The sequence below is a fragment of the Streptomyces sp. NPDC004721 genome, assembly GCF_053601495.1.
Genome location: NZ_JBSGBZ010000047.1, coordinates 1 through 57,671, shown reverse-complemented (window position 1 = coordinate 57,671; position 57,671 = coordinate 1). Strand labels below are relative to the sequence as shown.

Below are 57,671 nucleotides of genomic sequence, written 5' to 3'. Positions count from 1 at the left end.
GTCAGGGTGCCACTGTTGCCGACCCCCGCGGCCTTGAACATCGCGAGGGTGTCCAGGCGGCCCTCACCGTAGACGTTGTTGTTCGCCGCGGTGCCGCCGCACTGGGCGTCGGCCGTGTCGATGGCCGTCGAGTTCAGCAGCGCGCGGGTGGCGTCGACGTCACCGACCAGCGCCGGCTCCCCCGACCACAGCAGCGCGACCGCGCCCGCGAGGTGCGGGGCGGCCATCGAGGTGCCGTTGTAGCTGGCGTAGCTGTTGCCCGGAATACTCGACCGGACGTTCACGCCGGGGGCGGATATGTTCGGCTTGATCGTGCCGTTCTGCCCGGCGCCGCGGGAGGAGAAGTTGGCGATGTTGTTGTTGATGTCGTACGCGCCAGCGGAGTAGTTGCTGGTCAGGCTGCCCGGCGAGCCGCTGGTCTGGCAGCCCGATCCGAGGTTGCCGTTAGACCAGGCCCCGAAGATGCCCGAGTTCTTCCACGCGTTGGTCAGGTCCTCCATGAACGGACTGTTGGAGGGCGCCGTGGTACCCCACGAGTTGTTGATGATGTTCGGCCGCTTGCTCGCGTCCGGGTTCTGCCCGTTGAGGTCCCGGGGCTCCAGCATCCACTGGGCGGAGGCGACCAGCGTGGCGTCGCTGGTGCAGCAGCCGTTCGACGCGATCCACTTGACCCCGGGGGCGACGCCGATCTGGTTGGCCCCGTCGGAGCCGGCCATCGTGCCCATGGTGTGGGTGCCGTGGCCGTTGTTGTCGCAGGGGGTATCGCAGGTCCCAGCAGGGTCGTACCAGTTGTAGTTGTGGTCGAACGCGCCGTCGCCCTTGTTGCCACGGTAGGAGTTCACCAACGCCGGGTGGTCGAACTGGACCCCCGTGTCGATATTCGCCACCGTGATGCCGGCGCCCTTGACGCCGTACTGGGACCAGACCTTGTCGGCCTTGATGTTCGCGATGCCCCACTCGAGGGCATTCACCGTCTTCTCATTGGTGCCCTGCGTGACCTCCGGCACCTTGTACTCCACCGGCGCGTACAGACCGTCGACCTCGGCGTGGGCGGCGAAGCTCTGCACCATCGTCGACGAGCCGCCGCTGACCTTGATCGCGTTGGTCGCCCAGAACGCCTCGTACTCCACGCCCAAGCGGTCGAGCTCAGCCCGGATCTTGGCCTGGCTCGCGGCGGCGGTCTTCTGCAACCCCTCAGCGACCGCCGTGCCCCGCTTGTTCCAGTCCTTGACCGCGGTGGCCTGCCTCAGGTCCGCCTCGTCCTTGAAATGAATCCAGAAATCCCCCTCGCTCTTGCCCTGCAGTTGCTTTACGAGATCCGGGCGGATCTTGTCCGCCGCGGCACCTGTTCCCGTGCCGGCCTGTGCGCCGGGGCCGGCGGCGACCAGGGCTGTCACGGCGAGGGCCAGAGCCGCGCCTGCACTCACCAGAGATCTGACTGCGCGCCTCATGAGCATCTCAGCATCATTGCTGCCTCCAGTACGACCCGCGGTTATCGAGTCACGGATGCCTGATCAATCGTCAGGAACGTACGGGGAGACTGTCATCACTGTCAATGGTGACAGCTATGATGCCGTCATGGAACCAACGTCCGATGTGCACCGCCTAGTTGCCCTGGGGCTAACCCAGTACGAAGCCCGCTGCTACCTGGGTCTCATCAGTCGGGAGCAGGTAACTCCCGGAGAACTGGCCCGCCTGACCGGGGTCCCCCGGCAGCGGGTGTACGACGTGCTGGCGGGTCTCGTGGAGCGAGGGCTCGCGAGATCAGTGCCGGACAGCGCCAGCTACCGACCGCAGCCACCAGACGTCGTGGTGCAGCGGCTGCTCGACGTGCGCTCAAAGGAGCTCTCACGGGCGGCTCGAGAGGGCGACGAACTCGCCGCCCGCCTCATGCCCCGCTTCCAGCAGGGACAGTCTGAGAACGGACCGCTGGACTACATCGAGGTACTCCGCGACGGGAAACGAGCCGCCGACCGCGTCGAAGCGCTCGTGGCGGCAGCCGAGCAAGAGGTGATCGCCATGGTGCGGCCGCCCTTTGTAGCGCCGCCGCCCGCCCAGGAAGCCGCGGTGAACCCGGCAATTCGGCAGCGCGGACTCTATGAGAAGGCCTTGTTCGACACGCCCGAACTGGCCGAACTCGTCCGTGCCTACGCGGCCCTCGGGGAGGAAGTGCGCATCACCGACCACCTCCCACTTAAGCTGACTATCGTCGATGGCCAAACCGTGGCGTTCAATCTCCCGGACCCGGTGGCCGCCCCTGAGAGCGTGACCGTCTTGGTGGTGCACCACCGGATGTTGGCGCAGGCACTGTGCATGACGTTCGATGCGGTCTGGGCCAGCGCTACACCACTGGGCGACTGGGATACGGGGGCTCCCGCCGATCGGCATCCGCTCCGCTGACGTGCGAGCCTGCGCGAGCCGGCACATCGTCTCTTCACACGTGAAGGTCTACTCTCGGTACGACCGGGGCGCGGGATTGTAGATCGTGATCTTCATGTCTGGGATGCGGCTTGTCGCTGGTAATGGCTGGTGCGTGATCGCTGCTGATGGCGGCGTCGCCAGTCGGACCAGCCGAGTCGGTGGGCGATGTCGTGGAGGGGTTGGACGACGCGCGTGATGAACAGGCGTTGGATCTCGTTGCAGGACAGCGGGACCAGCGCGTCCGGGGCGGGGTTGCGGGCGTGTTCGTCGGCGCGGACGACGGCCAGGAAAGCGTGGGCGAGCATCGCGAGGGTGACCCAGCGGGTCCAGGAGTGGTAGCGGCGGACTTGGTGCTCATCGAGTCCGGCCAGCCCTTTCTCGCTCTGGAAGGTCTCTTCCACACGCCATCTGGATCCGGCGATCCGCACCAGCTCGGTCAGCGGCACCGGCTGGGGTGAGAAGCAGCGGTAGTAGGCGAGTTCGCCGGTGGTGCGGTTGCGGCGGATCAGGAGTTGGCGGCTGCCGGGCGCCGCCTCGGTGAGATCGATGACGGCCCAGTCGTAGAACCGCTGTCCCTTCGCACCGCGTCCAGCCGAGAGCTTCTGCCAGGCCCGCTTGGGCACCTTCTTCACCAGGGCATCGGCGCGGAACGTGCCAGCTCCGGTGGTCACTTCGGCCGAACAGGCCACCGCGAGGACATAGCCAATGCCGCGTTCCTCCAGAGCCGTGCGCAGTTTCGGGTTGCCGCCGTAGACCTCGTCACCGGTGACCCAGCCCACGTGGTGTCCGGCGTCCAGGAAGCGTTCGATCATCGTGCGGGCCAGTTCCGGCTTGGTCGCGAAGACGGTGTTCTCGCCGAGGCCCGCTGCCCGGCAGCGATCCGGGTCGCATGTCCAGGAGCGCGGGATGTACAGCTCCCGGTCCACCGCCGCATGTCCCCGGGCGCCGGCGTAGACGAGGTAGACGGCGACCTGGGAGTTCTCGATCCGCCCGGCCGTTCCGGTGTACTGGCGCTGGACCCCGACCGTGTGGGTGCCCTTCTTCACATCGCCGGTCTCGTCGACCACCAGCACCGCTGCCTCGTCATGGAGGTGCTCGACGACGTATTCGCGCACGTCATCGCGGACGGCGTCGGCATCCCAGGAGGGCCGGCACAGCAGATGCTGCATGCCGTGCGGGCTGGCCTCCCCAGCCCACTCCGCGATCGTCCAGCAGTTTTTGCGCGGCAGGTCCGACAGCAGGCCGAGTACCAACCGCCCGGCCCGCAGGCGGGGTTCGTAGCGGCTGAACCGGCCTGCGATCCGGCTCATGGCCACCTCGAAGGCCTCCCGCCATCGGGCGGGATCTAATGCGGTGGCCTGCGGCCACCGTCTCATCGTTAGTCCACACAACTCACGATGATCAATGGTGGCCGCACCCTTGCGGTGTCTCCTGTCAGTCCCGGACGAGACAGAAGCCCCCTCATCGAGCAGTGAGGCGCCCAGATTGAGGACGTCTTCCTGAGCTCGGTCCAGGTCCTTGACACCCAGGTCGAGGTGGAAGGGCTGGGGCCGAGCGGGATCCGGCCACCGTGGCGGCTGATGGTCTTCCACCCGCTGGAAGGCCAGCACGTGCCCGTCGGCGTGAAGCGTCGCCCAGCCGTCGCCGAGCGACCACAGCGGATCCGGCTGGTTCACTACGCCGCCGAGAAGCGACTGGTAGAACCGGGAAAGCTCAGCGACATCGGCACAGTCCAACACCACACACTGCAGCTTGGCGATCAGGAAGGGCAGCGTCTCAGGACGAATGATCACGTTCTACAGCTGGAGTACTAGCTCAGCTAGTAGTGCTGTGCACAGGCTGGCGCCGTCGTGTGAAAACGCTGCGGTACTGGACGGACACCGTTATCCAGTCGAACTACGTTGACCCGCCGACGGCATCAGAGCGGGCGACCACGGGTTGGAAGCCTGCGTCTCGGGCCGTGTCCGCAGGAACGGAGGCCCGCTTCAGTGGCGCGTCATCGCTCCTGGCCGCAGGCTGGGCTCAGGGGCATGATCGGCCAGGAGGACTTGATGACCACCGCATTCGTTCTGTCGGGCGGCGGCAGTCTGGGAGCGGCGCAAGTGGGGATGCTGCGTGCGATGACCGCCCACGGCATTCGTCCGGACCTTGTCGTTGGCACCTCGGTGGGCTCCTTGAACGCTGCCTATTTCGCGGCGCGGCCCGACGCACAAGGGGTCGAGGAACTCGCGAGAGTCTGGCTGCAGGTCGGCGAGCACGACGTATACCCGCTGGAGTCGTCGGAGATGCTGCACGGGCTGCTCAGACGCCTCCCTGGTCGCCCGCTGCGCGGCATGGCTGCGGCGTCCGGTGCCGTTAACTACATTTTCCCCATCAACCCACTGTTGATCGTTCGGGCAGCAGCCGGCAGGGTCAATCACGTCTTCAGCAACCACCGATTCCAGGATTTTCTCGAAAATGTCCTGCCCCTGAGCCGTATCGAGGACGCGGACCTCGATCTCAGGATCCTGACCGCGGACGCCTGTGACGGGCGAGGAGTGCTCCTCAGCCGGGGCCCTGCAATATCTGCGCTGTTGGCCAGCACTGCCGTCCCCGGCTTCTATCCTCCGGTGGAGATCGACGGCCTCCATCTCATCGACGGTGCCGTAGCCAACGGAACGACCCTTGACCATGCGATCGAACTCGGTGCGGATGAGGTCTACATCCTGGCGCCGGGCCTTTCCTGTCACCTTCCCGCGCTACCGCCCACCGTCTTGGCCATGGCGATCCACGCGTACAACCTGCTGGAGGAACAACGCATGGCCGCCTCTATCGCGAAGGCGCGCCCCCACGTGAAGCTGTATGTACTGCCGTCGCCGAGTCCGGTCGAAATCCTTCCCATCGACTTCCGGCAGGTGGCGCAACTCTTGGAGGCGGCCACTGACTCAACCAACCTGTGGCTTGACAATGGTCGGCAGAGCGACCCCGACGTCACACGCCCTCAGGGCAATGCTCCAGCGTCCTGGTCGACCGGTCCCCGGTCGCATCCCCGATGAGCGTCAGCCGCAAGCGGCCCGAGACGTGTTGCGGACATTGGGCAGCACCAACAAAGCTGCCGCCCGACGCCTCCACGGTGGCCGTTCGCTCCCGCACTGAGGTTCGGTAGGATCCCGTGGATCTTCGTACCGGGGAGGGATCATGGCCGAGGGGCGCAGGGCCGAAGGCACCGACAACAGCGCGGCAACCTCCGACGATGACGTGGACGAGCAGACCGCGGTTCAGCTGGTGTACCGGCCCGAGTCTGCCGACACTCGGGCCGGCCTGCGGGTCCGCGAGCGGATCAAGCGGACGGGGCTGCTGCTGCGGAGCGTGTTCCTCGCGCTGTGGGTCGGGCAGTGGCTGGTTTCCGCCGTGGGCCGCGGGCGTATCGACGTGGTCTCGACCGTTCTGTTCTTGTTCGTTGTCCTGGTGGTGTGGGGGTACCCACGGCTACAGGCCGCTCACGTGCAGCGACTCATCGGATGGCAGGGCGAGTACCGCGTCTCCGTGTCTGCGGCCGGGATCACCTGCCGCAGCGACCACAGCACGTTGGTCCAGAAGTGGTCGGTCTTCCAGGGCTACCGGGAGACGGCCGGCCACTTCGTCCTGCTCAGCCGGGACCCCAACATCATGTACCTCGGTGTCCTGCCCAAGCGGGGCGTGCATGAGGCCGGGGGCCTCGACCGGCTTCGGGCCATCCTGGACCAGCACACCACTCGCGTGTGACGCACGTCGTCAGGATGTCACGCCGGTGAATCCGATCACCGGCCGAGTGGACTCCAGTTGAACCAGCCTCGGGAAGTGTTGTACAGGTTCGTGGGTTCGTCGCAGGTCTGGGATGTCCAGATCTGCGAGGCGACGGCATCCGCGCGCGCCGCATGACCGTCCGCCAGAACCACCAAGATCAGAACCGCAGACAGCGTCAGCACGGGGAGAACCCGCCAGCGGTGTACACGTGAGACGAACAGTGCTGCCGCGGACAGCACTAGGCCTGCCAGCAGGAGCCACCGGTTCACACTTGCTTCCCGGTCGAGTTCTTTGGACAACTCGACGAGGTCACCGCAGAGTATGTAGGTCTTCGGTCCGTCGAGCAGCGACAGGCAGCGTTCCAGTACTGCGGCCAGCACGATGAACATCCCAAGCACCGGCAGCAAACTCGAATTTCTCTCCGACTCCGCCACCGACCTGCCCTGCCGCCCAACCCCCATAGCCCCCTGCCCTTCGACCACCGGACGGCCCAGAGACGGCCCCGGGCAGTTATTCAGAGCCACCGTAGATCCCCAGGGTGGGCAACGGCTGCTGCCAGGTACCGGCTGGTTCGGTGAGTGCCTCGCGTGCCATCTCGCGCACCTTGAGCCACCCGGCGTCGGTCGTCAGGGGCGTATCCGCGCCGTCCGAGGGCGGTCGGGAGCAACTACAGTCCGTGCCGATGGCCCGCGCAGCCAGCTCAACGAAGGAGGTGGAGGAGCATTTCTCCGCCTGCTGACGGCCAGGCTCACCGTCTCTGCGCCGGTCGGCGGGTCCAGCATCGCCTGAGCCCTGCCCGTGCCGAATGTGGTTCGGCGCTCAGACCGCGGCGCACGCCTCGGCGAGGTCGTCGGCGACGATCTCCGGGCATGCCAATCGATCACCGTACGTCTGTAGCGGCCCTTGGGCCTACAACGTCATGAGCGAGCTGTGACTCCCCGCTCGTATCGTGAAAAGAGACAGAGCTGCGGGGCAAGGCAGGGAAGTCATGAAGGTACCGGCGGTCGACTACGAGGCGGTGTTCCAGGCCCTTCCCGGGGCAGTGGCGCTGGTGACCCCGCAGCTGATCTACGTGGACGCCAACGCGGAGTTCTTGCGCCTCCGGGGCCTTGCCCGCGAGCAGGTGGTCGGTCGCTTCGTGCCCGAGGACCACCCCGAAAAGGACCCAGCCGAGCCTCTCCTGCTCAGAGTTCTGGCGTCACTGCGCCAGGCGGCGGGCACCGGTGAACGCAGCATCGTGGCGTTGCAGCGGTACGACACGGAGGACCCCCACCAGCCCGGAGTGTGGCACGAGCGGTACTTGAGCATGACCAACGTCCCCGTGTTCGGATCTGATGGACGGGTGACGCTGCTGCTGCACCGGGTGGAGGACGTCACCGAACTCATCCGCGCCCGTGAAGTCGCGCTGACCTTGCAAGGAGCCATGCTGCCCGCTCCTCGCCCGGTCGGTCGGCATCCTGCGGCCGTACGCTACCGGCCCGCCGCCGAAGCACTGAACGTGGCCGGCGACTGGTACGACCTGGTCGACCTGCCCGGCGATCGCATCGCCGTTGCCGTCGGCGACGTCGTCGGCCACGGCCTGCCCGCCGCCGGTGTCATGGGACAACTGCGCAGCGCCCTCAGCGCCGCCTCCCTCGTCGCCGAAGGCCCCGCCCGCGCCCTGGAAGCCCTCGGGTTGTACGCCCGCACCGTCGAGGGTGCCGAGAACACCACCGTGGCCACGGCAGTCATCGACTGGGAGACCCGCACCATCACCTACAGCAGCGCCGGCCACCCCCCACCTGGGCTCCTGCAGAAGGACGGGACCGTCGAGTTCCTGGACCAGGCCACCGACCCGCCACTGGCCGCCCGCCCTGAACACGCCCCCCGGATCCAGGCTGTCGCGGCCTTCCGCGAGGGCGCCGTTCTCGTGCTCTACACCGACGGCCTGATCGAACGCCGCGGCGAAGACATAGACACCGGCCTCGCCCGGCTCGCCGACTCCCTGGCCCGCCACCAGGCAGACGACCCCGAAGCCCTCGCCGACGCCGTGCTCAACGACCTGCTTCCACCCGGTGACGCCACCGACGACACCGCCCTGGTCATCGTGCGCCTGTGAATCCAGCCGGAAGTGTCAAAGATTTCGAGCCCGCCCCCTGCGTTCTGCGTTGCCGTCCTTCCGCAGGGGCCGAGCCCCGACCTGTGGAGGTCCCCTTGAGCGTCGCTACTCCTGGCACCTAGAGTCGATCAGCCGGTGCTGGACCCATGCACGGCCTGTTCCCAGAGGTCCAGCCCCGCGCGGAGGAGTGCACGCACGGCCGCGGTCTCCTCCGCCGTCCAGGCTCCCTCGCCAGCGGTCGGTTCGAGAGCTTCGCCGTCGAAGATCTTTTCGTAGGCGCTGTCGTGGATCGATTCTTGGGAGGGAAGGGGTGGGCCGGCCTTCAGACTGGGGGAGGTCTTCGAAGAAGGGCCATCGTCGCGGTGGCCCGGTCGATGCTGGTGATCGTCTGGCACATCATCAACGATCCCGCCGCCCGCTTCGAAGACCTCGGGCCCGACCATCACCAACGCCTGGTCAACCCCGTCCGCAAGACCCAGGCCTTCGTCCGCCAGCTCCAGGCCCTCGGCCACCAGGTCACCCTCACCCCCGTGGAAGCTGTGGGCTGAGCACCACAACCGCTCCAAGCCCGTCCGCCCGGCTGACGCCGAACGGACGCTGCCGCCTGCCCGGATGATCCGTGATTTTCCGTTCAGAGGGGGACGACGTCGACGATGGTCGTCATGGCTGCGCTCGCTCCAGCCGGGCTTGGCGCTTCCGCTCCGCGTAGCCGGTCGCTGCGAAAATACTTCCCATCGCGATCCCGAAGAGTGAAATCGGGAACAGGGACACCCCGCTGTCGTGGTCGGAAACGGCCAGGCCGAACAGGAAAGAGGCAAGACCGGCGAGGAGGCCGACCACCAGAGGATGTCGTGCGGCGAACCGCTGTGGCCTGTCCGGGGGTTGCGTACCCCCTAGAGCGCGGTCGATCGCCCGAAATGCTTGCCCAGGTGCCCCAAGTGTCAGTCATCCGACCCCCGCTCAACCAGCCACGCAACCGCCAGGATGATTGCCGAGCAGAAAAACAGTCGCTCGCCGTCCTTGTGTCCATACAGAGCGGCTGCCGTGATGCCCAGTGCAAAAACGATGACGCCGGACCCGAAAAGCGCCCGCGATGTACGCTTTTTTTGATTTGCCATGTAAATTCCAGTTCTGCTAGCGAAAATCTTCTACATCAGTGGGTGGTCACCAACGCCACGACCGTGATGTGCGGTGCGAAACGTGGCTTAGGGCGTGCCGGCCGCCGCGCGGGGCCCATCGGACCAGGGCCCGGCCGGCCCCGTACCGCACTCCCGCACTGAGCCCCCATCCGGCCGATCCGACTCCGGCGCCGTAAATGGCCGCGCGTCCGACCGAACCCCATGAGGCCTTGCGATTGCCCGGCTTCTTGGCGGCCCCACCGGCAATCGCGCCGGCGGCCACGGCACAGGCCGCGCAGACCAGTCCCATGGAGTCACGCCACAGCCGACTCCAGCGAGGTCGGCAGCGATTCCCACCCGGTGGCGCTTGACGAAGCTCTTGGTGTGACGCCATGCCTTTTTCCAGCTCCACTTGCCGTCGAGATCGTAGCGGTTGAGCGGATCGGCGTGGACGTAGTCGTAGGCGTTGGCGTTGCCGCCATAGACCGGGTCGGGGGAGAGGAAGCGGCCAGTGGCGGGGTTGTAGAGGCGTACGCCCATCAGGACCAGGCCGGTCAGGGTTTCCGACGAGCGTTGTTTGGCGCTGAGCCAGTTGTAGCGGGTGGGTTCCTGGCCGCTCCTCGGGTTGCCGTACTCGTCCGCGCCCAGGGCGATCGGGGACTTGCCCGCGTCCAGCGGGAGTTGGAGTGCCACATCGCCGTGGATGGTGGTGAGCTGCAGCACCGTGTCGCCGGTCTTGGTGGTGGTCTTGATCGGCCGGCCCGCGGCGTCGTACGTCGTGGTCGTCGTACGGGTGGCGCCGTTGGCTGTCTCGGTGACCTTGGTCGTGTTGCCCCACCAGTCGTACTCGGTGGTGGTGGTCTGCAGTTCCGTCGGGTTGGAGCCGCCACCGGTGAGCGCGCCGGCGGGCCCGACCGAGCAGACCAGGTCGTGGTGCGCCGGGATGGGCGGGGGCCACTCGACTCGACGGCGGCAATCGGCACGCAGGTCATCGAGCGGACCTGGGAACTCCCAGCCTTCGGCGCCTTGTTGCGCGAGCGGTGGGCAGCCATCGCGGCGCGCTGGCCGGGAGCTGTGGTCTGAATCACTTGGCGGCTTGGGGTGTGATGACGCAACCCTTAGTGGATCTTGAAGGTCTGCTGGGTGGTCGCCCCGCCCTGCTGGTGGGATGTGACCTCTTTTTCTCACCCCTCACAAAGGACATCGCAGATCAGTCATGCGTAAACCGCGCTATATCTGGGGTACGGCCGCCGTGGTCGCGGCAGGGATTGTCGGAGGGCTCTTACTGAGCCCAGGCTCCGACCAGTCGGGCAACGACACCAATGGTGACGGCAAGCCGGGTCCGGTGAGGAGCCAGGCCCTCACCGCCGAGCTGCCGACTACCGGCCACGGCACCAAGGCCACCCTGAAGCAGCAGGAGACCGAGCCGTTCAGCATGCTCGGCATCACCTGGAGCGAGCCCTCGTCGCGGATCGAGGGCACGATCGAGGCCCGGACCCGTGCCGTGGGATCCGGTCAGTGGTCGGACTGGCTGCGGCTGGACGGTGGTGGCGGTCAGGGCGAGGCGGCCGCCCGGCGAGGCGGTACGGAACCGGCCTGGGTGGGACCCTCCGACGGGGTGGAAGTGCGGGTCACCGCGGGCGGAGGTACCTCCGACAGGCTGCCTGCCGGGTTGCGCCTGGACATGATCGATCCGGGTAAGGGCGGCGGTAGCGGCACCGGAGCGATGGAACCGGCGGCCTACGACGTCGACGCGCCCGATGACCCGTCCCCCTCTCCCGACTCCACGGACGTGATGGAGCCGGTGGACCCGCCCCCGCAGGAGACACCGGCCGGCGACGATCCCACCACGGAGCCGGCCGAGTCCGAGACCCCGGCCGAGTCCACCCCGCCGAGCCAGGCGCCGAGTTCTTCCGCACCGGCCTCCCAGCCCCCGCCCACAACCCCCAGTCCCAGCACCACCGCGCCCGCGGGTCCCCCGTCCACCGCGCCCAGGCCGACCATCGTGTCGCGGGCCGGTTGGGGAGCCGACGAGTCGATCAGTCCCGAGGCGCCCGACTACCTGCCCGGCGGAAAGATCAAGGCAGTGGTGGTCCACCACACCGCCGAGAGCAACAACTACACCTGTGCCGACGCCCCCGCGGTCGTCCGCGGCATCTACGCGTACCACGTCAAGCAGTTGGGCTGGAAAGACCTCGGCTACAACTTCCTCGTCGACAAGTGCGGCACGGTCTACGAGGGCCGCAAGGGCGGAGTGGACCGGCCGGTGATGGGCGCCCACGCCTACGGCTTCAACTCCGAGACCACCGGCATATCCGTCCTGGGCACCTACACCGACGTCGCGCCGAGCGACGCCGCGCTGACCTCGGTCGCCCGGATAGCCGCCTGGAAGCTCGGGCAGTACGGCGTGGACCCGGCCGGCACGGCCACCCTCACCGCCGGTGACAGCGGCCGCAGCTACGCCGGCAAGACCTGGGCCAAGGGGGCGAAGCTGAGCCTGCCGACCATTCACGGGCACCGCGACAACTTCAACACCCAATGCCCCGGCAACGCGTACTACGCCAAGCTGCCCAGCCTCCGCGCCTGGGCCGTCGGCCCCGTCACCGGCCTGGCGATCAAGTCCGTCACCGGAGCGGGCCTGTCCGGCACGACGTACTACACCAAGGCCGCGGTCACCGTGAACTGGGCGGCCACCACACCGTCCGCGCTGATCAGCAAGTACGAACTCCTCGTCGACGGACAGCCGGTGGCCACGGCCACGGGGACCGCCACCTCGGCCAAGGCCACGCTGACGCTGGGCAGCCACCAGGTGCAGGTCCGCGCCACCCACCAGTCCGGCAAGACGGCCACCTCCACGGCGGCCACGGTCGTCGCGGAGACCACCGCCCCCACCTTCCCCACCAAGCCCGCCCTGTCTCTGCGCACGGGAACGGTGAACACGACCGCGGTCCCGGTCACCCTGAGCTGGAAGGCGGCCGACAACGCCGCGCTGAAGGAGGTCAGGCTCACCGCCCCGGCCACCGCCACGTACGGGCCGACCACGACCACCGCCGCCCTCACCGCCAAGTCGGATGCGGCGAGCACCTGGTCCCTGACCGCGTACGACCAGGCGGGCAACACCGGCACGGCCACCGTGTCCGGCACCCCGGTCATCGTCCAGGAGACGGCCGCGACGAAGACGGGCACCTGGACGAGCAAGTCCTCGACCAGTTACCTGGGCGGCAACTCCTTCACCAGCTCGACCAAGAACGCCTCGCTGACCTGGACCTTCACCGGCCGCTCCGTGGCCTGGCTGGTATCCCGCGCCTCCACCTCCGGACAGGCCGGCATCTACGTCGACGGCACCAAGACCGCCACGGTCGACCTGAAGTCGGCGACAACCAAGTACCGCGACGCGATCTGGACCAAGACCTGGCCCACCAGCGCGAAGCACACCATCAAGATCGTGGTCGTCGGCACCGCAGGCCGCCCCGCCGTCACCACGGACGCCATGGTCTACCTCAAGTAAGACCCGCAGCACCCCGCTCCGGTGGCAGCCCCCGGACCCTGCACAAGCAGGACCTCCACTCCGGCTGCCACCGGACTCGCGTGTCAGCGTGAGACACAGACACCATCAGCGGCGCGTCAGTTGACGGGCAGCGGCTGCTCGGTCCAGATGGTCTTACCGCGGTGGGCGTAGCGGCTGCCCCAGCGTTGCGACAACTGGGCGATCAGGAACAGCCCGCGGCCGCCCTCGTCGGTCAGCCGGGCCCGGCGCAGCCGCGGCTGGGTCTGGCTCGGGTCGGAGACCTCGCAGATCAGCACCTGGTCCCTGATCAGCCTCAGGCCCACTGGGCCGCCCGCGTACCGGATGGAGTTGGTCACCAGCTCACTGGCGATCAGCTCGGTGGTGAACGCCAGCTCCTCCAGGTCCCAAGCGTTCAGCTGCGCCGTCACCATCTCCCGGGCCCGGCCCACCGCCTCCGGATCGGCCGGGAGCTCCCAGACGGCGGTGGAGTCCGGGGGCAGGACGTGCAGCCGGGCCATCAGCAGCGCCACGTCATGGGCGGGCGCCTCGGGCAGCAGATACCGGAGCACGGTGCGTCCGGTCTCCGCCGGCGTCCGGTCCTCCTGCACGGCGGCGTCCACCTGCTCACGGAGCTGCCGCAACCGCTTTTTGGCGCCGTCCTCACCGTGGGCCAGCAGCTTGCCGGTGCAGAAGGCGAGCAGCGCCCCCGGTTCCATCGCCAGCTCCGCCGGCTCGAAGGGCAGACCGCCCATCCCGAGCGGCGGCCCCGGCCTGACCGCCGCGAATCCGGCCCCCGGCCGCCCGGGGACGGACAGCACCGGCGGCGGGTGGCCCGCACTGGCGATCGTGCACAATCCGGTGATCGGGTCGTACACGGCGTAGACGCATGTGGAGCCCAGGACGGTGCCCTGCCCGCGATTTGGCCCCGGAGCGGCGGCCTCCGCCGCCGACAGCCGGACGACCAGGTCGTCGAGGTGGGTCAGCAGTTCCTCGGGAGGCAGGTCCATGTCGGAGAGGGTCTGCACCGCCGTCCGCAGCCGTCCCATCGCGGCGGCGGCCTCCACGCCGTGCCCCGCCACGTCGCCCACGACGAAGGCGACCCGGCAGGAGGACAGCGGGATCACGTCGAACCACGTTCCGCCGATCCCCGTCGTGATACCGGCCGGTAGGTAGGAGCCGGCCGTGTCCGCCGCGCTCACCCGGACGACCGCCTGCGGCAACAGGCTGCGCTGCAGGGCCTCCGCGGTGCGGTGCTCGCGGGCGTATCGCCGTGCGTTGTCCAGGCTGATCGCGGCCCGGGAGCCGATCCGCGCACCCAGCTCCGCGTCGTCCGGGCCGAAACGGGGCCGGTCACCGAAGCGCCACAGCACCGCCGCTCCCAGCAGCAGCCCGCGGGCCTGCAACGGCATCATCAGCAGAGACGTCGCAGCGTCGGGCAGCACCTGGCGGCGCCCCTCGACGTCGCCGGCGAGCGCGATCCGCAGCTCGGACAGGTCCGGCACGGCCAGCGCGGAGCGTCGGTAGACGAACTCCTGCTCCGGATCCCGGACTCGCAGCGAGGCCCCGACCGTGAGCAGCTCGGCCGGCCAGACGCCGCTCCTGGCAGCCACCGCTACCCGCCGCAGCGGAGCCCCGAGGGAGAAGTCACCGGGCTCCTCGCCCACCAGCGCCGCCTCCGCGAGATCCACCGCCGCCAGATCGGCGTACTCGGGCACCAGCACCCCGGCCAGGCCCTCAGCGGTGCGGACGATGTCCAGCGAACCCAGCAGCAGCTTCTCCGCCCCGCTGACCAGAGCCAGTCCGCGCTCCGCCTGCTTCCGCTCGGTGATGTCGCTGAAGACGACCGCCACCCCGGTACATCGGCCCTCCCGGTCCTCCATCCGGAGCGCCGACAGGGAGACGACGCGCTCCTGCTCGGGCGCCTCCCGGCGGTGCACTCGGACCACCTGGTTGGTTACCGGCTTCCCGGTCTCCGCGACCCGGCGCAGCCGCTCCGCGACGGCCTGGGCGTCCGCCACCACGAGCACCTCGTCGAGGGCCACGCCGCCCGGCCCGGCCCCGGTACCGGCCAGCAGACCGATGGCGTCCGTCGGCTGGTTGGTCCGCACGATCCGCAGATCGGTGTCGTGCAGCACCAGCCCGATCTCGGTCTGCCCGAACAGCGCGCGCACCAGGGCGTCGGCCTGCTCCCGGTCCGCGGCCGTCGTCACCGGTACCGCCCGCACCAGGTACCGGGCCTCGGAACCGCCGTTCAGCGGCAGCACCTCCAGCCGGACCTGCATGGTCTGGCCGCGGCGGTGGCGCAGCGTCGCCGGGCCGCCGGGCGGGAGCAGCCCCCCGCCGGGCTCCGCGAGCAGGTCGGCGAACGGCCTGCCGATCAGCTCCCTGCCCCCTACGCCGAGCAACTCCTTGACCGCGGGCGTGCACGCCAGCATGGTCCCGCGGTTGTCCAGCACCATGACCGCTCTGTCGCTCGGCAGTCGCCCGACGACGTCGGACAAAGGGTCCGCACTCGTCTGTCTCACCCCCGGACGTAGTGGTGTACTGCTTTCCATTCAACTCGCCCGCACGGGTCACCGGCATCCCGGAACGGCTGCTCGGCTGCCGGCGAGCAGAGAGCGCAAGCCCGAGTGCCTGCACCGTGTAGCGGCCGTGCACTGGTGGTGGGGGGCGGTGGTGGGGGGCCGGACACCGACGGGGCATCCCCCTTGGCGACCTGTATTGCGGCCTGCGCTTACGCGTCCATGCCCTCTGGAGGTGCGGCTGCGCTGCGGGCGATCAAGCTCAGCCAACACCTGGCGGCTCTCGATGCTGGTATACGACCGTCGGCGGCGGGGCGGGGCGGAGCCTGCACCGGCTGCGGCTCCTTTCGGGCTGCAGTGAGCGGGCCCCGGGGCGGCCTTCCGCCGGGACGAGCAGCTAGCCCCGGCTCGGCTGCCTCCAGGCACCGCCACTGGTTGGAAATGGTGCTGCACTGGTGAGTGCCGGGATCAGACATACGCTCACATCGCCGAGTCGGGCGCGTGGTCGCCTTCCATGTCGGGCCGAGCAGGTGGGCGGTCAGCTGCCTCAGTAGGCGCCGGCCTACGACTGCGCTGGACGGCAATCATGGCGGCGTCGTCGGCCAGGTGACCGCCGGCATGGGCGAGCAGGTCGGTGCGCAGGTGGTGGACCAGCGCGGCGGGGCTGTGGTGGCCCCAGTAGGCAGCGCGTTCGGTCAGTGGGTAGAAGACGCCCCGAGTGTCCCGGGCTTCGATGACCCCGTCGGTGTGCAGCAGCAGCATGTCCCCGGGCTCGAGCGTGAAGGTGTCGACGTGGTAGGCGGCGGCGGTCAGTTCGCCCAGGCCCAACGGTGGGGCGGGGCAGGCGGCGAGCAGTGCGGAGACCTTCGTGCCGCGCAGTAGCAACGGGGGCGGATGCCCACAGTTGACCACGTGGATGAGCGACGACACGTCGGGAATGTCGAGGAGCGCAGCCGTGATGAAGCACTCCCCGGCCTTCTCCGCCTCGGCGGGATCGGCCAGGTTCCAGCACACGCTGTGGTCCAGGTAGGCCGCGAGGTCGGGCAGCGTGGCCTGGCGGTGCGCGCCTTCCCGGAAGGCGCCCAGCAGCAGGGCGGCGTCACTGATCGCGGTCAGCCCCTTGCCCATCACATCGCCAATGATCAGCCGGGTACCCGTGGGAGTGCGGACGGCCGCGTACAGGTCGCCGCCGATCAAGGACTCCTCCTGCGCGGCCAGATACACCGATCCCACCCGCAGCGGACCGATCCGCCGCGGCAGCGGCCGCAGCACCACCCGCTGCGTCGCCTCCGACACCGTCCGCACCAGAGCCAGCTCACGGGCATGCCGCTCCCGCAGATAGCGGAAGACCGTCACGATCACCGACACCACCAGCAGGGCGATGAGTTGCGAGCCGAAGGACATCGTGCCGCCCAGCAGGTGGCCGCTTTGAAGACCGATGACGACCATGCCCACCACCGTCAGGGCAGCCACCGCCCCGGTCATGAGGGTGGAGGCGAAGGACGCGGTGAGCGCGGGCGCCACGATCAGCAGCGACGGGCCCAGCGGCAGACCGTCCGGGGCCAGCACGTCGACCAGCACGATCGCCACGATCAAACCCAGCGGCAGTGCCAGCAGAGCGTCACCGGCCTGCCGTGAGCGAGGGCGGTGTCCAAACCGCTGCCGCAGGCGCATGTTTTCTACTTACACCCTCCCGATCGGTACCGCAGGCGCAGGAACACGACGAGAGCGGGTGCCAGCGAGGCCCGATGCCACCGCGAGCAGCAGCACCCTGGCGGCACACACCCGGTGACCGGTCCGCAGACGGCTGCAGACTTCTGGCACCCTCTCGCACCACGCCTGACTGGTCCGTCGGGGCTCGGAAATCCGCCAGGGATCAGAAACAGCCGCCAAGGGCCCCGCCGTCATCGTCCAGTTCACCACTGAGGACGACGACAGTCCGCGGATCCTGCGCGAGTGAGTCGACGGCGGCGGCATTCTCACATGGCGCGCAGGCCGCGGTCGGCGAAGGTGATCAGCCACTCGAAGCTCTCGTCGATGTCGGCGCTCCACTGGAAGGCGTTGGCCGCCTGCATCGTGGCGAAGCCGTGGCAGAGGCTACGGAGCGTGCGCAGGGCGTGGTCCACGTCGGGCTCTGCGATCTCGTAGCCGCGCAGGACCGCCGTGAACGTGCCGAGCAGCCGCTGACTCGCGGTGGCCAGCGGATCGTCCGGGCCGGACGGTTCCATGCCGATCGTTGCGGCGTACCGGCCGGGGTGCTCCAGGACGAAGGCGCGGAAGGCGCGCGCCGCGGCCGCCAGGGCGTCGCGGCCCGCGTACCCCTGGACCGCGCCGCCGACGGCCTCGGCGGCCTCGTTCAATGCCAGGACCGCGATGCGCCGGTTGAGGTCTTCCTGGCTGCCCACGTGCTTGTACAGGGACGGGGTGCGCACGCCCACCCGCTCGGCCAGCAAGCCCATCGTCAGGTTGGCGAAGCCCACCTCGTCGGCGAGGGCGGCGCCGGCCGCGACCACGGCCGCCGGGTCCAGGCCGGCCCTAGGCACGGGCGGCGTCCGATCGGAGGAAGGTGAGCATGAGCGAAACCACCTGGTCGGGGAACTGGTCGTGCGGGTAGTGCCCGGCGCCCTCGATCATCTCAAGGTGGCCGAGGCCGGACGGCAGGGCATCCACGATCGCCGAACCCTCGGCGTGCGGCTCGGCCCAGTCGGGGTCGCGCGTGCCCATCACGACCAGGACCGGGCAGCGGACGTTGCCGAGTTGCGCGCCGGCGTCGGTCGGGGTGCTGCGGCCCATGCCCTGCAGGGCCTTCATCCGGCCCGGCTCGCGCAGCAGGGCGTCGATACGGCCGAGCCGCTCTGCCCAGTCGGCCGGCTTCACGCCGGGGTAGGCCACGTCGAGGTACGAGCGCCAGAGCGGCACGCTTCCGAACGCACCCGTGCCGAGCAGCCGCAGCATGCCCTGCCGGAAGCGCTTCACCCGCAGGTCGCCGAGGCGGATTGACTGCTTGCGGGTGAACGGCGCCAACTCGACAACCGCGGTGATCAGCGAGGGCTCCTGCGCCGCGGCGATGGTGGCGGCGCCGCCGGAGATCGAGTGGCCGACGAGCACGGCCGGGCCGCCCAGGTGGCGGATCACGGCGAGCAGGTCGCCGGCGATGGCGGTGCGGCTCCAGGCCGGCCAGCCGGCGCTGGACTCGCCGCAGCCGCGCAGATCGACCGCGGCGACCCGATGGCCCGCCGCCACCAGCGGCGGGATCACAGCACGGTACGCAGCGCGGCTGTCGCCCATGCCGTGTGCGAGAACGATCAGCGGGCCGGACCCCGCCACCTCGTAAGCGATCGTGCCGCCGTCGACGGCAAGGTACTCGGTCATGACATCCCTCAGATCGTGGCTAACCCTGTTAGCTAAAAGCTAACTTCATTAGCCAACCCTGTCAATGACGAAATCGAGCGCCGCTCGAATGGTCGTCGCCGCAGGTCACACGGCGTATCTGTACTCGCTGATGAGGCCGCCGAGGCTCCGGGTGCGCAGCCATCTCCTACGCGGAAGGGATCCTCGCCTGCTGCACCGGTGACGCCGGTGATGTGCAGGTGCCGGGTGCCGTGCTGGAGGAAGGCCAGCGCATGGAGCCGCCTGCCGAGCGCGGTGTCGATGTGGAAGAAGTCCGCCGCGATGATGCCTTCGGCCTGGGCGGTGAGGAACTCACGCGAAGAATCGGCGATGCCGGCCGAGCAGGGTGCCCGGAGTGACCGGGAGACCTCGCGCCAGCGACACCGAGGTATCCGACCGAGAGAGCAGCGAACCAGAACCGATCGACTTGCTCGTAGCGGACCGGGCCGGCCAGCTCCGACGACAACTCTTCGAGCGGCACGGGCGAGCGGCGCGTGGCTCGAGCGGGGAGGGCGTCGCAGGGCCGGAATGGGCAATCAGATGTCTTCCGCTACCCGGAAGGCCAGACAGACGACGACGGTGTGATCATCGACCGGAGTACCCGCACGGTCCCAGAAACGCCGGTGCACATCGCGCTCGGGCCACACACGGCGTAGGCGTGATTATATGCGCGGCTCACCTGCGAGCGGCTTGAACTGGCCCAGCGTCCAATGCCGCCGGAGAGCGGCGCCGTGTGACCTTGGACGCGGTCTGAGTCCAGGTGGTGCCGGAGTTGGTCTCCGTCGTCCAGGAGCGCACGCGCGGTTCGGGGAGGGGCATCAAACTCGTGGTCCGCTACGAAACCACCGTATTGATCGCAGCTATCAACGAGCGGCTGCAACCGGCGCAGTCGTACCACTGACTACAGAGTGATCCAGTAGCGGCGCTTGATGCCCTCGTTGGTTGTGCGGACGTCTTCCAGGACACCACCGTTGCGTTCGATGCTGCGTGCCGACCCGATGTTGTCGTCGTCGCAAGTGACGAGGACTCGATCCAGGCCGAGTGCACGGGCCTCGGGTAGAACCGCCCCGAGAGCCCACGTTGCCAGGCCGCGTCTCCGGAAGGAGGGGCGGATGCTGTACCCGATGTGCCCGCCGACGTCGAGCAGAAAGGCGTTCAGGTAGTGCCGCAGATCAATGGCTCCCAGGTAGTTGTCGCCCTCGGCGATCCACCAATGGGTGGCATGGACGCGCTCTTCTCCCACGGCAGCTGACCTGTCCGACTGCTGTTGCAGTCGTGCGACCCACTCCGAGAAAACCCCGGGGCTGTCGAGGTCGGCATCAGGCGCGAGACGCAGGCCTGTCCCGTCCTGGTGCGCACCTGGAGGCCACTCGTCACGCGCTGCGAGCCATGAGGATTGCAGCTGGCTTGTGGGTGCGATCAGTTCAGGCATGCGGCCGACGCTAGCACTGCCGTGAGGGCCTGTTGCGAAAATGGATCAAGGTTCGTGGATGGTCAGAGCACCGGGACGCTGGACCAGGGGCGGGCGGCCTCGATCGCTGCCGCCACGCGGAACACCGTGGTGTCGTCGTAGGTGCGCCCGACGACCTGCACCCCCGTCGGCACTCCGGTCGAGGCGAAACCGGACGGCACGCTCAGCACCGGGCAGCGGCTGGCGATGTTGAACGCCGTGGTCATCGCGGCTTCCAGGTAGAAGTCCAGCTCGACGCCATTGATCACGACCTTGGTCGAGAGGTGGTCGTCGTCCGCCGTGAGCGCCGGGATGGCCGTGGTCGGGCACAGCAGCACGTCGTAGCGGTCCAGCAGGGCACCGAGCGTCGTCTGCACCGCGGCCTCGATCTCAAGGCCCAGTAGGAAGCTGCCGGGCTCGCGGACGGCCTCGGCGGCCCGTTGGGCGAAGTCGAGCGCGTACGTGGTGAGCTGGTCGCCGTGCTCGGCGGCCACCGATCCGATGTAGGGGCCGAAGACGGAACCGAAGTGGATCACCGCTGCCCGCATCACGTCCGCCCGCATGATGGGGACCTCGACCTCCTCGACGACGGCCCCGGCCGCGCGCAGCGCCTCCGCGACCGCGCGGGTGTTGGCCTCGACCTCGGGATCGACCGGCCAGTCCCCGAGGGTGACCGATAGCGCCACCCGCAGGCCTTCGGCGCTCTCGAACCGCTCGGGCAGGACGAGTTTGGGCCGCAGCGAGACCGCGTCGAGCGGGTGGGGCCCCGCGATGACGTTCTCCAGCAGGGCGCAGTCGCCGACGGTGCGTGCCATCGGACCGTCGTGGCAGTACGTGTCGAGGTTGAACGGCGTCATCGCCGGAACACGCCCGTACGGCGGCTTGAAGCCGACCGTGCCCGTGTACGACGCGGGGATGCGGATCGAGCCGCCGATGTCGGAGCCGGTCGCGAGTGTCGTCTCACCCGCCGCGAGTGCGGCGCTCGCGCCGCCCGAGGAGCCGCCCGGGGTGAATTCCAGGTTCCACGGGTTGCGGGTGATGCCCCACAGCCGTGACTGTGTGAACCCGGCGCAGCTGAACTCGGGGGTCGTGGTCCGGGCGTGCACGATGCCGCCGGCGGCCTGGATCCGCTCGATGACCGGGTGCGTCTGCTCGGCGATCTCGTGCTGGAACGCCAGGGATCCGTCCGTGCTGCGGCGGCCGGCTATGGGCTGCTCCTCCTTCGTCGCGACGGCGAGACCCTCCAGGGCGCGGGGTGCCTCGCCCTTGCCCGCGTACCGTGCCTCGGCTTCGCGGGCGGCGGCGAGCGCCTCCTCGAAGGTCCGCTCGGCAAGGGCGTTGACCTTCGGCTCGACGGCTTCGGCGCGCGCGATGACCGCGGTCATCAGCTCGACCGGTGACAGGGAGCGGTCGTGGAACCGGCGCAGGGCTTCGGTGGCCGGCAGGTAGGCGAGGTCGGTGAGGTCGGTCATGTGATGTCCTTCGGGAAGAGTCGGAAGGGTCAGGTGAGCGCGCGGCGGCCTGCGGAGATGCGGGCCGGATCCCATCCGGGCCGCGGGACGGAGTCGAGCAGGAGGCGGGTGTAGGGATGCCGTGGGCCGGTCAGGACGGAGGCCGTGGGACCGGACTCGACGATTTTTCCGTCCCTCAGCACCACCACCTCGTCGGTGATGTGCCGGACGACCGCGAGGTCGTGGCTGACGAAGAGGAAGCCGATGCCCTCGTCGCGGCGGATGCCGGTGAGCAGGTCGAGGATCTGCGCCTGGATGGATACGTCGAGCGCGGCGACCGCCTCGTCGAGGATGAGCACCTGTGGTCGGGCCGCCAGTGCCCGGGCGATCGCCACGCGTTGACGCTGTCCGCCGGACAGCCGGCGGGGCAGGGCCGTGGCCTCACGCTCTCCCAATCCCACCTGGTCGAGGAGTTCGGCGACCCGCCTGCGCCGCGCCGGCGCGTTCAGCGGGAAGTGCAGGCGCAGGACCTCCTCGAGGCACGCCCGCACGCTGATGCGCGGGTCGAGGGAGAGGTACGGGTCCTGGAACACCATCTGGATCTCGCGGGCGCGGGCCAGACGCTCGGCGCGGCCGCGGGCACGCGCGAGACGGTCGCGTCCGTTCAGCTGGATGCTGCCGGCATCGGGTGTCTCGAGGCCGACGAGCATGCGCGCCGTGGTGGTCTTGCCGCATCCGGACTCGCCGACGATGCCGAGTGAGCCGCCCGGTCGCAGGGTGAAGGAGACGCCGTCGACCGCAGCGTGGCCGCCGAACTCCTTCCGCAGTCCGTCCACCACGAGACCGGACGCGCCGGTCTTCTCCGTCGCGGCATTCACAGCAGGATCCCTTCTTCGGCGCGCAGGCAGGCGGCCAGGCCCTCGCCGCCGTACTGCCGCAGGACGGGCTTGTCGACCGAGCAGCGCTCCTGCGCGTGCGCGCAGCGCGCGGCGAATGCGCATCCGGCCGGCGACTCGGCGAGCGAGACCGGGCGGCCGGGGATGGGCCGCGGGGGAGCGGCGTCGGGTTCGATGCGGGGTGTGCACGCGAGGAGGCCGGCCGTGTACGGGTGGCGCGGCCGCTCGAACAGGTCACCGGCGGCCTGCGTCTCTACGATGCGCCCCGCGTACATGACGTAGACGCGGTCGCAGATGGCCGAGGCCAGTTCCAGGTCGTGGGTGACGAAGAGCAGCCCCGTGCCGCGCTCGGCCTGCAGGCGGGTGAGGATCGCGATGACCTCTGCCTGGGTCGTGACGTCCAGTGCGGTCGTCGGCTCGTCGGCGACGAGCAGTGAGGGCCGGCTTGCCAGTGCCGCCGCGATGACGACGCGCTGGAGCATGCCGCCGGAGAACTGGTGCGGGTAGCGCCGCAGCGCGCCGCGCGGGTCGCGGATGCCCACGGCAGCGAGAAGTTCCTCGGCCTGGCTCGTCGCCGCCGCCGCGGGTACGCCGGCGGCACGCATTTGCTCGGTGAGGAAGTCGCCGACGCGTCGCATCGGGTTGACCGAGGCACGTGGGTCCTGGAAGATCATCGAGACCTGACGGGTCCTCAGTTCCGTCAATCCGTGCCGGTCCAGCGTCAGTACGTCGCGGCCCGCCACTCGGACCTCGCCGTCCGTCCGCGCCGTTTCGGGCAGCAGCCCGAGCACACTGCGGCAGGCGACCGATTTTCCGGAACCGGATTCACCGACCAGGCCGACGGTCTCACCCGCCTCCACGTGCAGGGACACGCCGTCCAGGATCGGCCGGGCCGCGCGCCCCCCGGGCAGTCGCACGGAGAGGTTGTCGATCTCCAGAAGAGACTGATGCACAGTCATCCGCCTCACCACTCCCGCTTCGCGACCCGGTCGGCGATGCCCTCGCCGACGATGCTGAACGCCACGACGGCGAGCACGATGCACACGGACGGCGCGAGCGCGGGAAGCATCGCGCCCTGCAGCAGCGCGCCCTCACCCTCGTTGATCATCGCGCCCCAGTCGGCGGTCGGCGGTTGCACCCCGAAGCCGAGGAAGGAGAGCGCCGCGAGGTCCATCAGGGCGTACCCGAAGTTGATCGCCGACTGGGCGAGCACCGTCGGCGCGATGTTGGGCAGCAGGTGCCGGACGCAGATCGTCCAGCCCGACCAGCCCTGCACGAGGTAGGACTCGATGTAGGGACGTGCCTTCTCCTGCCGGGCGATGCTGCGCACCAGGCGCCCCACGTACGGCGTGTACGCGACGGCCATGGCGACGACGGGCGCGGTCATGCCCGGGCCGGTGACCGCCACGAACATGATCGCCACGAGCAGTCCGGGGAAGGAGAACACCAGGTCCATCGACCGTGAGAGGACCGCGTCGACCCAACTGCCGCGCCATGCGGCCACGACGCCCACCAGGATGCCCAGCAGGGTCGACAACCCGACGACCAGGAGCGGTCCGAGCAGCCCGGAGCGCGCGCCGTACAGCAGGCGCGACAGCACGTCCCGGCCCGACTGGTCGGCGCCCAGGAGGTGGTCGGTGCTGCTCCCGGCCAGGGTGGCCGGCAGGTCGAGGGCGTCGGGGTCGTACGGCGCGAGCAACGGTGCGAACACGGCGACGGCCACCAGCACACCCAGCAGCAGGACGGCCGCGGTGAACAGCGGCCCCTGCCCGAGCACCCGCAGGCGGCGCAGACCGGGCCGCCGGCGCAACTCGGTCACGGGGACAGCGGTGGTCATGAGGCACCTCGCCGGGTCAGGGTCAGCCGGGGGTCGATGAGCGGCGCGAGGAGGTCCACGACCAGGTTCACCAGGACGAATGCCGCCACGGTGAGCAGCGTGATCGCCTGTACGACGGGGAAGTCCTTGACCGTCACCGACTGCACGAGCAGTGAGCCGATGCCGGACACGTTGAAGGCGGTCTCCACGATCGAGGTGCTCACCAGGAGTCCGGCAAGCATGGTGCCGCCGACGGTGACGATCGGGCCCAGCGCGTTGCGCAGCACGTGCCGCCGCACCACGGTGCCCTCGGCGACGCCGCGGGAGCGCGCCACCTCCACGTGCTCGCGCCTCAGTTCGTCGAGCATCGAAGAGCGGGTCACCCGGGCCAGCAGCCCGGCGAGGGTGACCGCGAGGGCGAAGGCGGGCAGGGTCAGGTGGTAGAGCCGGTCCGCGAAACCGGTGCCGGCGGCGCCGGGCCCGGGGAACCAGCCCAGCTGCACCGAGAACAGCGAGACCAGCACGATGGCGCTGACGAACGGCGGGGTCGCCGTGGCCACGCCGGTGCACACGAGCACCACGCGGTCGACCACGCCGGGGCGCAGCGCGGCGAGGATGCCGGCGAGCACGCCGCCGAGGCAGGCCAGCACGGCCGAGTACCCGATGAGGAGGGCCGTGCTCGGCAGGCGCGAGCCGATGAGGGATCCGACGTCGTGCCGGAACTGGACGGAGCGCCCGAAGTCGCCGTGCAGCACATTGCCGACCCACTTCAGGTACTGGGTGAAGAACGGGTCGTCGAGGTGGTACTGGGCGCGGATCGCGGCCTTGGTCTCCGGCGAGACCGGGTGGCCCTTGAGGAGGAAGGACACCGGGTCCCCCGGGGCCAGGTGCACCGCGCTGAAGACCAGGAAGGAGGTGATCAGCAGCACGGTCACCAGCCCCAGGAGCCGGCCGAGGAGGTAACGGGCCATCAGTTCGCCGAGCCGATCTTCGCGGCCCACGGGTAGTACAGCTGGGCGATACCGGCCGGAGCACCGGTGATCCGACTGCCCAGGAACACCGAGTGGGGAGCTTCGTACAGCGGGATGGCGGGCAGGTCGCGCAGCGCGATCTTCTGCAGCTCGGCGGTCAGGTCGGCACGGGCGGCCGGGTCGGCGACCGCCGAGGCCCGGTTGTAGAGCGCGTCGAACTCGGGGTTGGAGTAGTTGCCGTAGTTGCCGAAGTCGCCGGTACGGAACGACTGGTAGAACTCGAGAGGATCGGGCGAGTTGATGTAGCCGTTGGTGAAGACCAGGTCGATGCCGGCACGGGCGTGCGGGTCGGTGAAGAGCGCCGTGTACGCGTCGGGTGCGATCGGCTTGATCTGCACGTCGAGACCAATCTTCTTGCCGGCCGCCTGCACGGCGTTGGCGACGACGGTGATCTCCGGAGTGAGCGTGCTGCTCGCGATGACGACCTTCTTGCCGGTCGCACCGGCCTCCTTGATCAGCTTCTTGGCGCCGTCGATGTCGTACACCAGGTCGGGAAGGGCGGAGAAGTAGCCGGCCGTCCGGTCCGGGGCGGTGAGCCAGGCGCCCCGCGCGGCCGGGGCCTTGGCCGGCACGGCCACTCCCGCGACGGCGGCCTTGATGATGCTCTGCCGGTCCAGCGCCATGGACAGGGCCTTACGCACCTTCAGATCGCCGAGCGTGCCCTTGAGGTTGAACACGGCGAGGTCGGAGGCGGCGGTGTTCGGGCCGAAGTACAGCTTGCCCCGAGAGGTCGACTTGAGCTGCCCGATCGAGGTGGCCGGCACCAGGTACCCGCCGTCGACCGATCCGGAGAGCCAGGCGTTGGTGCGTGCGGCCGGGTCCTGGATGAAGACGAACTTGACGCTCTGCGCCTTGGGAGTCAGCGTGCGATCCCAGTACGCGGGGTTCTTCTTCAGGGTGATGCTGTCGCCCTGGGCCCAGGTGCCGAGCGCGTAGGGGCCCGTGCAGTCGACGCCGGCCTTCGGGTTGCCGTAGTCCCGGCCGGCCCTGGCCAGGAACGCGGCGCTCTCGATGGTGCCGGGGGAGGCCGCCATCAGTTCGTTGAGCAGGACGTCGGGCTTGTTGAGCTTGATCGTCACTTCGAGCGGGCCGGTCTTGGTGATCGAGGCGACGTTCTTGAACGCGCTGCCCCACGCCGAGCCCACGGCCGGGTCGAGATGGCGCTTGAGGGAGGCGACGACGTCGTCCGCGGTCATGGTCGAACCGGAGTGGAACTTCACGCCGTTGCGGAGGGTGTACACCCAGGTCAGCGGGTTGGGATGGGCCGACTTCAGGGCCAGGCCAGGCGCGATCCTCATGTCGGGTGTGATGCGGAACAGCTGCTCGCAGACGTTCGCCAGGACGGTGTTGGGCGGGTAGTCCCAGGCCTGCGTGTAGTCGAGGGAGTAGGGCTCGGCGTAGAGCGACCAGGAGAACGACGGGATCGAGCCCTTGGCCGCGGGTGTGTCCGCGGAGACCTGGTACGTGGTGCTGCCCTGGGCGGATCTGGCGCCGGTGGACGAGGCGCCGGAGCAACCGGAGACGGTCGCAGCCAGGGTGACCGCTCCGGCGAGCAGGGCGGTGGGTCTGGAGGCACGCAAGGAACCCACCCCTTTCGAGGGTAGTGGGGGTGCTGTGGATGGCAGCGAGTATTGATGCGGGAACGTTCCTTCACAAGGGTTTGCGGGAACGGTTTTTTTGAGGTCAGAGGCGGGTGACGACGGCACGCGGGGCTGGCACCATTCAGCGCATGACCGAAACTCCGCGCCGCAGCGGACACGGCGTCCCGGCCGCCGTGCCCCGGGTCCGCCTCGTCGACGTCGCCCGCGAGGCGGGCCTGTCCAAGACCACCGTCTCCGCCGCGCTCAACGGCACCGGACGCCTTTCGCCGGCCGTACGCGAACGCGCCCGCGAGACCGCACGGCGCCTCGGCTACCGGCCCAACGCGACCGCGCGGCTGCTGCGCGCCGGGCACGCAAGGCTGATCGGCTACGCCGTCGGGGAGTATCCGACAACCCCCGGGTCCTACATGGACTCCCCCTACTTCGCCCGGTTGACCAGCGCCATCGCGACCGCAGCCCTGCACCACGGCTACGCCCTGGTGCTGCTGCCCACCAGTTCTTCGCCCAGCGAGTGGGCCGATCTGCCGCTGGACGCCGCGATCGTCGCGGACCCGCTCGAGGACGATCCTCTGATCGAGGACTTCGTCGCCGCCCGTATCCCGCTGTCCACCGACCGCTCGGTCGAGGGTCGTCCCGGCACGCACTGGGTGGACATCGACACCGACGCCGCCATGCGCGAGGTGCTGGACCACCTGCATGCCCAGGGCGCGCAGCGCATCGCGGTCGTCGCGCCCGACACCCCGACCCGCTTCAACAGGGAGGCCCTGGACCTCTACCGGCGCTGGTGCGCCAGGCAGGGTGCCACACCTCGGATCACGCTTTCGGTGCGGCCGGGCAACGGCCCTGCCGTCGAAGCGGTCGAGCGGGCCCTCAGCGCTCCCGATCGGGCCGACGCCCTGCTCGTGCTGACCGAGGCCAATCCGCCGCTGGTGCTCGACGCCGCGCGCCGCCTGGGCCTGTCGGTACCCGGCGACCTGCTGCTGGTGTGCGCGAGCGAGGACTCCTCGGCCGCGCATGCCGACCCACCCGTCACAACCCTGAGCCTCCAGCCGGAATGTGTCGCCGCAGCGGGCATCGAGCAACTCGTCGCGGCGCTGGAGAGCGGGAGCCAGGAGCCCACAGGCACCTTGGTACAGGCGAAGCTGGAGATCAGGGCGTCATCGGAGCGCGGGGGCGATTCCACGGCAGCGGCCGCGCTTCGACGGCGCGGCCGTCACGAGGTGGAGTGCACCAGCACTCCACTCACGTAGGTCCGCAGAACCCGGGCCGTGTGGATCTCCTCGGCCGGGGCGGTGAAGATGTCCCGGTCGAGGACCACCAGGTCGGCGAGGTGGCCCGGCCGCAGGGTACCGGTGTCGTCCAGGCCGTTGACATGGGCCGACCCCGCTGTGTAGGCCGCGACCGCGGTGGCGAGGTCGAGGCGCTGTTCGGGCAGGAAGACCCGGCCGTCGGCCGCCCCGGGCTCCATCCGGTTGACGGCGACATGGATCCCGGCGAGCGGGTCGGGGCTGCTCACCGACCAGTCGCTGCCCGCCGCCAGGGTCGCGCCCGCCCGCAGCAGGGAGCCGAAGGGGTACTGCCAGGCGGCGCGTTCGGGCCCCAGGAAGGGAATGGTCAGCTCGTCCATCTGCGGCTCGTGGGCGGCCCAGAGCGGCTGGATGTTGGCGATCGCGCCGAGTTGCGCGAAGCGCGGGATGTCGTCCGGGTGGACCACCTGCAGGTGGGCGAGGTGGTGCCGGGGGGCACGGCGGCCGTTGGCGGCGCGGGCCGCCTCGACCGCGTCCAGCGCTTCGCGCACCGCGCGGTCGCCGAGGGCGTGGAAGTGCACCTGGAAGTCGAGCGCGTCGAGTTCGGTGACGTGCGAGCGCAGCGCGACCGGGTCGACGAAGCTCAGGCCGCTGTTGGCGGTGGCGCAGCCGCAGGCGTCCAGGTAGGGGCTGGTCATCGCGGCGGTGAAGTTCTCCGCGATGCCGTCCTGCATGATCTTCACCGAGCCGGCCCGGAACCTGCCGTGGTTCAGTTCCGCGCGGCGGGAGACCAACTCCGGGATCTGGTCCGGGCCCCGGCCGCGGTCCCACCAGAGCGCGCCGTTGACCCGGGCGGTGAGGGTTCCCTCGCGAGCGGCGGCGAGGTAGGCGTCCGAGGGGTCGGGCTGGCCGTTGAACTCGCCGAGCAGGGCGTCCTGCCAGCCGGTGATACCGAGCGAGTGCAGCAGCCGCTGAGCGCGCAGCAGGCCGTCGAGACGGTCGGCGGCGGTCTTCGCGGGCACCAGCCGGGCCACCAGGCCGGTGGCGCCTTCCTGCAGGACGCCGCTCGGTGTGCCGTCCGCCTCCCGTTCGATCCGGCCGTCGGCGGGGTCCGGGGTGTCCCGTGTGACGTCCGCCAGTTCCAGCGCACGGGTGTTGGCCCAGGCGCCGTGGTGGTCGCGGTTGACCAGGTACACCGGCCGGTCCGGCACCACGGAGTCGAGCAGCTGCCGGTTCGGAAGGCCGCCCTCGAAGCTCTCCAGGGACCAGCCGCCGCCGGTGATCCAAGTGCTCTCGGGGTGGTCGTCGGCGAACTCGCGGATGCGGCGCAGGTATTCGTCGACGCCCACGGTGCCGCTGAGGTCGCACTCGGCGAGCTCCATGCCACCGTAGACGGCGTGGATGTGGGCGTCCTGGAAGCCGGGAAGCAGCAACTTGCCCCTGAGGTCGACCACCTCGGTCCGCGGGCCGATCAACTCCCGTACCTCGTCGTGGCCGACGGCCGTGATCCGCTCCCCAGTGACGGCGAGGCTGCTCGCGCGGGTGCGAGCGGGGTCCCCGGTGTGCACGGGGCCGTGGGTGAAGACCAGATCGGCCTTGGTCATGGCAGGTTCTCCTGGTGGTCGGCGGCCCGCTCGTGGGCCGTGGGAGGGAAATGAGGTGTCGCGGTCCGCGTCGTGTGTCCGCGGGGTGCTGTTCAGCCGGTGCTGATCGGGTCGTTGCCGCAGGCGGCATCGCGGGAACGGGAGAAGTAGGGCGACCTGCGGCGCCAGCGGGCCCACGCGGCGGCCAGGAGCCCGGAGCCGATCATCAGCACCGGGACGAGCAGCGCGAACCAGCCGTTGTCGGCTGAGAGTTCGAGGTGATCGGTGGAACGGTAGAAGGTCCAGGCGAGGTAGCCGCCGATGGCGAGCAGCGCGAGCGCGCCCAACACCGGTCCGACGACCGCACGCAGAGCCTCCGTCGGCGAGGTGCGCAGCAGGTGGCGGAAGTGCACGGCGGCGGCCGTGGCGGTGAGGGCGTAGTAGAGGGCGACGACGATGCCGATCGCGTTGACCGCGGCGAAGATCAAGTCGTTCACGGTGGGGATGACCAGCGCCAGTACGGCGAGGGCAAGGGTGATCGCGGTGATCAGCAGGGTGCCGGCGGCGGGGGTCCCGTGCCTGGGGTGCAGGCGCGTCCAGACGGAGCCGAGAACGCGGTCGCGGCCCATCGCGTACATCCCGCGGGCGGTGGGGATGACGGAGGCCTGGAGCGACGCCACCGCGGAGAACATGAGGGCGATGAGCGGCAGTGCGGCCAGCGGCTGGTGGGCGAGCTTCGTGCCGAAGTAGGCGAGCCCTTGCGCGCCGTTGTCGGACAGTTCGCCCAGCGGCAGGACCCGCTGGAAGGCGGTGCCGGCGAGCAGGAACAGGAGCAGCATGAGGGTCAGCGCCATGAACCCGCCGCGGGAGGCGTCCCGCGGGTCACCGACCTCCTCACCGACGCTGAAGACCGACTCGAAGCCCCAGTAGCAGAAGACGGCGAGCACCATGCCCTGGGCGCGGGCTTCGGCCGAGGGGATGTCGAAGGGGTTGTACCACTGGAGCGAGAAGGGCTGGTCCCCGACGAACAGGCCGTAGCCGCAGAAGACCAGCAGCACGCCGTATTCGAAGATCAGCAGGTATTTCTGGAGACGCGCCGCGAGGTCGAGCCCGCGGACGGCGACCAGGACAGCCATGCCGAGGAGGGTGGACTGGAGGGTGGAGTCCGGATCGAGGGAGAGGCCGGCGACGCTGTGGACGGTGGCCTGTCCGAGGAGCTGGATGATCGCCGAGCCGGTCACCGTGGTGGTGTACGCCATGAACACGATCGTGCCGACGACGTTGACCCATCCGGTCAGAAAGCCCAGCCAGGGGCTGAGGATGCGGCCGACCCACCTGTAGCTGCTGCCGGCGTTGGGTTCGGCGCGGTTGAGCCGTCCGTATCCGCCGGCGATGCCGAGTACGGGCAGGAAGGCCAGCAGCATGATCGCCGGCAGGTGCAGGCCGACGATGCTCGCCATCAGACCGAGTCCGATACCGATGCTGCTGGTGGCCGCGGTGCTCGACGCGGCGAGGACGATGCCGTCGACGACGCCTATGGACTTCCGCATCGCGGTCTTGGGGTCTTGGGGGCCGTTCTTCCGCGTGCTGCCCGCGTCCTTCACTGGTACTGCCAATGATCTTCGCCTTGCTGGTAGGGGAACGTGGCCGAACGGGCCTGATGGCAGGCCATGGAAGTCCTTGGCCTCTTCACATGTCAATGGCGTTGTCATAAGCTCCGGCCATGGCTGAGCGTGTGGTTCCGGAGCCGCTTCGACGGCGCAGAAAGCCGACGAAACAGGGCACGGTGCTGTCCGAGCGGGTCATCGTGGAGACGGCCCTTCGGTTGGTCGGCCAGCACGGCGCGGAGGCGCTGACGGTCCGGCGGCTGGGAGCCGCACTGGGCGCCGATCCGAGCGCGCTCTACCGGTACTTCCGCAACACCGACGACTTGCTGCTGGCCATCGCCGACGAGCTCATCGGCCGTGCCCAGCACGGCTGGCAGCCCACTGGCGACTGGCGTACCGACCTGTGCGAGCTGGGCTTGCGCGTCCATGCCTCGTACCAGGCGCACCCGCAGGCCGCCTTGCTCGCGGCGCACCGCACGACGGGGCGGGACAACGAGATGCGGGCCGTGGAGATGATCCTCGGCGTGCTGCGGTCGGCGGGCTTCCGCGACCCGGAAGCGGTACGGATCTACCACGCCTTCGTGGACCAGGCGCTCGCTTTCGCGGCCCTGGACGCGGCCGCGCTGGCCATGCCGGCTCCCGCGCAGGCGGCCGACCTCAAGGTGTGGCAGGTCCGCTACGGCGGCCTGGACGCGGGCACCCACCCCAACATCGCCGCCACCGTGCGCCTGTTGGCCGCCGAGATGCCGCTCAGCGGCTATCCCTTCGCGCTGGAGCTGCTGCTCGACGCCGTCGCGGGCAGGCTTCCGGGCGCGGGCGCGGAGGCCGGCTGAGGCCCGGATCGCACGCCTTCGCCAGGCGCCCCGTAAGAGCCCGGGCTGGGCGGATCGCTGCCGGGATACCGGGGGTGTCGACCTGGGTCGGGGAGCGGGCAGGCTTATGTCAACGTCGTTGACACTTTCCTGGGGCGGGAGGTCTGATGGCCGGACCCCGGAGGCCAACCCCTCCCTGCACCCAAGGAGTCCTCCATGGATCCCGTCCGCGCGCTCAAGGACGCCGGCCCCACCCCGTTCTGGCTGGACGACCCCGGCCGCCCGCAGGCCACGTCGGCCCTGGTCGCCGACACAAGCTGCGATCTGCTCGTAGTGGGCGGCGGCTACAACGGCCTGTGGACCGCCCTGATCGCCAAGGAGCGCGACCCCTCCCGTGACGTGGTCCTGATCGAAGGCGAGGAGATCGGCTGGGCTGCCTCCGGTCGCAACGGCGGCTTCTGCGAGTCCAGCCTCACTCACGGTCTGAGCAACGGCATGGATCGCTGGCCCGGCGAGCTCGCCAAGCTGGAGCGGCTCGGCATGCGGAACCATCAGGCGATCGAGGACACGATCAAGAAGTACGGCATCGACTGCGACTGGCGGCGTACCGGCTCTCTCAACGTGGCGACGGAGCCGTACCAGATCGACGACATGCACGAGTTCGCCGCGCTCGCCGCCCGCTACGGCTGCGAGCAGACCGTACTGGACGCCGACCAGGTTCGCGCCGAGATCAACTCGCCGACCTTCCTGGGCGCGCTCTGGGACAAGGACGGCACTGCGATGCTCAACCCCGCGCACCTCGCGTGGGGCCTCAAACAGGCTTGTCTGGACCTCGGCGTACGCATCCACGAGTACACCTCGGCCACAGCCGTCGCGGAGGCCGGCCCGGGGATCGCGGTGCGGACCCCCTACGGCCGCGTCCTCGCGAACCGCGTCGCCCTTGCGACCAACGTCTTCCCTTCCCTGCTCAAGCGGCACCGCCTCTACACCGTTCCCGTGTACGACTACGCGCTGATGACCGAGCCATTGACGGACGAACAACTCGCCTCCGTCGGCTGGCACAACCGGCAGGGATTCTCCGACGCCGCCAACCGGTTCCACTACGTGCGGCTCTCCGCCGACAACCGCATCCTGTGGGGCGGCTACGACGCCGTGTACCACTACCGGGGCCGAGTGCGCGCCGAGCACGACCAGCGGCCGGAAACCTTCGCCACCCTGGCTCGGCACTTCTTCCGGACCTTCCCGCAGCTGGAGGGGCTGAGCTTCACCCACGCCTGGGGCGGCGCGATCGACACCTGCACCCGCTTCTGCGCGTTCTTCGACACCACTCACCGGGGCCGGGTCGCCCATACGGCCGGATTCACCGGCCTGGGCGTGGGCGCGACCCGCTTCGCAGCCGAGGTGATGCTCGACCTGCTGGCCGGCGAGCGAACGGAGCGGACCGAACTGGAGATGGTGCGGCGCAAGCCCCTTCCCTTCCCGCCGGAACCGATCCGCTGGGCGGGAATCCAGGCCACCAGTCGGTCCCTCGCCCGCGCGGACGAGAACTCCGGACGGCGCAACCTCTGGCTCAAGACCCTCGACCGGCTCGGCCTCGGCTTCGACAGCTGACGTCCGCTCATCCAGGCGAGGCACAGGCGAGGCAAAGGCGCTCGCGGGGCCGGCCCCTCCCCGTCTCAGCGATGCCCGTCGGCAGGACCACCCTGCACCGCGGCCAGGGGCCCGTGCACATGGTGGAGAGGCGCCTGGCTGACCGACCCCCTCGTGGCGTCAGGGGCCGCAGGCCTCCGGAATCGGCGGACCACACCTGGCGGCCGCCGACCCTGCTCGCGCGCTCATGCCGTCGTGCCGGGTTCTTGCCGCGGCTGCGCATCTCCGGCTGGAGCGGCTGCGTAGCGCGCTGATCTGACTTCCTATAGGGCGTCGCGAGCCAGGCAGTGCGCGCTCCCGTGTTCGCGAAGGCCCTGGACGAGTATGTCCGCCGGGACGGCGTGCTCCGCCCGCAACCGGTCGGCGAGGGATTCTGCATCGGCCCGCTCACCGTCGCCGCCGCCCGGAGCGCGCATCTGCACCGCCTCGACGCTCTGCATCTCGCGAAAAGGGGCGCGCCCTGCCCTCGGCCTGCGGGAGCCGACCGGCTTCAACTCTCCTGAGGCGGCACCCTTCTTCACACATGTTTGACGTTGACTTGAACATGCCATGAATAGAACGGGCATCGCATGCGAGCCCCCGCGCACCGCACAACCCGCAATTGCCCGCGATCCGGACAGTGAAAGGTCAGGTGCACCGCATATGCGCGCCACCGTCCGCCGTCTAGGCGCCCTCCTACCCGCCGCATTGCTCGTGGTCGGGTTCCAACTGGGCGGCACCCCGGCCCACAGCTCCCCCCAACCCGATCTGCGACTCGCTCCGCAGTCCACCGCGATCTCCGACAGTTGGATCGTCGTCCTGAAGGACGGCGCCACGAACCAGCCCTCCGACACGGCCCGTTCCCTCACACGGGAGCACCACGGGACTCTCGGGCACGTCTACCGCAGCGCCCTGAAGGGCTTCTCCGCGAAGCTGTCGCGCTCCGAGGCCGCCTCGCTCGCCCGGGATCCGAGGGTCGCGTACGTCCAGCAGAACCAGACTCTCCGGATCACCGACACCCAGCAGAACGCGACCTGGGGTCTCGACCGGATCGACCAGCGCGACCTGCCCCTGAACACGACGTACACCTCCAACACGACCGCGTCGAACGTCACCGCGTACATCATCGACACCGGCATCCGCACCTCGCACGGCGAGTTCGGCGGGCGTGCCAGTGTGGGGACGGACACCGTCGGCGGCGGCCAGAACGGGCAGGACTGCAACGGCCACGGTACCCATGTCGCGGGCACGGTCGGCGGCAAGACCTACGGGGTCGCCAAGGGCGTCTCGCTGGTCGCCGTGCGGGTGCTCGACTGCAAGGGCTCCGGCACGACCGCCGGTGTCGTAGCGGGCGTCGACTGGGTCACGGCGCACGCCGTGAAGCCCGCCGTGGCGAACATGAGCCTGGGCGGCGGCGCGGACACCACGCTCGACAACGCGGTGAAGAGGTCCATCGCCTCGGGCGTGACCTACTCGATCGCCGCGGGCAACGGCAACATCCTCGGCATGCCGCAGGACGCCTGCACCACCTCGCCGGCCCGGGTCCCCGAGGCCATCACGGTCGGCGCGACCGACAGCACCGACACCCGGGCCTCCTGGTCCAACTACGGCACCTGCCTGGACCTCTTCGCCCCGGGCGTGAACATCACCTCGTCCTGGAGCACGAACGACACCGCGACCAACACCATCAGCGGTACGTCGATGGCGACCCCGCACACCGTGGGGGTCACGGCCCTGTATCTGGCGACCCACCCGACCGCGACACCGCAACAGGTGCGGGACGCCCTGGTGAACGGGGCGACCAGCGGCAAGGTACAGAACCCGCGCACCGGGTCACCGAACAAGCTGCTGTACTCGCTGTTCTGACGGCCCGCACGCACTGCGCGCGCGGCCGGGACGCCGGGGTGCACACTGGCACCCCGGCCGCGCCATCGTTGGCGCATACGTAGTGCGAGCGGCGTGATGTTCGCTTGCGGTCATCCCGCCAGCCGAGGAAGCGCAGAATGGGACGTCATGAGGGTAGTTGTCGCCGAGGACTTGACGTTGCTGCGCGACGGTCTGATCCGGCTGCTGACCGCGCACGGCTTCGACGTGGTCGCTGCGGTGGATAGCGGGCCGGATCTGGTGCGCGCCCTGTCGGAGCACCGCCCGGACGTGGCCGTGGTGGACGTCCGGCTGCCGCCGACCCACACCGACGAGGGGATCAGGGCCGCGCTGAGCGCCCGGGAGGAGATCGACGGACTCCCCATCCTCGTGCTGTCGCAGTACGTCGAGCGGCTCTACGCCCGAGAGTTGCTCGCGGATGGCCGGGGCAGTATCGGTTACCTGCTCAAGGACCGGGTGTCGGACGTCGGGGAGTTCGTCGAGGCGGTACACCGGGTCGCCGCCGGCGGAACCGCCCTCGACCCGATGGTGGTGGCGAGGCTGCTGGACAGCCGGCGGCGGGCGCTGCCGCTGGACCGGCTCACCCCGCGTGAGCGGGAGGTGCTCGCACACATGGCGCAGGGCCGGTCGAACGCGGCCATCGCGACCGCCCTGGCGATCACCGAGAAGGCGGTCGGCAAGCACACCAACAACATCTTCGCCAAGCTGGGCCAGCCGCCGTCGGAGGACGACAACCGCCGGGTCCTCGCCGTGCTGGCGTACCTCGACGGATGGGGGGCCTAGGCCCACCACCGAAGACACGGTCCAGGCCCAGGGACTTCCCCGCGCTCGCGGACCAGCCTGGGCTCATGACACACACCAACAGATGCCCCGGCGTCCCGACTCCCACTGCGGGACCGGTGCTCCGTTCCGAACGGGCACTCGCCCCCGACCTGGCCCGCGGCGCGATGCTGCTGTTCATCGCCCTGGCCAACGCGGCGAACTTCGCCTTCGCCGGCCAGCCCGGCATCGACGGTACGCCACACGGCCTGCAGCGAGCGGTCAACTTCTTCATGATCACGTTTGTGGACAGCCGGGCGTACCCGGTGTTCGCGGTGATGTTCGGCTACGGGCTGGTGCAACTGGCCCGCCGGGCCGCCGCGGCCGGCGCCGACCCGCGACGCATCCTGTTGCGCCGCAACGCGTGCCTCATCGTCTTCGGTGCCATCCACGCCACGTTGTTGTATTTCGGCGACTTTCTCGGCGCGTACGGCATCGTCGGAATCATCGCCACGCTGGTCCTGCTCCGCCGCGGCGACCGGTTCCACCGCCTCGTCATGTGGCTGTGGGCGCTCGTGCTCGGCTACACCCTCGTCCTCGCCGCCATGCTGGTCGTCAACGCCAAGAGCGGTCACGCGATCCTCACCAACACCCCCAACCCGTCATTGGCGGCAACCTCGTACGGACAGGGCGTCCTGGATCGGCTTGCGGAATGGCCGGCGCACACCGCGACGGTGGTGCCGTTCATCTTCATCGTCTGGCTCGGCATATGGGCAGCGCGCCGCCGCATCCTGGAAGACCCTGCGACACACCAGGTCCTGCTGCGCCGCACCGCGGCGGGCTGCCTGGCCGTCACCGTGCTCGGCGCCCTGCCGTACGCGCTGGTGGCCGCCGGTGCGCTCCAGGTAGACCCCGGTACCCTCGATGCCATGGCCTATCTCCACGCGATCAGTGGCGAGTTCGGTGGCCCGGGCTACGTCGCCCTGTTCGGGGTGATGGCGGAGCAACTCTCCACCGGCCCGCGCCGGCCGAAGACCGTCGGCGCGGTCGCCGCGTTGGGCCAGCGGTCGCTGAGCGGGTACCTGTTCCAGTCGGTGGCCTGGACCATCGTCTTCGCCCCGTTCGCCTTGGACCTGGGGGGTTCCACGTACCGCGCGGTCATGGCCGCGGTCACGGTGTGGACGGTGTCGGTACTGGCCGCACGGGCCATGGAGAGGCGGCGGTACCGGGGACCGGCCGAGCGCCTGCTGCGCCGCTTGACCTACGGCCGGTCATGAGCGTCCCCCCGTGGCGCTGGCCTGCCAGAGTCCGTGTCGGCCTGGCCGCGGCGGTGTCCGCCGCGGCCGGGCTGCTCTGGGCCGGCACCGGTGGCGGAGACTTCTGGCCGCGGTGGGTCTGGTTCGGCCTGGCCACCGTGCTCGCCGCGGACCAGCTTCTGCGGTGGGTGTTGCGCGTGCCACCGGGCCGGCGGCGCTGGCTCGCGCTGGACGGCGCCCTCTGCGCGCTCATCGCCACGGACGACGTGGCGATCTGGGCGCTCTCCGGTGGTGGAGTGTTCTGGCCCGTCTTCACCTTCCTGGCACTGTCCATGGTGTTGGGCACGCACGCGTTCCTGGTGAGCCGCCACCCCGACGACCGGGAGCGGGCCTTGGCCGAACGGGTGGACACGCTGACCCGTACCCGCCGCGGTGCGGTGGAGAACCAGGTTGCCGAGCTGAAGCGGGTCGAACGCGACCTGCACGACGGTGCGCAGGCCCGCCTGGTGTCGCTCGGCCTGACCCTCGGCATGGCTCAGGACCTGATCCACCGCGACCCGGACGCCGCGGCGGAGTTGCTCGGCGAGGCCCGTTCCACCGCCGGCAGCGCGCTGGAGGACCTCCGTACCGTCATGCACAGCATCCAGCCACCGGTGCTCGCCGACCGCGGCCTTGCCGACGCGGTCCGGGCACTCGCGCTCGACCTGCCGCTGCCGGTCACCATCACCGGCGACCCGCCGCCCGACATCACTGCGGCGGTCCAGACGGCCGGGTACTTCGCCATCGCCGAATGCCTGGCCAACACCGTCAAACACAGCCAGGCGACCGCGGCTTCGGTGACCTACGTGACCGGCCCGCAGGCGCTGCGGGTCGAGGTGGCCGACAACGGCGTAGGCGGCGCCGTTGTCGCACCCGGCCGCGGCCTGCACGGCATCGTTCAACGGCTGGCGACCCTCGACGGTCAGCTCGACGTTGACAGTCCGGCCGGCGGCCCGACGCGCGTCATCATCACCGTCTCGGTCTGAGCCGATGCTGGTTGAACGCGCCGCCGAGCCGTATGACGGGAGACTGTCACGTACGGTTCCGTGGGAGCCCGGGGGCAAATAGAGGAATAGTCAAGAACTGTGGATCGGTGTGTGACCCGCGCGGGCGAGTGGCAAGAGTGCCGTTGCGCTGTAGGCACGGTGTACGCGCCTACGCCAGGGACGCACCCTGCCTGTATGTCTTCCGGCCGCGATCGCCCGGATAGTAGGCCTGCCCCGGCACTGCGGGTGCGGTTTGGGCCGTCGAATGCCCTAACCGGTGCTGGTCGGTCTTCCGGGAGCGTCAATCCAGCGGGCGGCCGCGTCGAAGGTGTCCGCCGGGGTGCTGTTGAACGCGATCGCCGCGTTGGGAGCGTGTCGTCGAATCAGATTGATTATCTGCTCGAACAGCTCGAGTTGGTCTTCGAGCTTCCGCACACCGCCGCCGACGACTACGCACTCCCAAGGTCGGGCAGCCAAGGCGGCGCCGACGACCGCCTCCACGTTGTCGCTGCTGTCGAGGCCGAACAGACACGTCTCAACACCGACGCCGTGCTCGGCGAATCGAGCGATCCCCACCTCGATCGCGTCGGCTACCGGCTTGGGGTCCCAAGGCCCGGGAATCCGATACGGATCCAGCCCGATTACGAGGACGCGGGGTGTCAGGGCCGTTGTCTCCACCCCTGGACCCTACGTCGCAGAAGTGGAAGGAGTAGTCAAGAACGCGGATCCGCGTGGCACGCGATTTGAGCGCCTACCCCCGATTCGTGCTGTTCGGGTCGTTCCACCAGGACTCCTTCATCGACGCGGGTGCCGGCATGGACGAGCGCGATGAGCTGGGGTGCCTTCATGGCCCGCCAGTGGGCCTCGGCGGATTCGACGAGCTTGAAGGCCATCGCCGAGGTCCTAGGTTGACTGCTCGGCTGGTGCGACGCTGACGTCGTGACTACGGGTGCGCCGACCGAAGCGCTGATCCCTACCGGGCCCACCTGTGAGACGGCAGTCGATTGCGCGTGGTCCGCCAGTAGCCGCACGGCTTCGGCTTGCGTCCGCGGCTGACCAGGCCGGGCCGCCCTCGCCGGCCGCGTACGGGCGGGAGGGCCTGGACCAGGGAGATGAGCTGCGTGACGTCGTTGCGGTTCCGCCGGTCAGCGACACCGCCGGCGCGATGCCATGCCCTTCGTGAGCCGTCGATCACCGCCCTCGACCAGCCCAGCGCGCCGGCGGCGTTGAGTTCAGCCAGGAGTGACCCGTGCGTCGTTCCGGTCACGCAGGCGTCGTCGGCTGCCGGCCGCGCGGCTGTGTCGGTCAGCCGGTCTGGGTGTCTGGCGTGCCTTGGTGGTATCGCTGCTGCCAGCGACCGTCCTCGCGCATCCAGATGGAGCTGCGGTGAACCACGCCGACGGCGTCCTCGGTGCGGAACCGAATGTGCACGACGCCCGGGGCGAGCTCCACGACCCGGTCGAAGGTCACGCCCTGCACCTGGTCCGGGATGGTGTTGAGGACGCGGATCACCTCCTCGCGCTCCCAATACCTTCCGGTGCGCCCGATCTCGTAGAAGTCATGATGGATCAGCTGTTCGAGCCGGCCGACGTCATTGCGCGCCTCGGCACTGAGGAGCGAAGACTCGAGGCGGATGATCTCCTCGCGGAGATCCACCATGGCCGATGCTTCGTCCGTCGCGGTCGGCCCGGACTGGACCGTGCGGAAAAGGCGTTCGGCGTTCTCGCCCAGTGTGTGGGGGTTCAGGCCTGCCTGTTTCAGGGCTGGGACCGGGTCTGCCACACCCGTGCCGTACGGGGCGTCCGTGCCCAGGAGGAGGTGGGGTTCGCCGAAGGTTTCTTCGAGGTAGCGGAGGGCGGGGGCGGTGTGGACCACCGTGTCGCACCAGACTCGGTCCAGATAGGCGCTCGGGGGGTGGTGGGCGCGGGTGCGGAGGTCGGCGCGGTAGTGCCAGTTGTTGTCCAGGCGGGGCAGGAGCTGGGCGAGGACGCCTCCGCCGTGGGCCAGTACCAGGCGCAGGCGTGGATGGCGGTCCAGGGTGCCGGAGGCGGCAAGGCGAGCGTAGGCGAGGGCCGTGTCCAGGGGAGCTCCGACCGAGTTGTGCAGGAACAGGTCAGGGTCGTGCAGGGGACCGCAGTAGGACGGGTGCAGGGACAGCGGGACGTCCAGCGTCTCGCACGCCGTGAACAGCGCGTCGAGGCCCGCGCGGTCGAGCGGGCGGCCCGCGACCGGGCCCGTGGTGATCTGCGCGCCCGCGAGACCGAGGCGGGTGATGGCCCGCTCCAGTTCGGCCGCCGCGTCCTCGGGGCGGCCCACAGGCAGGGTCGCGAGGCCGGTCAGCCGGCCGGCCGCGGCCGCGCTGCCCACGTACGCGGCGAGCGCGTCGTTCGCCGCGCGGGCGTACCGCGTCGCCTCCGGTCCCGTACCGAGGGCGTACGCGTGGGGGGTCAGGGAGACCACGGCGTGGTCTACGCCCTGGCGGTCCATACGGGCGAGGGCCGCGGCCGGGTCGGTCAGTTCCGGGTAGTGGGCGGGCAGGCGTTCGCCGGTGGGAGAGAGCAGGCGGCCGTCCTCAGTGGTGCGCAGGCCCGCCGCGAGCGCCGGCGGCCAGTCGCCGGCCAGCACCTGCGAGGGCAGCATGTGGGCGTGGACGTCGACGACGGTCAACTGGCCCCCTTCGACGGGACGCGGCGCGTCCACCCCGCGGCCTCACCCTCGGCCAGGCGGCGCAACACTTCCGCGCTGGTCTTGATGCCGTTCCTGAACCACTCCAGGGAGAAGTGCTCCTGCGAGGAGTGCTCCTGGAGGTCGGGCTGGCCGTACGGGACGAGGAGGCAGGGCAGTCCGGCGTGCTCGACGAACGCGCCGAAGACGCCTCCTCCGCCGATCGACGGGATCACCGCCGCTTCCTGGCCCCACACGGCGCCGAGCGCGGCGCGGGCCGTGGTGACGAGCGGGTGGGTGTCGGGGATGGAGGAGGGCGGGCAGTCGGCGAGGACGGTGAAGGTGATGTCGTCCCAGCCGTGGTCGTCCAGGTGACGGCGGATCAGTTGGGCAATGCGCGCCGGGCTCTGGCCGGGCATGAGGGCGATGTCGACCTTGGCGGTCGCCCGGGTCGGCACCGCCATCTTCAGGCCCTCGCCGGTGTACCCGGCCTCGATGCCGCAGACGCAGATGCGCGGCGAGAAGAACATCGCGTCCACCGGGTCGGACGTGGTGTAGGCGCGGACGCCCAGGTCCCGGGCCGGGGGGAGGAAGGTGCCGGGGAGGGCTGCCGCCGCGGTCCGGACCGACTCCGGGACCGGTTCGATGCCGTCGTGGAAGCCGTCGACGAGGATGCGTCCGTCCGTGTCGGTCAGGGACGTGAGCGCCCGGGTGAGGCGGTCCGCCGGGTTCGGCAGGATGCCGCCGTAGCTCGCCGAGTGCCACTCCTGGGGGCTGCCCTCGCAGGTGAACTCCAGGTAGAGCGCGCCCCGTACGCCGAGGAAGAGTGCCGGCTGCCACAGGCCCAGCGTGGAGGCGTCGGAGGTGTAGAGGGCGTCGGCGGTGAACCGTTCCGGGTGCTCGGCGATGAAGCGGCGGGTGTTCAGGGAGCCCGTCTCGTCCTCGCCGTCGAGCATCAGGTCGAGCCGCAGCGGCGGCGGGGCGCCGGTGACGTCGGTCCAGACGGCGAGGGCGCACAGATGGGCGAGGAGCTGGCCCTTGCTGTCGCCCACCCCCCTGCCCCACAGGGCCCCGTCGTGGACGGTGGGCTCGAACGGCGCGAACGGCCAGTCGGCGGGGTCGCCGGCGGGCACGACGTCGTAGTGGCCGTAGATCAGCAGGTGTGGGGTGTCCTCGGCGGCGTGCTCGCCGAGGGTCGCCCAGACGATGGGGCTGCCGCCGGTCTCCAGGGTCTCGGAGTCGACGCCGATCCGCTTGAGGATGTCGGTGAGGAGCGCCGCGCATTCGCGAACGCCCTCACCGGTGACGCTGACGCTGGGCTGTGCGGCGAGTTCGACGAGCCAGGACAGGAATTCGTCGGCGCGCTCGTCGATCCTCGCCCACAGCGCGTCGCGCAGCGCGGTCCCCGTCGGTACCGGGCCTGTCGCGTCGGTGGTGTGCTCAGAAGCCGTCACGGTTGATGTCCTTGTAGAGCAGGTAGGCGGCGGTGCCGGGGCCCGTCGGGTAGAAGTACTGGGGGCAGTACGGGGCCATGTAGATGAAGTCCTCGGTCTCCACCTCCATGATGTCGCCGTCGAGGTGGTACAGGCCGGAGCCCTTCAGCATCCACAGGCCGTGCTCCTCGTCGTGGACCTCGACCTTCGGGAAGACGGCGCCCGGCTCGAAGGACAGCACGCTCATCGAGAAGTCGTAGGGCGCGTCGACGGGCAGCAGTTCGGCGCGGCTGATCCCGGCGACCGAGCCGGGCCGGTACTCGGCGTCACCGATCCGTCCGCTGACCGGCTGCGGGGCGGGTACGCCGGGCCAGGGCTGGTGCTCCTGCTTGATCCACAGCAGCCGGGCCGGGGTCGCGGTGTCGTTGCGCAGCTGGAAGCCGGTGCCGGTGGGCAGGAATGCGAACCCCTGGTCGGCGAGGTCGTGCTTGGCGCCGCCGGCCAGGACGTGCGGCGTGCCGTCGAGGCCGAGCAGGAAGTGCTCGTGCTCGGCGCCGGTGACGGCCGAGGTGCCGCCGCCGGGCTCGATCTCCAGCAGGTACCAGCCGAACCGGGCGCGGTGCAGCCGCGGCGTGGCCAGCTTCTTCACGATCACTCCGTCGAAGCCGGGCAGCCGGCTCGGGAACTGGTTGGCGGGAGTGAGCAGGTGGTACGCGTCGGTGCGGCGCCCACGGGAGACGGACACCGTGGTCGGCGGGGCGTAGGGACGGTCGGGGGTGGTGGTCATGTGCTCGCTCCTGGCTGTCGTGGGCTGAGGTGTGTGCGGTCAGGTGGTCTGGAGGACCGGGGCCGCGGGCCGAGGCTCCTCCGCGTGCGGGACGCCGGGCGTGCGGGCGAGGAAGCGGCCGCCGCCCACGAGGCCCGGTACGGGGCGCCCGTCGCGTACGGCGATCCGTCCGCCGGCGAGGACAGCGCGGGGCGCGCCGATGACCTCGATGCCCTCGTACGGCAGGTGGTCGACGGCCGAGTGGTGGTCGGCGACCGTGAGGGTGTGGCGGCGCTCCGGGTCGAAGACGAGCAGATCGGCGTCGGCGCCGGGGGCGATCAGGCCCTTGCGAGGCAGCAGCCCGAACATGCGGGCCGGGGCCGTGGACACGGCGTCGGCCCAGCGGCGCAGGGTGATGCGACCGGTGCGGACCCCGAAGTGGTGGAGCAGCATGATGCGCTGCTCGATGCCGGGCAGGCCGTTGAGGATGCAGTCGAACCGCGGCTCCATGATCTTCTGGTCGGCGATCCGGAACGCGCAGTGGTCGCTGGAGACCGTGGCGAGACTGCCGTCGGCGAGTGCCTGCCACAGGGCATCCTGGTCGGCGGCCCGGCGCAGCGGCGGTGAGCACACGGCCTGTGCCGCGGTGGTGAGGTCGCCCTCCAAGGCATGCTCGTCGAGGACCAGGTAGTGCGGGCAGGTCTCGCCGTGCACGTCCCAGCCCGCCGCGCGGGCCCTGCGGATCGGGTCGAGTGCGGTGGCGCCGGATACGTGGACGATGTAGACGCGGGCGCCTGCGACCCGGGCCAGGTGCGCGATCCGGTTGACGGCCTCGGCCTCCAGCAGGTCGGGGCGGGTGTGCGAGTGGTGGTGCGGCGCGGTCTCGCCGCGGTCGATCGCCTGCGCGGTGAGCAGGTCGATCGCGTCGCCGTTCTCCGCATGCACCAGCACGGTGATGCCGAGCGGGGCCGCGCACTGCAGGATCCGCAGCAGCCCGCGGTCGTCCGTCATCCGGCGGCCCCGGTAGGCCATGTACACCTTGATGCTGCTGACGCCCTCGGCGACCAGCCGGGGCAGCTCGGCGAGTTCGTCCTCGCCGGGCTGGACGAGCACCATGTGGACGCCGACGTCCGCCGCGGGCCGCTGGGCGAGCATTCGGGCCCGCCAGGCGTGCAGCGCGGCGAGTGGTGACTCGCCGGGCTCCGGGTAGCAGAAGTCGACGACCGACGTGGTGCCCCCGGCGAGCGCGGCGACGGTTCCCCGGTGGAAGTCGTCGCAGGTGCGGTGACCGCGGATCAGGGTGTCCAGGTGGGTGTGCGGGTCGATGCCGCCGGGCAGCACCCAGCAGCCGCCCGCGTCGATCGTCTCGTCCGCGTCGGCGTGATACAGCACTCCCGGGCTCGCGACTGCCGTGATGACCCCGTTCTCGACGAGGACGTCCGCCGGTTCGGTGGTGTCGGGGCCGATGACGGTGCCGCCGGTGACCAGCACCCGGCCGGCGGCCGGGGGCGTCGGCGCACCGGACGCGGCGTAGTGCGGTGCCGTCCCCTGGATGGACTCAGACACCGAGGTTCACCCAGACCGTCTTCGGCAGCGTGTACTGCTCCATCGCGTGCAGGGACTTGTCGCGGCCGGTGCCGGACTGCCGGAAGCCGCCGAAGGGGACGGTCACGTCGGAGTGGTTGTAGCAGTTCACCCACACCGTGCCGGCGCGCAGTGCGCGGGAGACCCGGTGCGCGGTGGTGACGTCACGGGTCCAGACGGCGGCGGCGAGCCCGTACTGGGAATCGTTGGCGATCCGTACGGCGTCGTCGGCGTCCTTCGCGGTGATCAGGGACAGCACGGGGCCGAAGATCTCCTCCCGGGCGACGCGCATGTCGTTGGTGACGTCGGCGAGGACGGTGGGCTCCATGTAGCAGCCGCCGGAGTCCCGGCGTCCGCGCTCGCCGCCGGTGGCGACGCGTGCGCCTTCCTCACGGCCGATGCCGACGTAGCCGAGGACGCGGGAGAGCTGGGTCTCGTCGACGAGCGCGCCCATCCTCACCGCCGGGTCGAGGGGGTCGCCGGGCCGCCAGGCGGCCGCAGCCGCGACGAGCCGCTCGGTGAACTCCTCGCGCACGGACTCCTGCACGATGACGCGGGAGCCGGCGCTGCACATCTCGCCCTGGTTGACGAACGCGCCGAGCGCGGCACCCTCGGCCGCGGCGACGAGGTCGGGCGCGTCCTCCAGGATGATGTTGGGGGACTTGCCGCCGCACTCCAGCGACACGCTCTTCATGTTCGACCGGGCCGCGTACTCCAGGAAGAACTTGCCGACCTGGGTGGAGCCGGTGAAGGCGACCTTGTCGACGTCCGGGTGCAGACCGAGGGCGCGGCCGACGGACTCGCCGAGACCGGTGACGACGTTGAACACACCCTCGGGGACGCCCGCCTCCGCCGCCAGCGCGGCGAGCGCGAGGACGACGTGCGGGGCCTGCTCGGCGGGCTTCACGACGAGGGAGTTGCCGGTGGCGAGGGCGGGGGCGATCTTCCACATCGGCATGCCGATCGGGAAGTTCCACGGCACGACGGCGGCGACGACGCCGAGGGGTTCGCGGGTGACGAGGGCGAGCGCGCTGTCCGCGGTCGGCGCGACGTCGCCGTAGACCTTGTCGATGGCCTCGGCGAACCACCGCAGCACGTCGGCCGCATGGTCGGCCTCGCCGAGCGTGGAGCCGATCGGCTTGCCGCTGTCGAGGGTCATGACCAGCGCGAGGTGCTCGCGGTCGCGGCGGATCAGCTCGGCGAACCGCAGCAGCACCGCGCGGCGGGCGATCGGCGCCATCCGCGACCAGACGCCGGACTCGAAGGCGCGGCGAGCGGCGGCGACGGCCCGGTCGACGTCCGCCGGGCCCATGGCGGGGCTGGAGGCGACGGTGCGGCCGTCGACGGGCGAGACGGTGTCGAGGCGTTCGCCGGAAGCCGCGTCGGTGTGGGCGCCGTCGATGAACGCGCGCTTCTCCCAGCGCAGTTGCTCGGCCCGCTGGTGCCATTCCTGGGCGGTGACGGTCATGGGGTGTGCTCCTCTTGCGAAGGGTCTTCGGGGTCGTGGGGTGGTGCGGAAGGCCCGGCTCGGTTCCGGGCCGGGCCGGCTCAGTCGCGGCGCAGCCAGATCTCCGGCTGGCGCTCGGACGCGGGCTCTCCGGTGGCGATGTCGGCCCACAGGGCCTCGGCCGCCGCCTTGTCGTCGCGCAGGTCGACGAGGACGCGGCCGTCCTTCATCACGAGCCGGGGCCGGCCGAGGGCGCGCAGATCAGCGAGCGGGTCCCCGTCGACGACGAGGACGTCGGCGCGGTAGCCGGGCTCCAGGCTGCCGAGGTTGTCCTGCTCGCCGAGCGCGGTGGCGCTGCCGAGGGTCGCGGCGCGCAGCGCGTCCGCGGCGCTCAGTCCGGCCTCCGTCAGTGCCTCCAGCTCGCAGATCAGGACGTCGCGGGCGGGGATCCAGTGGATCGGGTCGCTGCCCGCGGCGATCGTGACGCCGGCCTCGACGGCGTAGCGGACCGACTGCTCGTGGACGGCGCCGATCCGCTCCTCGTACACGGCCGCCTGGTCCTCGGTGATCGTCTTGCCGACGTTGAGGTGGGTCTTGGTGCGGAACGCCCACAAGGTGGGGACGTAGACGGTGCCCTGCGCGGCCATCCGGGCGGCGAGGGGCGCGTCGATCGTCAGGCCGTGGTCGATGACGTCGACACCGGCGGTGACGGCGCCGCGGGCTGCCTCGATGCCCTCGCAGTGACAGCCGACACGGGCTCCGAGGAGATGAGCCTCGCTGACGGCCGTCGCGATCTCCTCGTCGTTGAGGTACCGCAGGCACAGCGTCCAGTCGGAGTCGGCGGTGGTGTGGCTGAGGACGAGCTTGATGAAATCGGCGCCCGCCAGCCGCTCCAACCGGACAGCGCGGCGTACGGCGTCCGGACCGTCGGCGAAGACGTTGCGCCAGTCGACGGGAGCGCCGCTGCCGACGACGTTCGGACCGGCCGTGAAGGCACGGGGGCCCAGCACCCGACCCGCGGCGAGCTCGGCGCGCAGCGCGTGGATGCCGCGGTGCTTGCAGCCGGGGTCGCGGACGGTGGTGATGCCGGACTCGATGAACCGGCGGGCGGTGATGACGCCGTCGACGACGCTGCGCGTGATGAGGTCGGCGTCCGCCTCGACGCCGGACCGGCTCATCAGGTGGGCGTGCGCGTCGATGAGGCCGGGCAGGATGTGCCCTCCGTCGGTGTCGACGATCTCGGCGCCCGTCTCGTGCGGTACGGCGTCACGGCCGACGACCTCGGTGACGCGCCCGTCCTCGACGACAACGGCGGCGTCCTCGCGCCAGGTGCCGCGGCGCACATCGAGGACGGGACCGCCATGGACGAGGGTGGTGGTGCTCATCGGATCGACTCCTGGGGTGTGCGGTGGGTGAGCAGAGCGCCGGTGAGGCCGAGCGCGGCGGGCAGTCCGGCGACCACCGGGACGCCGAGTTCGGCTTCGAGGGCTGGGGCGAGGGCGCTGACGACGGAGCCGATCAGGACGAGGCTGTCGGCGGCGTCCCGGTCCCGTGCGGTGCGCCCGGCCCGCACGTACTGGTCGAGCAGCGCCTCCGGGTCGCGTACGGCGGCGGCGGTGTCCGTCGCCATCGGCACGATCGATGCGAGCCGCGCGTCGAGCCCGTACCGGTGCACGAGGCCCCGCACCAGCGGCACGGAGTGCGGTGCGAACACCGGTACGGCGAACCGGCCGCCGTACAGGCAGGCCTGGAGCATGGCGGCCTCGGCGATGCCGACGACGGGCACCGGCAGCAGGCCGCGGACCTCGGCGAGGCCGGGGTCGTGGCCGCAGGCGATGACCACCGCGTCCCGCCCGGCCGAGAGCCGAGGTGCCTCCCGGAGGGTCAGCGCGGCGGCGAGTGCGATGTCCTCGCCGGTGTCGACCCCCGCCGGACCGCCCGGCAGCGACCGCACGTCGACGTCGATGCCCGGACCTGCCCAGAGCTCGGCGCCGGAGCGGATAAGGCCAGTGGCCACGGCGGAGCTGTTGGGGTTGAGGACGAGGACGGAGCGCCGGGTGCCGTGGGCAGGGGCCGTCGTCGCCGTGACGTCGGGGCGCGCGCCGGCCGTCACGGCGACCGGACCCGCGCTCCCGGAACCCTCGCACGCCGTCACGGTGCCGCTCCCGTCGCCGCCGATGCCGCCGCGGGCGTCGTCGCGCCCAGGCACGCCGCCGAGATCTCGTCCGCGGCCGGGCGGTCGAGTTCGCCGACGACGGCGCCGCGGGACATCACGAGGACGCGGTCGCAGATCTGGGCCAGCTCCTCGTGGTCGGAGCCGACGACGAGGACGCCGAGGCCCTCCTCGGTGAGCGCGGTGACGGTGTCGAGCAGGGCACGTCGGGCGCCCACGTCGACGCCCTGCGTCGGCTCGTGCAGCACCAGGCAGCGCAGCCCGGGCCGCTGGAGCCACTTCGCGAGGAGCACCTTCTGCTGGTTGCCGCCGCTCAGGGTGCCGAGCGGCCGGTCGGGTTCGGTGCGGGGCCGTACGTCGTAGCGCTCCATCGCGTCCTGGACGGTGTGGCGCTCGGCGGTCCGGTCGACGAAGCCGCGGCGGGTGTGGCGGCGCAGGCTGACCAGGGTGAGGTTCTCGCGGATGCCGAAGCTCTGCACGCCGCTGTGCTGTTTGCGGTCGGCGGGCAGGACGGCGAGTCCCGCGGCGAGCGCGGCCGAGGGGCGCCAGGCCCGCAGGGTGCGCTCGCCGACGGTGAGGGTGCCCGCGGTGCGGTCGGAGCCGAGGAGCAGCGTGGGCAGGGAGTCGTGCCCGGCGCCCGCGCGTCCGGTGACCCCGACGATCTCGCCCGCGTGCACGGTCAGGTCGATGGGGCTGCCGGTGCGGCCGCGAAGTCCCTCGGCGCGCAGGACGGGCGCGCCGGGTTCGGTGCGCGCGGTCCGGGCGGCTGCCGCCTGGGGCGCGGATCCGATGATGGCGGCGGCGAGTTCACCGGGTCCTTCGATGTCGCCCGCCTCGTGCTCGGACACCAGGTGCCCGTCGCGCAGTACGACCACGCGGTCCGCGATCATGCCGACCTCTTCGAGGCGGTGGGTGCAGAAGGCGACGGCAGTGCCGCGGGCGGTGACCCGGCGGATCGCGTCGAACAGGCTGGTGCGCTCGCGTTCGGTGAGGTTGGCCGTCGGCTCGTCGAGGACCAGCAGCTTGGAGTGGCGCCGGCCGCGCGCGTACAGGGCACGGGCGATGGCGAGGACCGCGCGCTCGCCCTGCGGCAGCCGGTGCACGGGGGCCGCGGGGTCGATATCCATGCCGAGGCCGTCCAGCAACTCCTTGACCTGCCTCGCCTGTTCCCGCCAGCGCACGAGTCCGGCGCGGGAGGTGACGAGGGCGCCGACGCACACGTTCTCGGCGACGCTGAGGGTCTGGGCGAGGGCCAGGTCCTGGTGGACGAAGGCGAAGCCCAGGTCGGCGGAGGAGGTCGGGGTGAGCGGCAGCCGGTGCTCGGTGCCGTCGACGATGAGACGGCCACCGGCGTCGGGGACGTGGAAGCCCGAGAGGATCTTGAACAGGGTGGACTTGCCGGCCCCGTTCTCGCCGAGGACCGCGGTGGTGCGACCGGCCGGGAAGTCGAGGGAGACCGAGTGCAGGACGCGGGTCGGGCCGAAGGTCTTGCTGATGCTCTCCAGCCGGATGCCCCGGTGCTGCGCACCTGCCCCGACGTCCTCGGGCCGCCCGTCGCCCTGTTCCGTGAGAGTGCCGGGCGCGGTCATCGCGTCTTCCACAGGGAGGTGAAGCCACCGCGGTAGTCGGCGCCGTCGAACAGGGCGTCCTCGTCGGTGAGGTCCTTGCCCTTCAGGTTGTCCTTGACGAACAGCTTCAGCGGGACGACGGTCGTGGCCGCCTTCTGCCCGGCGATCGCGCGCAGACTGCGGTCCATCATCGCCCAGCCCAGCCAGGAGTTGTTGTTGCCGACGTCGGCGCTCTGGACGCGCCCATTGCGGACGAACTCCAGGTTGGCGGTGACCGCGTTGATGCTGGAGGCGTGCACCTCGGGCCGGTTCGCGGCCTCGATCGCGGGCACCGTGAACTGGGCGATGCCGTCGATCGCCGGGAACACCCAGTTCAGCTTGCGGTTGCGCATCAGCGTCGAGGAGGTGACCCGTTCGGCGCCCTGCTTGAAGTCGGCCTGGTTGAGATCGTCGACGGAGAGGCTGCAGCCACTGCGGCAGAACTCCTTGAACCCGTCCTGGAGGCCCTTCTTCAGCGCCGTGAACGTCGCGACCGAGGGCAGGTGCTGGTACGAGGCGTGCACCGGGCCGTCGGTCGCGGTGACCGCGTGGGCGGCGAGGATCCGGCCGGAGTCGTAGAAGTCGACGCTCACGGCACCGGCGGCGCCCTCCTCCAGCGGCGCGTTGGCGTCCACGTTGAACGCGGAGATCACCGGCACCTTGGCCTGCCGCGCGGCGCGGACGGCGCCGCTGACCTCGCTCAGGTTGATGCCGAAGGCGACCACGGCGGCGGGGCCGGTCGCGAGCGCCTGCTCGACACCTTTGCCCGCGGTGCTGGTGGAGCCCTTGGAGTCGAAGACGCGGACCTTCACTCCGGCCTGTCGGCCGGCCTCCGTCATCCCGTTCAGGACGGCGCGGACGTACGGGATGCTGTTGTCGAGGGTGACCACCCAGATCGTCTTGCCGCGGGCCGCGGTGATGTCGAAGGCGTCGCCAGGCTTGCTGAACACGGTGGGGCCGGAGGCCTTGTCGACCAGGGCCTGCGCGCTCTTCCGGGCGGCGGCGACGGTCTTGCTGTCAGCGGCCTTCTCGGTGGTGCCCTGGGCGGTGCTGCACGCGGAGAGCGGCACGATCAGCGCGGCGGCGAGGAGTGCGGCACCTGCGGCTCTGCTCCGGGGGAGGCTGTGGATTCGCACGGGGGTTCCTTTCGGCGTTCGGGTGGAGTCGTGGGCGTGCGCTTCGCCTGCGCACGAGCGGTGCGGGGCCGTTCCGGCCGGGGGAAGTGCCAGGCAGTGCCGGGCGGCGTACGTGGCGTTCCATCCGGTGAGGGACGTACCGGGGACGGCGTGCGCGCCGCCTCAGACGCGGGTGCGGCGGCGGGCGACGACGTGGGCGAAGGTGACGGCGAGTACGAGCGCGCCGCCGTTGAAGACGTTCTCCAGCCAGCCCGCCCCGCCTAGGAGCTGGAGTCCGGTAACGCCGGTGACCAGCAGGTACACGGCGATGACGGTGCCCCAGGCGTTGAACCGGCCGGGGCGGACGACAGTGGCGCCGAGGAACACGGCGGCGGCACCCGGCAGCAGGAACGACGAGCCGAGGTTCGGGTCGGCGCTGCCCAGCCGGCCGAAGCTGATCATCCCGGCGACACCGCAGAACAGGGCGCTGGCGATGAGCGCGCCGGTGCGCAGCCGGTCCACGGGAAGGCCGCTGAGCCGGGCCACCTCGCGGCCCTCACCGGTGAAGTACAGGTAGCGGCCGAGCGGGGTGTGCTCGAGGACCAGCCAGACCACGACGGCGACGGCGAAGCTGAACCACACGGGGTAGGGCAGACCGAGGAGTTTCCCGGTTGTCAGGTTGGCCAGCAGTTCGGGCGGGCCCGCGATGACCTGGGACTGGCTGACCGCGAGCGTCAGACCGATGATCACGGTGCTGGAGCCGAGCGTGGTCACCATCGAGCTGATGCCGAAGCCGACCACGAACAGCGCGTTGAGCGCTCCCCACAGCAGACAACTGACCAGCACCACCGGTACGGCGGCCGCGAGCGGCCACTCGTGCTGCTTCGTCAGGACGGCGGTGAGCGTCGACGCCCAGACGATGACGGCGCCGAAGGACAGGTCGAACTCGCCGGCGGCGAAGGGCAGGGTGAGACCCAGCACCGCCACGATCAGCACCGCCTGCGTGGAGGTGATCACGCGGAACGTGTCCATGGTGGGGAACGTGTCAGGGGCGAGCACCGAGTAGACGGCCACCAGGGCCACGAGGACCAGTAGGACCGCGTACCGCTGGAAGAGATCCACGGCGCCGCCGGACGCGCGCCGGTCCTCAGCGCTCTTCGCGTGGCCCGGCGGGGCGACGGCCGGCGTCGACCCGGCTCGGGTCTGGGCTTCCTTGGAGCTGGGGGTCGCTTCCGCGTGCGGGGTCGGGGTCTTCGGGGCGTCGGTTTGCATCGCTACCACCTCGGGCGGATGAAGGCCTGTCGCAGGGGCGAGGAGGGCACTGGGGCGGAGGGTCGAAGGGGCCGTACGGGCCGGCGGGCCGTACGAGCACGGCGCGAGAAGCCGTGCGGGGTGAGGCGCGGAGGGCCGTGCGGGGCGCTTGGGCGAGAACGGGTATCGCGGGCCCGCGGGCGTCACCGGCCGGGGCGCGGTCCGGCGTCAGTGGCTTCGGACCGCGGCCCCTGGGCGGTCCCGGACGGACGCGGACCGGTCGGGCCCGGGTCCGTCCGGGACCCGGTGACGGGCGGCGCCTCCAGCGCCACGGTCACCGAGCGGGTGAGCCCAGCCGCGTCGGCGGTCAGCGTCGCCGAGGTGACGCCCGGGCCCAGCGGCGGGCCGAGCGGCCGGGACAGCACGTACCCGAAGGGGTCGCCGGCGAGTCCCGCCGCCCACGCGAGGTCGTCGCGGACGTCGTCGGCGGTGATGACACCGCTCGCGGCGGGATCGCCGGCCGCGCTCACGCTCCACGACACCGTGCCGGGCTCCCGGCCCCCTGCCGCCTCGGCGGGCATGTCGCCGGGGACGACCAGCAGTACGCCGGCGTTGACGGCGACCAGGTCGGCGGGGCCGGGACCCTCCCCGTAGACCTGGCGGCGCAGCTCCCAGCACAGGGCGAGCGGCGGCAGCAGGCCGGGGGAACCGGGTGCGACGCGCAGCAGCAGCCGCGCCCGCAGCACCACGGCGTCCGGTCGCTCGACGAGGACACGGCCACCGGGGTGCACCATGCCCGGCGTGACATAGGCGAGCGAGCGCTCACCGCTGGGTGCGGGGTCGGCGATGACGGCCCAGCACGGGCCGTCGTCGGCGGTGCGGTCCAGCAGGGCCGCACGGATGCGTTCGGCCTCGGCGCCGTCCACCTCCGGGAAGGCGAGGTGGAGCGGGGCCATCGGCTCACCCGACTCCATGGCCCGCGCCAACAGCGCGGCCAGCCGCCGTACTTCACGTACCGGCAGCCGCCTGCTGTCCGCACGGCCTTGGAGACCGGCTTGCGTCATCGCTCTCGTCACGCCCCACAGGCTGCCGCGCAGCCCGTTAACGGCGGCGAAACCAGCACCGGGGACACCGTTTCGCCGTGCCCGGGACAGGTGCCCGTCCGCGGAGGGGGATGCCATTTCGGCCACTGACCACGTAGATTCCGTCTTTAAGCACCTGTATTTCCGCCACGTCGCACGTCACTGAGCCGTCGGGGCGGACGGCACGACAAGGCGAAGGCGGTACGGATGACCCGGGAGAACGTCCATCTCATCCGGCGCAAGATCCAGTTGCCTCCCCTTCCCGATCGTGCAGTCGCCCGCCCCCGTCTCACCGCCCTGCTCGACGACGCGCTGCACCGGCACCAGACGGTGCAGATCCTCGGAACGGCGGGTTCCGGAAAGACGACGGCTGTGCGCCAGTACCTCGCGGCGACCGGCCGGCGCGTCGCCTGGCTGTCCCTCGACGACACCGATTGCGCGTCCGGCCGCCTGCTGACGTATCTGGAGGCGGCGCTGGCCTCGGCCGTTCCGGAGGTCGCGGGGACGGTCGCCTCGGCCCTGGCGGCGGGCATTCCGCACGCGGAGACCGCGGGGCTGCTGGCCGAGGCGACGGACCAGGCGGCCTTGGCGAAGGGAACCCAGGACTCCTGGCAGCACGGCACTGAAAACGGCGCCACCGACTCCGTCGCGAACGGCGCCGACGATGACGCCGATGTCGAACTGGTGCTCGTCCTCGACGAGGTGGAGCGGCTCGGCGGCTCGCCCGCCGCCCTCGCCGTCCTCGACGGCCTGATCCGGTACGCACCCGAGAGTCTGCGGTTCCTCCTGGTCAGCCGGCGTGCTGTGCGCCTCGGTCAGGCACCGGTCCCGCGTACGGGGCCGGGCGCGCCGCCCGCCGTGATCGGCGAGGCCGACCTCGCCCTCACCCGCGCCGAGGCCGACCAGGTCATCGCAGGGCTGCCGGGCCCGTCCCGCGATGTGGAGCAGCTGCTGCGGGTGACCCGAGGCTGGGTGACGGGCGTGTGCTTCCTCGCCGAGACGCCGGCCGCGGACGACGACGCCTGGCCGTCACACGACACGGAGCCGCTGTCCGCGTACATATCGCAGCAGCTCCTGGACGGGTTGACGGAGGATCAGCGGGTTTTCCTCATCGGCACATCGGTGCTGGACGTGGTGACCGTGCCGCGCGCCGAGGCCCTCGGCTTCCCCGACGCGGCCCGCACCCTCACCGCCCTGCGCGCCCACCAACTGCCCGCCATCTGGGAGGCCCGCCCGCCCGCGATGCGGCTGCACCTGTGCTTCCGCGACTGCCTGGTGCAGCAGCTCGACGAGTACGGCGCCGTCCGCGCCCGTGCCGCCCGGCTCACCGCGGCCGAACTCCTCGGCGCGGAAGGCCGGCACGAGGAGGCCGCCGAGGCCTTCATCAGCCTCGGCGACACCGCGGCGGCGCTGCCGCACGCCGTCGAGGCGATCGAGGACGTCATCGAGCGCGGCGACCACGAGGTCGCCGAGCGCTGGCTGGATCAGCTCGCCTACGCGGACTCCGCGAGCAGCTCCCCGCTGACCACAGCCGAACTGATGCTGGCCGTGGGCCGCGAGGACTACCGGCGCGGAGTGCGCATCGCCGACCAGCTGCACCAGCTCGGCGAGCGCGACGCGATCGCCTCCCGGTCCACCCGGGCCGCCGCGATGATGGCGTGGTCGTACTACCACGCGTGCCGCGTCGACGACCTGGAACGGCTGCTGCGGCTCGCCCCGCCCGGCGACGACATCGAGGCCGTGCACTACCTCGCGAGCCTGGTGGACTCCCGGGACCGCGGCCGGACCCCGCCGAGCGCGGTCGGTGTGCCCGCCGAGGGCCTGATCGCCCGCGCCCACTACTGGCGCGGCCGCCTGAACGACGTCCTGGCCAGCACCGACAGCCGCTGGGCGGGCGTGGTGTCCGGCCCCTGGCGGATCGCCGCACTACGGGCGCTGGGCCGTCTCGACGAGGCCGACCGGCTGCTGCGCGCCGCCGTCGAACGCGGTGTGGTGACGGCCGGGCTGAGCGCGGTCGTCGGCGTCGAGCTGTCCGCCGAACTGGGACAGGAGGAGCGGGCCCGCGCCTTCCTCACCGAGGGCCGCGAAATCGCCCGGCGCAACGGCAGCCTGGTATGGGACATGTTCTCGATGCTCGCCGAGGCGAAGCTCGAACTGCGCTTGTGCCGCAACCCACACCGGGCCCGCCGGGTCCTGGACGACCTGGAGGCCCTTCCCTACGCGCGCAGCTACCAGTCCACCGGTGAACAACTCGACGCACTCTACGGTTTCGCCCTGCTCGGTTGCGGCACGCCCGCCGACGACGCGGAGGCCCTCCTCCGGCTGCGCCGGGCGGTCGCCTCGATGCACGAGGCCGACCGGATCCTGGAGCTGTGCGCCGCCGCGGTGTACCTGGCGGAGGCCGAGTGGCGGGCGGGCGACCCCGACGCGGCCGACCGCGCCGCCGACCTGGCGCTCGCCACGGCCTACCGGCTGGGCACCCGGCACGCCCTGCTCGGCGCGCTTCGCGCGTTCCCCGGCGTGCTCTCCCGCCGCCTGGACGGGCTCACAGACACCGACTCCTCCTGGCACAGCCTCGGCCGTCCCCTCCTGTCCACGTCCGCACGACCCCGGCTCGCGAAGGTACGGGAGCCGCTGCCGGCCGCCGAGCGGACGTCCGCCGTGGTGGAGTTCCACGATCTCGGACCCACCCGCCTCCTCGTCGACGGCGAGCTGCGCCGACCCCGTATCGCCAAGTCGTACGAGCTGATGGGCCTGCTGCTTGCCGCGCCCGAGCGCACAGTGACCCGGACGGCCGCGCTCGACGCACTCTTCGACAGCCGGTCCGACAACTCCGCGCGCGCCTACCTCCGCCAGGCCGTCCACCATCTGCGTCTGGTCCTGCCCGACGAGGACGCGCTGCGGCTGGAGGACGGCACGATCTCGCTGGCCGGTGTGGTCCAGGTCACCACGTACACCGACGAGTTCACCGGCTGGGTCGCCACCGCGGCCGAGACCGGGGGCGAGCAGCGCCTGACCCGTCTCACGTCCGCGCTGGCCATGGCCGCGCACGGACCGTACCTGCCGCGTGCCACGTCGGCGTGGGCGGAGAAACGGCGGGCGGAACTGGCCCGGCTCGTCCTCGACGTCACCACCGACGCGGCGGAACTCGCCTGGCGGCTCGACACACCGCAGACAGCGCTCGCCCTGGCCGAGCAGGCCCTGGAGGGCGATCCCTACCGGGAGTCGATGTGGCGGCTGCTCATGCGGATCGCGGGGGCGCTCGGGCAGTACGACGAGGTCATCACCCACTACCGGCGATGCGGACTCGCGCTGGAGGAGGTCAGCGCGAGCCCTTCCTCAGCGACGCGCCGGTTGCTGGCGGAGCTTCGGCACGGGTGAGGCCAGGCCTGCCCGGCGGATCATGCCGCGGACGCGGGGTCCGGCTTGCGTGCCGGTGGGCAGCGCCGGCAGGGATGTTCCAGCGGGAACCCCGGATTTCGTGGTGGTCTGAGACCGGAACCCCGGCCCGATTACGGCGGGCCGGGGTTCTACGGGGTTCGCATGGTTGGGCGGGTTTAGAAGTCGTCGAAGTCGAAGTCTTCACCGTGGTGGCGCTTGACCACCCGGAAGCTGCCTACGACTCCGTCCTTGACGTGGACGCCCCTGGTGTGGTGCACCTTGACGCCGTTGGCTTCGCT

The 57,671-nt window shown here is 70.7% G+C and carries 43 protein-coding genes and 3 pseudogenes (1 of these 46 running past the window's edge); 14 read left to right on the top strand and 32 right to left on the bottom strand.

Features of this window, described 5'->3' with window-relative positions; translation table 11 throughout:
* Positions 1 to 1,427: the beginning of a S8 family serine peptidase gene (locus ACWEK3_RS32005; RefSeq protein WP_453251194.1), read on the bottom strand. 2,941 nt of this gene lie to the left of the window's left edge; the window shows 1,427 of its 4,368 coding nt (coding positions 1-1,427); its start codon is at positions 1,425 to 1,427; its stop codon lies beyond the left edge, outside the window.
* 151 nt (positions 1,428 to 1,578) lie between these two features.
* Here ACWEK3_RS32005 and ACWEK3_RS32000 point away from each other — a divergent pair, with 151 nt between their 5' ends.
* Positions 1,579 to 2,400: a TrmB family transcriptional regulator gene (locus ACWEK3_RS32000; protein ID WP_453251193.1), complete on the top strand. Its 822-nt coding sequence runs from the start codon at positions 1,579 to 1,581 to the stop codon at positions 2,398 to 2,400.
* A gap of 92 nt (positions 2,401 to 2,492) precedes the next feature.
* Here the strand turns inward: ACWEK3_RS32000 and ACWEK3_RS31995 are convergent, their stop codons facing one another.
* Both ACWEK3_RS31995 and ACWEK3_RS31990 read right to left on the bottom strand, forming a co-directional pair.
* The gene (locus ACWEK3_RS31995) at positions 2,493 to 3,731 is read right to left on the bottom strand and encodes an IS701 family transposase (RefSeq protein ID WP_453251197.1); all 1,239 of its coding nucleotides are present in this window, start codon (positions 3,729 to 3,731) and stop codon (positions 2,493 to 2,495) included.
* A gap of 204 nt (positions 3,732 to 3,935) precedes the next feature.
* A pseudogene (locus ACWEK3_RS31990) lies at positions 3,936 to 4,160 on the bottom strand (VOC family protein); the annotation flags it as partial.
* Between the two features lie 312 nt (positions 4,161 to 4,472).
* Here ACWEK3_RS31990 and ACWEK3_RS31985 point away from each other — a divergent pair.
* Together ACWEK3_RS31985 and ACWEK3_RS31980 are read left to right on the top strand one after the other, a co-directional pair.
* Complete coding sequence (locus ACWEK3_RS31985) at positions 4,473 to 5,456, top strand: patatin-like phospholipase family protein (protein ID WP_453251192.1); 984 nt, start codon at positions 4,473 to 4,475, stop codon at positions 5,454 to 5,456.
* A gap of 142 nt (positions 5,457 to 5,598) precedes the next feature.
* The gene (locus tag ACWEK3_RS31980; RefSeq protein WP_450541306.1) at positions 5,599 to 6,165 is read left to right on the top strand and encodes a YcxB family protein; all 567 of its coding nucleotides are present in this window, start codon (positions 5,599 to 5,601) and stop codon (positions 6,163 to 6,165) included.
* Positions 6,166 to 6,200: 35 nt separating this feature from the next.
* On the opposite strand, the gene ACWEK3_RS31975 is transcribed toward ACWEK3_RS31980, so the two are convergent.
* Complete coding sequence (locus ACWEK3_RS31975; protein ID WP_450541308.1) at positions 6,201 to 6,575, bottom strand: hypothetical protein; 375 nt, start codon at positions 6,573 to 6,575, stop codon at positions 6,201 to 6,203.
* 599 nt (positions 6,576 to 7,174) lie between these two features.
* Between ACWEK3_RS31975 and ACWEK3_RS31970 the strand changes: the two genes are divergently transcribed.
* Complete coding sequence (locus tag ACWEK3_RS31970; RefSeq protein WP_450541309.1) at positions 7,175 to 8,284, top strand: PP2C family protein-serine/threonine phosphatase; 1,110 nt, start codon at positions 7,175 to 7,177, stop codon at positions 8,282 to 8,284.
* Between the two features lie 128 nt (positions 8,285 to 8,412).
* Here the strand turns inward: ACWEK3_RS31970 and ACWEK3_RS31965 are convergent, their stop codons facing one another.
* Both ACWEK3_RS31965 and ACWEK3_RS31960 read right to left on the bottom strand, forming a co-directional pair.
* Positions 8,413 to 8,796 (bottom strand): hypothetical protein, encoded by a 384-nt coding sequence (locus ACWEK3_RS31965; protein ID WP_453251191.1) that lies wholly within the window; start codon positions 8,794 to 8,796, stop codon positions 8,413 to 8,415.
* A gap of 990 nt (positions 8,797 to 9,786) precedes the next feature.
* Positions 9,787 to 10,296, bottom strand: a pseudogene (locus ACWEK3_RS31960) (RHS repeat-associated core domain-containing protein); the annotation flags it as partial.
* 322 nt (positions 10,297 to 10,618) lie between these two features.
* Between ACWEK3_RS31960 and ACWEK3_RS31955 the strand changes: the two are divergent.
* Positions 10,619 to 12,910, top strand: a complete 2,292-nt coding sequence (locus ACWEK3_RS31955) for an N-acetylmuramoyl-L-alanine amidase (RefSeq protein ID WP_453251190.1) — start codon at positions 10,619 to 10,621, stop codon at positions 12,908 to 12,910.
* 116 nt (positions 12,911 to 13,026) lie between these two features.
* Here ACWEK3_RS31955 and ACWEK3_RS31950 read toward each other — a convergent pair whose 3' ends face one another.
* The 4 genes from ACWEK3_RS31950 to ACWEK3_RS31935 all read right to left on the bottom strand — a co-directional run bounded on the left by ACWEK3_RS31950 (position 13,027) and on the right by ACWEK3_RS31935 (position 18,804).
* A complete protein-coding gene (locus ACWEK3_RS31950) occupies positions 13,027 to 15,369 on the bottom strand; it encodes a SpoIIE family protein phosphatase (RefSeq protein WP_453251189.1) in 2,343 nt (780 codons plus the stop codon).
* A 543-nt stretch (positions 15,370 to 15,912) separates the two neighbouring features.
* The gene (locus ACWEK3_RS31945) at positions 15,913 to 17,106 is read right to left on the bottom strand and encodes a PP2C family protein-serine/threonine phosphatase (RefSeq protein WP_453251188.1); all 1,194 of its coding nucleotides are present in this window, start codon (positions 17,104 to 17,106) and stop codon (positions 15,913 to 15,915) included.
* A 305-nt stretch (positions 17,107 to 17,411) separates the two neighbouring features.
* Positions 17,412 to 17,945, bottom strand: coding sequence for a TetR/AcrR family transcriptional regulator (locus tag ACWEK3_RS31940; protein ID WP_450541396.1), 534 nt, complete (start codon positions 17,943 to 17,945; stop codon positions 17,412 to 17,414).
* A 22-nt stretch (positions 17,946 to 17,967) separates the two neighbouring features.
* Positions 17,968 to 18,804 (bottom strand): alpha/beta fold hydrolase, encoded by an 837-nt coding sequence (locus ACWEK3_RS31935; RefSeq protein ID WP_450541318.1) that lies wholly within the window; start codon positions 18,802 to 18,804, stop codon positions 17,968 to 17,970.
* Positions 18,805 to 19,034: 230 nt separating this feature from the next.
* On the opposite strand from ACWEK3_RS31935, the gene ACWEK3_RS31930 reads away from it, so the two are divergent.
* On the top strand, positions 19,035 to 19,181 hold the full coding sequence (locus tag ACWEK3_RS31930) for a hypothetical protein (protein WP_450541320.1): 147 nt from the start codon (positions 19,035 to 19,037) through the stop codon (positions 19,179 to 19,181).
* 542 nt (positions 19,182 to 19,723) lie between these two features.
* Here ACWEK3_RS31930 and ACWEK3_RS31925 read toward each other — a convergent pair.
* From ACWEK3_RS31925 to ACWEK3_RS31895, 7 genes are all read right to left on the bottom strand, one after another.
* Positions 19,724 to 20,254 carry a GNAT family N-acetyltransferase gene (locus ACWEK3_RS31925; RefSeq protein WP_453251187.1) on the bottom strand — a complete coding sequence of 177 codons (531 nt, stop codon included), beginning with the start codon at positions 20,252 to 20,254 and terminating at the stop codon, positions 19,724 to 19,726.
* Between the two features lie 62 nt (positions 20,255 to 20,316).
* A complete protein-coding gene (locus tag ACWEK3_RS31920; protein ID WP_453251186.1) occupies positions 20,317 to 21,744 on the bottom strand; it encodes an amidase in 1,428 nt (475 codons plus the stop codon).
* Positions 21,745 to 21,773: 29 nt separating this feature from the next.
* Positions 21,774 to 22,601, bottom strand: coding sequence for an ABC transporter ATP-binding protein (locus ACWEK3_RS31915; protein WP_450541324.1), 828 nt, complete (start codon positions 22,599 to 22,601; stop codon positions 21,774 to 21,776).
* On the bottom strand, positions 22,598 to 23,578 hold the full coding sequence (locus tag ACWEK3_RS31910) for an ABC transporter ATP-binding protein (protein WP_453251185.1): 981 nt from the start codon (positions 23,576 to 23,578) through the stop codon (positions 22,598 to 22,600). The genes ACWEK3_RS31915 and ACWEK3_RS31910 overlap by 4 nt, the downstream gene beginning before the upstream one ends.
* 5 nt (positions 23,579 to 23,583) lie before the next feature.
* Positions 23,584 to 24,456: an ABC transporter permease gene (locus ACWEK3_RS31905; RefSeq protein WP_450541328.1), complete on the bottom strand. Its 873-nt coding sequence runs from the start codon at positions 24,454 to 24,456 to the stop codon at positions 23,584 to 23,586.
* Complete coding sequence (locus tag ACWEK3_RS31900; RefSeq protein WP_453251196.1) at positions 24,453 to 25,406, bottom strand: ABC transporter permease; 954 nt, start codon at positions 25,404 to 25,406, stop codon at positions 24,453 to 24,455. Before ACWEK3_RS31900 ends, ACWEK3_RS31905 begins: the two co-directional genes overlap by 4 nt.
* Complete coding sequence (locus ACWEK3_RS31895) at positions 25,406 to 27,046, bottom strand: ABC transporter substrate-binding protein (protein WP_453251184.1); 1,641 nt, start codon at positions 27,044 to 27,046, stop codon at positions 25,406 to 25,408. Before ACWEK3_RS31895 ends, ACWEK3_RS31900 begins: the two co-directional genes overlap by 1 nt.
* Positions 27,047 to 27,195: 149 nt before the next feature.
* Here ACWEK3_RS31895 and ACWEK3_RS31890 point away from each other — a divergent pair, with 149 nt between their 5' ends.
* The gene (locus tag ACWEK3_RS31890; RefSeq protein ID WP_453251183.1) at positions 27,196 to 28,317 is read left to right on the top strand and encodes a LacI family DNA-binding transcriptional regulator; all 1,122 of its coding nucleotides are present in this window, start codon (positions 27,196 to 27,198) and stop codon (positions 28,315 to 28,317) included.
* Here the strand turns inward: ACWEK3_RS31890 and ACWEK3_RS31885 are convergent.
* Entirely contained in the window at positions 28,281 to 29,918 is a 1,638-nt protein-coding gene (locus tag ACWEK3_RS31885; RefSeq protein ID WP_453251182.1) for an amidohydrolase, read from the bottom strand. The genes ACWEK3_RS31890 and ACWEK3_RS31885 overlap by 37 nt on opposite strands.
* A gap of 92 nt (positions 29,919 to 30,010) precedes the next feature.
* Positions 30,011 to 31,513 (bottom strand): APC family permease, encoded by a 1,503-nt coding sequence (locus ACWEK3_RS31880; protein ID WP_453251181.1) that lies wholly within the window; start codon positions 31,511 to 31,513, stop codon positions 30,011 to 30,013.
* A gap of 107 nt (positions 31,514 to 31,620) precedes the next feature.
* Here ACWEK3_RS31880 and ACWEK3_RS31875 point away from each other — a divergent pair, with 107 nt between their 5' ends.
* The 6 genes from ACWEK3_RS31875 to ACWEK3_RS31850 all read left to right on the top strand — a co-directional run bounded on the left by ACWEK3_RS31875 (position 31,621) and on the right by ACWEK3_RS31850 (position 38,869).
* Positions 31,621 to 32,337, top strand: a complete 717-nt coding sequence (locus tag ACWEK3_RS31875) for a TetR/AcrR family transcriptional regulator (protein WP_453251180.1) — start codon at positions 31,621 to 31,623, stop codon at positions 32,335 to 32,337.
* A gap of 195 nt (positions 32,338 to 32,532) precedes the next feature.
* A complete protein-coding gene (locus ACWEK3_RS31870; protein ID WP_453251179.1) occupies positions 32,533 to 33,927 on the top strand; it encodes an NAD(P)/FAD-dependent oxidoreductase in 1,395 nt (464 codons plus the stop codon).
* A 681-nt stretch (positions 33,928 to 34,608) separates the two neighbouring features.
* The gene (locus ACWEK3_RS31865) at positions 34,609 to 35,811 is read left to right on the top strand and encodes a S8 family peptidase (RefSeq protein WP_450541343.1); all 1,203 of its coding nucleotides are present in this window, start codon (positions 34,609 to 34,611) and stop codon (positions 35,809 to 35,811) included.
* Positions 35,812 to 35,958: 147 nt separating this feature from the next.
* Entirely contained in the window at positions 35,959 to 36,612 is a 654-nt protein-coding gene (locus ACWEK3_RS31860) for a LuxR C-terminal-related transcriptional regulator (RefSeq protein ID WP_450541345.1), read from the top strand.
* A gap of 116 nt (positions 36,613 to 36,728) precedes the next feature.
* Positions 36,729 to 37,865 carry a DUF418 domain-containing protein gene (locus tag ACWEK3_RS31855; RefSeq protein ID WP_450541347.1) on the top strand — a complete coding sequence of 379 codons (1,137 nt, stop codon included), beginning with the start codon at positions 36,729 to 36,731 and terminating at the stop codon, positions 37,863 to 37,865.
* On the top strand, positions 37,862 to 38,869 hold the full coding sequence (locus tag ACWEK3_RS31850; protein ID WP_453251178.1) for a sensor histidine kinase: 1,008 nt from the start codon (positions 37,862 to 37,864) through the stop codon (positions 38,867 to 38,869). Before ACWEK3_RS31855 ends, ACWEK3_RS31850 begins: the two co-directional genes overlap by 4 nt.
* Positions 38,870 to 39,139: 270 nt before the next feature.
* Here the strand turns inward: ACWEK3_RS31850 and ACWEK3_RS31845 are convergent, their stop codons facing one another.
* The 13 genes and pseudogenes from ACWEK3_RS31845 to ACWEK3_RS31785 form a co-directional block, all read right to left on the bottom strand.
* Positions 39,140 to 39,547, bottom strand: a complete 408-nt coding sequence (locus ACWEK3_RS31845) for a hypothetical protein (RefSeq protein WP_450541350.1) — start codon at positions 39,545 to 39,547, stop codon at positions 39,140 to 39,142.
* Positions 39,548 to 39,582: 35 nt separating this feature from the next.
* Positions 39,583 to 39,765: pseudogene (locus ACWEK3_RS31840) on the bottom strand (hypothetical protein); the annotation flags it as partial.
* Between the two features lie 409 nt (positions 39,766 to 40,174).
* Positions 40,175 to 41,536 (bottom strand): amidohydrolase family protein, encoded by a 1,362-nt coding sequence (locus tag ACWEK3_RS31835; RefSeq protein WP_453251177.1) that lies wholly within the window; start codon positions 41,534 to 41,536, stop codon positions 40,175 to 40,177.
* Entirely contained in the window at positions 41,533 to 42,987 is a 1,455-nt protein-coding gene (locus ACWEK3_RS31830; RefSeq protein ID WP_450541353.1) for a M20/M25/M40 family metallo-hydrolase, read from the bottom strand. The genes ACWEK3_RS31835 and ACWEK3_RS31830 overlap by 4 nt, the downstream gene beginning before the upstream one ends.
* Complete coding sequence (gene allE, locus ACWEK3_RS31825) at positions 42,974 to 43,753, bottom strand: (S)-ureidoglycine aminohydrolase (RefSeq protein ID WP_376609128.1); 780 nt, start codon at positions 43,751 to 43,753, stop codon at positions 42,974 to 42,976. The genes ACWEK3_RS31830 and allE overlap by 14 nt, the downstream gene beginning before the upstream one ends.
* A 39-nt stretch (positions 43,754 to 43,792) precedes the next feature.
* The gene (gene hydA, locus ACWEK3_RS31820; RefSeq protein ID WP_453251176.1) at positions 43,793 to 45,298 is read right to left on the bottom strand and encodes a dihydropyrimidinase; all 1,506 of its coding nucleotides are present in this window, start codon (positions 45,296 to 45,298) and stop codon (positions 43,793 to 43,795) included.
* Complete coding sequence (locus ACWEK3_RS31815; protein ID WP_450541357.1) at positions 45,291 to 46,784, bottom strand: aldehyde dehydrogenase; 1,494 nt, start codon at positions 46,782 to 46,784, stop codon at positions 45,291 to 45,293. Before ACWEK3_RS31815 ends, hydA begins: the two co-directional genes overlap by 8 nt.
* Before the next feature lie 80 nt (positions 46,785 to 46,864).
* Complete coding sequence (locus ACWEK3_RS31810; protein ID WP_450541359.1) at positions 46,865 to 48,148, bottom strand: amidohydrolase family protein; 1,284 nt, start codon at positions 48,146 to 48,148, stop codon at positions 46,865 to 46,867.
* The gene (locus ACWEK3_RS31805) at positions 48,145 to 48,972 is read right to left on the bottom strand and encodes an aspartate/glutamate racemase family protein (RefSeq protein WP_453251175.1); all 828 of its coding nucleotides are present in this window, start codon (positions 48,970 to 48,972) and stop codon (positions 48,145 to 48,147) included. The genes ACWEK3_RS31810 and ACWEK3_RS31805 overlap by 4 nt, the downstream gene beginning before the upstream one ends.
* Positions 48,915 to 50,525 carry a sugar ABC transporter ATP-binding protein gene (locus ACWEK3_RS31800; protein WP_450541363.1) on the bottom strand — a complete coding sequence of 537 codons (1,611 nt, stop codon included), beginning with the start codon at positions 50,523 to 50,525 and terminating at the stop codon, positions 48,915 to 48,917. Before ACWEK3_RS31800 ends, ACWEK3_RS31805 begins: the two co-directional genes overlap by 58 nt.
* Positions 50,522 to 51,679 (bottom strand): sugar ABC transporter substrate-binding protein, encoded by a 1,158-nt coding sequence (locus ACWEK3_RS31795; RefSeq protein WP_450541365.1) that lies wholly within the window; start codon positions 51,677 to 51,679, stop codon positions 50,522 to 50,524. The genes ACWEK3_RS31800 and ACWEK3_RS31795 overlap by 4 nt, the downstream gene beginning before the upstream one ends.
* Positions 51,680 to 51,841: 162 nt before the next feature.
* Positions 51,842 to 52,930 (bottom strand): ABC transporter permease, encoded by a 1,089-nt coding sequence (locus ACWEK3_RS31790; RefSeq protein WP_453251174.1) that lies wholly within the window; start codon positions 52,928 to 52,930, stop codon positions 51,842 to 51,844.
* Between the two features lie 182 nt (positions 52,931 to 53,112).
* Complete coding sequence (locus ACWEK3_RS31785; RefSeq protein ID WP_453251173.1) at positions 53,113 to 53,973, bottom strand: hypothetical protein; 861 nt, start codon at positions 53,971 to 53,973, stop codon at positions 53,113 to 53,115.
* Positions 53,974 to 54,198: 225 nt separating this feature from the next.
* Here ACWEK3_RS31785 and ACWEK3_RS31780 point away from each other — a divergent pair, with 225 nt between their 5' ends.
* Entirely contained in the window at positions 54,199 to 57,372 is a 3,174-nt protein-coding gene (locus ACWEK3_RS31780) for a BTAD domain-containing putative transcriptional regulator (protein WP_453251172.1), read from the top strand.
* Positions 57,373 to 57,671: the final 299 nt, after the last annotated feature.

What these genes read in the sequence shown, in the direction of transcription:
- ACWEK3_RS32000 (WP_453251193.1), top strand. Translation starts at nt 1,579, where the DNA reads ATGGAACCAACGTCCGATGTGCACCGCCTAGTTGCCCTGGGGCTAACC.
- ACWEK3_RS31995 (WP_453251197.1), bottom strand. Translation starts at nt 3,731, where the DNA reads ATGAGCCGGATCGCAGGCCGGTTCAGCCGCTACGAACCCCGCCTGCGG.
- ACWEK3_RS31985 (WP_453251192.1), top strand. Translation starts at nt 4,473, where the DNA reads ATGACCACCGCATTCGTTCTGTCGGGCGGCGGCAGTCTGGGAGCGGCG.
- ACWEK3_RS31980 (WP_450541306.1), top strand. Translation starts at nt 5,599, where the DNA reads ATGGCCGAGGGGCGCAGGGCCGAAGGCACCGACAACAGCGCGGCAACC.
- ACWEK3_RS31975 (WP_450541308.1), bottom strand. Translation starts at nt 6,575, where the DNA reads ATGTTCATCGTGCTGGCCGCAGTACTGGAACGCTGCCTGTCGCTGCTC.
- ACWEK3_RS31970 (WP_450541309.1), top strand. Translation starts at nt 7,175, where the DNA reads ATGAAGGTACCGGCGGTCGACTACGAGGCGGTGTTCCAGGCCCTTCCC.
- ACWEK3_RS31955 (WP_453251190.1), top strand. Translation starts at nt 10,619, where the DNA reads ATGCGTAAACCGCGCTATATCTGGGGTACGGCCGCCGTGGTCGCGGCA.
- ACWEK3_RS31950 (WP_453251189.1), bottom strand. Translation starts at nt 15,369, where the DNA reads ATGGTGCTGGACAACCGCGGGACCATGCTGGCGTGCACGCCCGCGGTC.
- ACWEK3_RS31945 (WP_453251188.1), bottom strand. Translation starts at nt 17,106, where the DNA reads ATGCGCCTGCGGCAGCGGTTTGGACACCGCCCTCGCTCACGGCAGGCC.
- ACWEK3_RS31935 (WP_450541318.1), bottom strand. Translation starts at nt 18,804, where the DNA reads ATGACCGAGTACCTTGCCGTCGACGGCGGCACGATCGCTTACGAGGTG.
- ACWEK3_RS31925 (WP_453251187.1), bottom strand. Translation starts at nt 20,254, where the DNA reads ATGCCTGAACTGATCGCACCCACAAGCCAGCTGCAATCCTCATGGCTC.
- ACWEK3_RS31920 (WP_453251186.1), bottom strand. Translation starts at nt 21,744, where the DNA reads ATGACCGACCTCACCGACCTCGCCTACCTGCCGGCCACCGAAGCCCTG.
- ACWEK3_RS31910 (WP_453251185.1), bottom strand. Translation starts at nt 23,578, where the DNA reads ATGACTGTGCATCAGTCTCTTCTGGAGATCGACAACCTCTCCGTGCGA.
- ACWEK3_RS31905 (WP_450541328.1), bottom strand. Translation starts at nt 24,456, where the DNA reads ATGACCACCGCTGTCCCCGTGACCGAGTTGCGCCGGCGGCCCGGTCTG.
- ACWEK3_RS31900 (WP_453251196.1), bottom strand. Translation starts at nt 25,406, where the DNA reads ATGGCCCGTTACCTCCTCGGCCGGCTCCTGGGGCTGGTGACCGTGCTG.
- ACWEK3_RS31890 (WP_453251183.1), top strand. Translation starts at nt 27,196, where the DNA reads ATGACCGAAACTCCGCGCCGCAGCGGACACGGCGTCCCGGCCGCCGTG.
- ACWEK3_RS31885 (WP_453251182.1), bottom strand. Translation starts at nt 29,918, where the DNA reads ATGACCAAGGCCGATCTGGTCTTCACCCACGGCCCCGTGCACACCGGG.
- ACWEK3_RS31875 (WP_453251180.1), top strand. Translation starts at nt 31,621, where the DNA reads ATGGCTGAGCGTGTGGTTCCGGAGCCGCTTCGACGGCGCAGAAAGCCG.
- ACWEK3_RS31870 (WP_453251179.1), top strand. Translation starts at nt 32,533, where the DNA reads ATGGATCCCGTCCGCGCGCTCAAGGACGCCGGCCCCACCCCGTTCTGG.
- ACWEK3_RS31865 (WP_450541343.1), top strand. Translation starts at nt 34,609, where the DNA reads ATGCGCGCCACCGTCCGCCGTCTAGGCGCCCTCCTACCCGCCGCATTG.
- ACWEK3_RS31860 (WP_450541345.1), top strand. Translation starts at nt 35,959, where the DNA reads ATGAGGGTAGTTGTCGCCGAGGACTTGACGTTGCTGCGCGACGGTCTG.
- ACWEK3_RS31850 (WP_453251178.1), top strand. Translation starts at nt 37,862, where the DNA reads ATGAGCGTCCCCCCGTGGCGCTGGCCTGCCAGAGTCCGTGTCGGCCTG.
- allE (WP_376609128.1), bottom strand. Translation starts at nt 43,753, where the DNA reads ATGACCACCACCCCCGACCGTCCCTACGCCCCGCCGACCACGGTGTCC.
- ACWEK3_RS31815 (WP_450541357.1), bottom strand. Translation starts at nt 46,784, where the DNA reads ATGACCGTCACCGCCCAGGAATGGCACCAGCGGGCCGAGCAACTGCGC.
- ACWEK3_RS31810 (WP_450541359.1), bottom strand. Translation starts at nt 48,148, where the DNA reads ATGAGCACCACCACCCTCGTCCATGGCGGTCCCGTCCTCGATGTGCGC.
- ACWEK3_RS31800 (WP_450541363.1), bottom strand. Translation starts at nt 50,525, where the DNA reads ATGACCGCGCCCGGCACTCTCACGGAACAGGGCGACGGGCGGCCCGAG.
- ACWEK3_RS31790 (WP_453251174.1), bottom strand. Translation starts at nt 52,930, where the DNA reads ATGCAAACCGACGCCCCGAAGACCCCGACCCCGCACGCGGAAGCGACC.
- ACWEK3_RS31785 (WP_453251173.1), bottom strand. Translation starts at nt 53,973, where the DNA reads ATGACGCAAGCCGGTCTCCAAGGCCGTGCGGACAGCAGGCGGCTGCCG.
- ACWEK3_RS31780 (WP_453251172.1), top strand. Translation starts at nt 54,199, where the DNA reads ATGACCCGGGAGAACGTCCATCTCATCCGGCGCAAGATCCAGTTGCCT.